Genomic DNA, 57671 nt, shown 5'->3' on the forward strand with positions numbered 1-57671 from the left:
AACGAGGACCTGGACGACATCATCGACCACCTGCGCGCGACGCTGCGTCAGGTGGACTCCAGCCTCCTGGACGAGTGGGAGCGGATGCGCAACCCGGAGGCCCCCGTCGAAGTGAAGCCGGTGGTGGACCTCAAGCCCAAGGAGCTCACGGAGGACCCCAAGGCCTTCGCCGCGCGCGTGCGCGAGGAGCTGCACCGGCTGCTGCGCGCGCTGGGCCAGCGCCGCTACCTGGACGCGCTGGGCATGCTGGACAACGCGCTGGGCGAGTGGACCGCGCCGAAGCTCGAGCAGGCCATGGCGCCGTACTTCGAGGAGCACAAGCTGGTGGTGCTCACGCCCCAGGCGCGCAAGCCGGCGAACACGCAGCTCAAGGAGTCAGGCACGCGCCAGTGGGAGGCCCAGCAGCGCATCATGGACCCCGAGGGCCATGGGGACTGGGTCATCGACTGTGAGATTGACCTGCGCGGCCGGCGCATGGACGACGGCCCCATCCTGATGCTGCGCCGCATTGGCGGCATGGCCGCCTGGTCGTAGGGCGTATCAGGCGGGCGGCGGCTTGGAGCTTCCGGAGCCTTGGGCCGCCTCGCGCACGGTGCGGGTGGCGACCTCCACCTCCGCGAGGATGCGGCGCGCGTGCTGGAGCAGGGCCTCGCCGGTGGGCAACAGGCGCATGCCCTTGGGGACGCGCTCGAAGAGGGGCGTGCCCAGCTCATCCTCCAGGGCGAGGATGTGACGGCTGAGCGGCGGCTGGGTGAGGTGCAGCCGGCGCGCGGCCCGGCCCACGTGGCCCTCTTCCGCCACCGCGACGAAGGACTGGAGGTGCGTGATGCTCACGCGCGGGAGGCTAGCGCGAGTCGTGCGCGTCGTGCACCCAGGCCGCGTGATGCCAGAACAGCATTGGACGTTCCGGACGGGCGGGTGCCACCTTGCCCGGCATGGGCATCCCTCTCTTCAAGGGCAGTGAAGTGGAACGGCTGCGGCTGGCGGGCCGCGCGGCGGCGGGCACGCTGGAGCACGTGGCCTCCCGGCTCCAGCCGGGCGTGACGACGGCGGACATCGACGCGTGGGTTCGCGAGGACACGGCCCGGCGCGGAGGCACCCCGAGCCAACTGGGCTACAAGGGCTTCCCGGCCACGGTGTGCACCAGCCGCAACCACGTGGTGTGCCATGGCGTCCCGCGCGCGGATGAGGTGCTGAAGTCCGGCGACATCGTCAACGTGGACGTGACGACGCACCTGGACGGCTTCCACGGCGACACGTCCGCCACGTTCATGATTGGCGAGGTCTCCGCGGACGCGAAGCACGTGGTGGATGTGGCGCGGCGCTGCCGGGACGTGGGCGTGTCCGTGGTGCGGCACGGCGCGCGGCTGGGGGACATTGGCGCGGCGGTGATGGCGCTGGCGAAGGCGGAGGGGTGCAGCGTGGTGGAGGAGTTCGGGGGCCACGGCATCGGCAGGCAGATGCACGGGGAGCCGCACGTGCCGCACGTGGCCAGGGCGGGCACGGGCATCACGCTGAAGTCGGGGATGGTCATCACCATCGAGCCGATGATCAACCTGGGGCGGCCGGACATCCGGATGATGCCGGATGGGTGGACCGTCGTGACCGCGGACGGCAGCCTGTCCGCGCAGTTCGAGCACACCGTGCTCGTCACCCGCGACGGCTGCGAGATCCTCACCCCCAGTGAGCTGTCCCTGCACATCCCCGTGAGCCATCCGAAAAGCTGATGGCTCATCGCTTCTGACATCTGGTGTCCGCAGGCAGCCAGGCGCATCTCCTGGCGAATGGAAACGCCTCCACCGCTCCCTGTTGTCCGTCCCCGGGCCTGGACGGCAGGGCATGTCGTGATGCCGCTCGGCGCGGCGCTCTGCCTGCTGCCTTCCGTCTCCACCGGCGTGGCGCTGCTCGCGGGGCTGTGCGTGGCCCTGACCGTGGGGAATCCGTTCGCGGGGAAGACGCGGGCCCTGACGCCCCGGCTGTTGTCCCTGGCGGTGGTGGGGCTGGGCGCGGGCATGGACCTGCGCACGGTGCTCGTCGCGGGGCGTGAGGGGCTGGGCTACACGGTGGTGGGCATCGCGCTGTGTTTGACGCTGGGCGTGGGGCTCGCCCGGCTGCTGGGCGTGCCTCGCGTGACGGGGCTGCTCATCAGCGTGGGCACGGCCATCTGCGGTGGGAGCGCGATCGCGGCGGTGGTGCCGGTGCTGCGGCCCCAGGAGCATGAGACGTCGGTGGCCCTGGGGACGGTGTTCCTGCTCAACGCCGTGGCGCTGTTCGTCTTCCCCGTCGTGGGGCACGCGGTGGGGCTGACGCCGCACCAGTTCGGACTGTGGTGCGCGATGGCCATCCACGACACCAGCTCCGTGGTGGGCGCGGCGCTGCGCTACGGCCCGGAGGCGCTGGCGGTGGCCACGCCCGTGAAGCTGGCGCGGGCCCTGTGGATCCTCCCGCTGACGGTGGGCCTGGCCGCGTGGCGGCGGCGCGAGGGCCACACGGTGACGGGCCGGGTGCGCCGGCCGTGGTTCATCGCCGGGTTCCTCGGCGCTGCGGCGGTCGTGACGGCGTTCCCGTCGCTCGCACCGGTGGGGCAGGGTGTGGCGGCCGTCGCCCGGCAGGTGCTCGTGGTGACGCTGTTCCTGCTGGGAGCAGGGCTGACGCGCGAGACGTTGAAGGCCGTGGGCCTCCGTCCGCTCGCGCAGGCGGTGGTGCTGTGGCTGATCGTGGCGGGCCTGTGCCTGGGCGCGCTGCTCCTGGGCTGGGCGTGAGCCTCCGGCTCAGGGCAGCAGCACGGGGGGCGTGGCGCGGGCATGGCGCAGGAAGCGGCCCGCGGCTCCGGATGGCTCGGCCACGGGCAGGGCCCAGGAGAAGGCTCGCGGGATTCGCAGCCCCGGGACGGGCAGCACCTGGAAGCGGCCCTGGGACAGCTCGCCGTCGATGCTCCAGCGGGACAACAGCGCGACGCCCAGGCCCAGCGACACGGCCCGCTTGATCGCCTCGGTGCTGCCCAACTGGAGGTCTCCGCGTCGCGGCCCCTTGCGCACGCCCGCCTTGCGCAGGGCCCTATCCAACACGGCGCGCGTGCCGGAGCCCTGCTCCCGCCACAAGAGCGGCACCTCCCGCAGCGCCTCCATGGTGCGGATCCGCGACCACTCGGCCGGCCCCTGGGACGAGACGACCGGCACCAGCTCGTCATCCAGGTAGCGCTCCAGCCGGATGCCGGGCGCCCTCGCGTGGCCCTCCACCAGCCCGAGCGGTACCCGGCCCTCCGACAGCCACGTCAGCACGTCGCGCGTATTGCCCACTTCCAGACGGACCTGGAGCTCGCGGTGCGTCCGCAGGAAGGACGCCAGCAGGCCCGGCACGATGGCGTTGGCCACGGTCGTGCTCGCCGCCAGCGCCAGCTCTCCCGTGAGCTTCTCCCCCGCCGCGATGGCGAGCGCCGCCTCGTCCAGCAGGCCGTGGATGCGCTGGGCATAGTCGAAGAGCACGCGCCCCGCCGCGTTCAGCCGCACCCCGCGTGCCGTGCGCACGAGGAGCGGTTGGCCGCAGTCCGCCTCCAGTTGCCGGACCTGCGCGGTGACCGCGGGCTGCGACAGGTGGAGCAGGCGCGAGGCGGCGGAGATCTGCCCGGTCGAGGCGACGACGCGGAAGGTTTCGAGCCTGCGGGGGTCGACGAACAAGGCCGTCATCCTAGACGAGGCGCGAAAGAGGGGGCGCCCGCATCGCTGGGTGTTGAGAAGGGGGCGCTTGTGTCCGCCTGGCCGGCCGGGCAGGCGGTGGTTCTCGTTGGAAGCGTCAGGGCCTTTGATAGGTTGCCGCCCCATGAAGAAGATTTTGGTCGCGCTCCTCGTGCTCATCGTCCTGGCGGTCGCGGGTGCAGGCGGCGTGTTCATGCACTTCCAGAACGCCACCACCGCGCCGCACGCGGCGGCGGATCCGGCGCCCAGGGAGTTCGTGGTGAAGAAGGGCGCGTCCGCGCGCTCGCTGGGCCAGCAGCTCCAGGCCCAGGGCTTCCTGGACGACCCCAACGTCTGGCGCTTCCACCTGTGGCGCCGGGGCAGCCTCAACGTGAAGGCCGGCCGCTTCATGCTCAGCCCCACCGCCTCCGTGGCGGAGCTCGCCAACGCCCTGGAAGGCCAGCCGCTGCCGGAGGACGTGCCCTTCGCGATGATCGAAGGCTGGCGCCTGCGCGACACCGACCAGGTGCTCGCCGCCCAGGGGCTCATCAAGCCCGGGGAGTACGTCGCCGCGGCCAGCCAGCCGGGCCGCTTCGCCGCGCCGTTCCCGCTGCCCACGCGCAGCCTGGAGGGCTACCTCTACCCGGAGACGTACGGGATCATCGCGGCCAACTTCAAGGTGGAGACCTTCATCCAGCGGCAGATCGATACCTTCCGCGCGCGCTTCTACGACGAGCACAAGGACGAGATCGCCAAGAGCGGCCGGTCGCTGCACGACATCGTCGTGATGGCCTCCATGCTGGAGCGCGAGGAGCCCGTGCCCTCCCAGCGCGCGCTCGTCGCGGGCATCCTCTGGAAGCGCGTGGACAAGGGCTTCCCGCTGGGCGTGGACGCCACCAGCCGCTACGAGCTGGCGGAGTGGAACGACCGCAAGGCGTTCCTCAAGCGGCTGCGGGACAACTCGGATCCGTGGAACTCGCGCACCCGCGCGGGCCTGCCGCCGGGCCCCATTGGCGCGCCCACGGTGGACTCGCTGCTCGCCGCGCTGCGGCCGGTGAAGAGCGACTACTGGTACTACCTGCACGACGCGCAGAAGGTCCTGCACCCGTCGCGCAACGCGCAGGAGCACGAGGCGCTCCGCGCCAAGTACAACGTGTACTGAGGCGCCACCATGACGTCCCCCCTCCTGGACCCGAGCCGCGTCTCCACGCCCCCCGCCGGCGCGGAGGCCGCCTTGCGAGAGGAGGTGGCCTTCCTGCGTCAGGAGACCGAGCGGCTGCGCCGGCTGCTGGAGACCGCGGCGCAGGTCACCTGGTCGACGGACCCCGCCAGGGAGGCGCTGACGCCCGTCTCCGCCTCGTGGACGGCCTTCACCGGCCAGACGCCGGAGCAGATGCGCGACCAGGGGTGGCTCCTCGCCCTGCACCCGGATGACCGGGCCGGGGCGCTGGCGGCGTGGGAGCGGGCCAAGGCGGGGCCGTCGCTCTTCTCCACGCGCTACCGGCTGCGGCGCGCGGATGGCGCGTACGTGTGGATGCTCGTCCGGGCCACGCCCATACCGGGGCCGGATGGCGCCGTGAGCGAGTGGGGGGGCACCTGCGTCGACATCCAGGCGCAGGTCCTGGGCGAGCAGCGCTCCGCGTTCCTCGCGCGGGCCAGCGAGCTGTTCGCGTCGTCGCTGGAGGCCTCCGCCACGCTGGCGTCGCTGGCGAACCTGTCGGTGTCGGCGCTCGCGGACTGGTGCATCGTGGACGTGCTGCACCCGGACGGCCACTTCGAGCGCGCCCAGGTGGTGACGGCGGACCCCTCCCAGGCGCAGCTCGCGGCCGCCGTGCAGCGGCTGGCGCCAGTGCCCCAGGAGCCGCCCGTCTATCCTCCCGCGGTGGCGCTGGCGACGGGCCAGTCCACCCTGGTGCCGGAGGTCACGGAGGCGGTGATGCGCTCCGTGGCGCAGGACGCGGACCACCTGGAGACGATGCGCCGGGTGGGCATCCGCTCGCTGCTCACCGTGCCGCTCCTGGCCCGCGGCCACATCCTGGGCGCGCTGTCCTTCCTGGTCACCACCTCCAGCCGCCGGTATGGCGACGAGGACCTGCGCTTCGCCCAGGAGCTGGCGAACGTGGCCGCGCTCGCGGTGGACAACGCGCGGCTGCTCCAGGGCGCGCGCGAGGCCATCCGCCTGCGCGACGAGTTCCTCTCCATCGCGAGCCATGAGCTGAAGACGCCGCTCACGCCGCTGAGCCTGAAGCTCCAGGCGCTGTCGCGCGCGGTGAAGTCGCACCCGGACTCGCCGCTGGCCCCGGTCATCCAGGCCCACGTGGAGACGGGGCACCGCCAGGTCCGCCGGCTCACGGAGCTGATGAACGACCTGCTGGACGTGTCCCGCATCAGCGCCGGCACCTTCCGCCTGCAGCGCGAGGACGTGGACGTCGCGGAGGTGGTGCGCGAGGTGGCCGCGAGCTTCGCGCCCCGGTTCGCCCTGGAGCACTGCGACTTCCAGGTGGAGGCCCCGGAGTCGGTGCGCGGCAGCTTCGACCGGGCGCGGCTGGCGCAGGTGTTGGATCACCTGCTGGACAACGCCCTCAAGTACGGCGCCGGGACGCCGGTGTCCGTGCGGCTGGTGGCGGACGGGCCCGTGGCGCGGCTCACGGTGCGGGACGGGGGCATCGGCGTCCCGCCGGAGCAGCGGCCCCGCCTCTTCGAGCGCTACGGCCGCGCGGTGTCCGAGCGCCACTATGGCGGCCTGGGACTGGGGCTCTACCTCACCCGCACCATCGTGGAGGCCGAGGGCGGGTGCGTGTCCCTGGAGAGCCGCCTGGGCGAGGGCGCCGCGTTCACGGTGGAGCTGCCGCTCACGCGGTCCTGAGCCGCTACGGCGCGCTCGTGCCGGGAGGCTCGGGCGACGTCTGGAACATGCCCGCGAGGATGCGCTCGGCCGCGTCCGCGAGCAGGTCCCGGGCCATGCGCGTCTCCTCGCCGAAGATGCCGCGCGACGTGTTCGCGTCCAGCACGTGCGTGGCCAGCAGCGCGAACGCGGAGGGCTCGTCGAACGTCGCCTCCGACGACAATACGCGCTTGCCGGGCTGTTGATCCTCTTCGTGGAAGCGCCCCTCCCACGTGTCGCCCAGGGTGATGGAGAAGTACTGCGCCGCCACGTTGCCGGGCCGCGACATGTGCGACGCGGCCACCACGGCGCGCAACTGGCCGCGCTCGTCCCCGGTCATCTCGCGTTTCCACGCCTCGACCGAGGCGTGCATGGTGTCGATCTGATCCCTCGCCGCGTCCTCGGCGTTCTGCAGGAGGTCCGGCACCCGGGCGTGGATGAACGCGGAGAGCTCCGCCTGCGTCACCCGGTTCGCCGCCAGCACGCCGTCCACGAGCGCGAGCGACGCGTCGAGCAGGCGCTGCTGCCGCGCCAGCGCCTCGGCCGGAAGCCCCCGGTCCTCCAGGCTCGCGCGGGAGGCGGTGATGAGGCCGCGCAGGGTGATGAGCCGCGTGCGCGTGTCGTCATCGAGCGCGCCCTTGCTGGCGAGCAGGACGTGGAGCGCGAGCGGCACGTGGGTGACGGCCTTGTATACGTGGTAGCGGCGCGTGCGCGCGGGCGCCTCGAAGCGCTGGCCGCCCTTGCGAAGGATGAGCACGTCGTCGATCTGCGCGATGACGGGCCCCATGCGGGACAGCACGGCCTCACGGCGCGCGGCGTACGCGTCGCGGAACGCCTGGTTGAGCACGGAGATCGGATCCGCGGGCTCGAGCGCCACGCTTCGCGCGACCTCGGACGGCGGCTCGGGAGGAGGGGAAGGGGAGGCGGGACCACCCACGGGGCACTCGGCCATGGCGCGCACCGTAGCGTCCCCCGCGCGCCCGTCATCCCCGGCCTCGCGCCGGTGTCCGGATTCCTGCAACCCGGAAGCGAAAGGCCGGCCCCGCGGCGAAGCGGAGGCCGGCCTTCCTTCACGGCTCAGCGGTGACGGCGGTCAGGTGCTCAGTCGACCGGACGCACCTGGACCTGCATCACGGTGTCGCTCTTGTTCACCGACAGCACCTCGATGATGGTGCCCGTCTTCGGGACCTTCACGCCGGCGTACGGCTGCGTGGCGTACCAGAAGGTGTTGGTGTCGTTGAACACCGGCACCGCGGGCTGCGAGGGGTACTCGCTGCGCGGGAAGCCGTTGGGCTTGAGCGACAGCGGGAAGCTGGGGTCCAGGCCGAACGTCGCGTCGTGCGTCTGCACGCGGCCGGACCAGTAGCGGCCGTCGCTGCGCTGCAGGGGCTGCGGGCGCGAGTCGATGGGCAGGATGCGGCCCTCGCCCGGGTGCTGCGACACGTTGTTGTTCGACTGGGAGGTGTCCCAGTAGGTGACGAGCAGGCCGGGGTTGTACGAGTATCGCTCCGCCCAGTCATACAGACCGTCCGCGCTGAAGCCGAAGTTGTACGGGCCCGTGGCCAGCCCCTCGTCGTAGCCGCGGAACTGGCGCCACTCGGCGATGTAGTAGTTGTCGTAGAGGGTGTGGGTGCCGTCCGTCACGAAGAACGTCGACTTGTCCCACCACTTGTGGCCCCACTCACCGTCGTCGCCAAAGACGTAGGTGTTCTTCGCCCACAACTGCACGGCGTCCACCAGGAAGCCGGCCTGGAAGTAGGCCGCGTCCGTCTTGTAGCGGATGCGCAGCGTGACCTTCTTGCCCGCGTAGGAGGACAGGTCGAACGACAGCGGCACCCAGCCCGTGGACGTGCCGGTGATGCCGTTGCCCAGGTTGTTGCCGTACGGGTTGCTGGTGCGGCTCACCGGGCTGGGCAGGTTGACGAACGAGCCCCCCTCCTCGGCGATGGAGACGTAGGCGTAGTCCCAGTCCTCCTCGATGTCGAACCACGTCTGGAAGGAGAAGGTGATGGGCGTCTTGCTCGGCAGCTTCACCGTCTTCTCCAGCACGCGGTCCAGGTTGTTGCCCTGGCCGCCCTGCCACATGCCCTGGCCCTCGAAGGGGGCGGTGGTGGGCTGCAGCACGGGCTTGCCGGGCAGCTTCACCACGAGCGCCTGCTTCGCGTTCTGCGAGGTGAACTCCGCGGGGCCCAGCCGGTGGTACGAGTACAGGCCCGCGTCCGTGGTGGCGTAGTCCAGCCAGCCCAACTGCAGCTTGTCCCAGGCGAAGAAGTCACCCGGACGGCTGCCGATGTCCGTGGTGCCGTCGTTCAGGTACGAGCCGGAGGACATGATGGTCCAGAAGCCCGTCCCGTTGTCCGCCGCGTTCGTCGTGTCGTAGTGGTCCGGCAGGCCCAGGTCGTGGCCGTACTCGTGCGCGAACACGCCCAGTCCGCCGTTCTCCGGCTGGATGGTGTAGTCGCCCACCCACTTGTCCACGCCCGTCCCGAAGCGCGCGCCGCCGTTCTGGTTGTACGCGGGACCCGCGCCATCCGGGCCCAGGCCCGTGCTGTACGCGTACCAGCGGTGGCTCCACACCGCGTTCGGACCCTGCGCGCCGCCGCCGACCTCCTCACCCATGCCGGCGTGGACGATCTGGAAGTGGTCGATGTAGCCGTCCGGCTCGTCGAAGTTGCCGTCGCCGTCGTAGTCGTACCGGTCCCACGTGTCGAACGTGTCCAGGTACGCCTTGATCTCCGCGGGCGTCTTGCCGGCGGCCTGCTGCGCGTGGGTCCACGCCTTGATGGCGTCGCTGATGAGCGGCCACACGGAGTTGGAGCAACTGGAGCTGCCGCACAGGTTGTTGCCGTAGCGCGCGGCGTTGTAGGGCACCTTCACCCACTCGGACACCGCGCCGGACACGGCGTAGCGGCCGGAGGACGCGGCCTTGTAGAAGTTCGCCACCGAGTCCGCGCCCGGAGTGGTGTCGAAGTAGAGCTTCTCGAAGTGCTCGCGGTTGTAGTCCGGCTGCCAGATGGTGGTGTTGTCCACCGAGCGGTCCGGGGCCGGAATCTCGTTGTGCAGCGGGCCGGGGATGTCGCCGCCCGGGTTGGTGGTCGGGTTGCCGAACACCGGGTGGATCTGCGTGCCGTACTCCACCAGGATGACGAAGATGCGGTCCGTGCGCTGCAGCTCCAGCTCCACGAACTTGCCGTTGGCCAGCTTCTGCACGCGGCCGGGCTGACCGCGACCCTCCAGGCGCTGCTGCAGCGCCTGCGCCTTCAGCTCCTTCTGCTGCTCCCCCAGACGGTGGGGCAGGTCATCCGTGATGTCCTGGACCACGGACTTGCGCAGCGACGCCGACGGCGGGGCGATGTCCGGTTGCGGCTTCTCGTACCACGCGCGCTCCGCGTACGCGGACGGCGCCGCGAGCGCGAGCAGGCCCACGGCCAGCCAAGACGGGTTTTTCCGCATTGCCACTCCTTAGGGTCAGGTCAGACATCCCGGCGGGGTCCGGGATTGCCCACTTTTTAGTGGAAGGCTCGTCCCCTTGGGAAGACCGGGTAGTTGAATTTTTACTGCAAGGACGGAGTGAGTCATCCGTCCGCTGGCGGTCGGAAATCCGAGAATGGGTAGGGGCGGTGGGGGGCCAAAGGACTACGGTTCCGGTCCGTGATGGCGCGTACACGTCCCGTGGATCCCCCGCTGCGGCGGGATGTCCGGCTCTTGGGCCGGCTGTTGGGTGAGGTGTTGGTGGAACAGGAGGGGCAGGCCCTGTTCGACAAGGAGGAGGAGGTCCGCCACCTGGCCATCCAGCGCCGGCGGGGGCCGGTGGCCGGACGACGCGCCGCGGCGGCGGAGCTGGCGGCGGTGTTGCGGCGGCTGCCTTCTGAGCAGGTGGAGCCGGTGCTGCGCGCCTTCTCCGTCTACTTCCAGTTGGTGAACCTGGCCGAGCAGCACCACCGCATCCGCCGCGCGCGGGCCCACGCGAGCCCCACCTCCGCCCGGCCCCAGAAGGGGTCGCTGGAGGCGACGCTGCTGACGCTGAAGGCCGCGGGCGTCAGCGCCGACAAGGTGCGTGAGACGCTGGGGACGCTGAAGGTGACGCTGACGTTCACCGCGCACCCGACCCAGGCGGTGCGCCGCACGCTGCTGGAGAAGCTCTACCGGCTGGCGCAGTTGTTGGAGGAGCGCGACCGCTGCGCGCTCACCCCGCGCGAGTCCGCCGCGAACCTCACGGCCATGCGCGAGGAGATCACCGCGCTGTGGCAGACGGACGAGCTGCGCCGCGAGCGCCCCACGGTGGGCGACGAGGTGAAGAACGTCCACTGGTACGTGGAGGAGATGCTGTCGGAGCCGGTGGCCCGGCTGCCGGAGGCGCTGGACTGGGCCTTCGAGCGCGCCTACGGCGAGCCCCTGGGCGCGCTGGACACGCCCGTGCGCGTGCATTCCTGGGTGGGCGGCGACATGGACGGCAACCCGCTGGTGACCCCGGAGGTGTTCGCGGACACGCTGCGCGCGCACCGCGCCCGGGGGCTGCGGCTGCTGTTGCGCGACGTGGAGCGGCTGGGCGGGATGCTGTCGCAGTCGGAGCGGCACGCGCGCCCCACGCAGGAGCTGGAGCGCTCGCTGGACGAGGACGCGAAGGCGCTGCCGGAGGTGGCCAGGCAGCAGGGGCCGCGCACGCTGGGCGAGCCGTGGCGCCGCAAGCTGCGCTTCATGGAGGAGCGGCTGACGCTGGCGCTGGAGCACGTGCTGGCGCGGCGCGAGGGGAGGGAGTCCACGCTGCCGGCCGGGGCGTACCGTTCACCGGAGGCGCTGGGGGATGACCTGGCGGTGCTGGAGCGGTCGCTCTTCGCGGCGAGAGCGGAGCACGCGGGCCTGCGCGAGGTGCGCCGCATGTCCGAGCGCGTCCGCGCGCTGGGCCTGGGCCTGGGCGAGCTGGAGGTGCGGGCCCCCGCGGAGGACGCGGTGAGCGCGGCGGCGTCCTTCCACGGCGGACCGGCCCCGACCGAAGGCGGCAAGCGGCTCCTGGAGGTGCTGGCGAAGCTGCGCGAGGGCCAGGACGAGGGCGGCGAGTCCGTCTGCCGCACGCTCATCCTCTCCATGGCCTCCACCGCGGCCGACGTGCTGGCGGCCTTCCAGTGCCTGAAGCACGCGGGGCTCTGGGACCCGGCGCGGCAGTGCGCCACCGTGGACGTGGCGCCCCTCTTCGAGCAGTTGGGCGCGCTGGACGGCGGCCCGGACGTGCTGCGCCAGCTCTTCGCGCACCCGGAGTACCGCCAGCACCTGAAGGGCCGTGGGGTGCAGGAGGTGATGGTGGGCTACAGCGACTCCGGCAAGGAGGTGGGCCTGCTCGCCGCGAGCGCCGCGCTGTACCGCGCCCAGGTGGCGCTCACCCAGGTGGCGGATGAGCACGACGTGCCCCTGCGCCTGTTCCATGGCCGAGGGGAGACGGTGGCGCGCGGCGGCGGCCCCGCCCAGACGGCCATCCTCGCGCTGCCGCCGGGCACGGTGGCCGGCGCCTACAAGGCCACCGAACAGGGCGAGGCGATGGACCACAAGTACGCGCGCCCGGAGCTCACCCAGCGCACGCTGGAGCTGGTGGTGGGCGGCGTGCTGCTGCACACGCTGGACGCGCAGCCGCGCCCGTCGCCGGAGGACGAGTCCGCCTTCCGCGCCGCCTTCGACGCGCTGGCGGAGTCCGGCCGCAAGGCGTACCGCGCGCTCGTCTGGGAGGACCCGCGCTTCGTGGAGTTCTTCATGAAGGGCACGCCGGTGGATGAAATCTCCGCGCTGCCCATCGGCTCGCGCCCCAGCAAGCGCAAGGCGGGCGGGCTGGACACGCTGCGCGCCATCCCCTGGAGCTTCGCGTGGACGCAGACGCGCGCCATCCTCCCGGCCTGGTACGGCGTGGGCAGCGCGCTGGAGGAGTCCGCGGCCACGCCGGAGGGCGCGGCGCTCCTGCAGCGCATGTACAAGGAGTGGCCCTTCTTCCGCGCGGTCATCGACAACGTGACCATGGTGCTGGCCAAGACGGACATGGCCATCGCGGCGCGGTACGCGAAGCTGGCCCCCGCGGCCACGCGGCCCCTGTGGCTGCGCATCCAGCAGGAGCACTCGCGCACGCGCCGCGCGGTGAAGTCGCTCACGGGCGAGGCGAAGCTTCTGGACAACAACCCGCAGCTCCAGCGGAGCATCGCGCTGCGCAACCCCTACGTGGACCCCATGTCCTTCCTCCAGGTGGAGCTGCTCAAGCGCAAGCGGGACGGGGACGCGGAGTGCGACCGGCCGCTCCTCCTGGCGCTCAACGGCATCGCTGCGGGCATGCGGAACACCGGTTAGAGAAGAGACCATGGCCCAGGAGACGTTCGTCGTGGAGGAGATCAACCCCAAGCACGGCTTCGCGCGCGTGCGCCCGGAAGAGGGCACGGGGTTGCTGCACACCGCCCTCTATCCGGATCCGGAGTTCACCCAGGCGCCGCCCTTCCAGCTCCGCAAGGGGGACCGGGTGACGGGCCTTCGCCGGGGCCAGACGGTGTCGGAGGTGGCCTGGCTCACGCGCGTGGAGCCGCCCTGGGAGGAGGTGGAGCGCGTGGCGGAGCTGCTCGCGCTCCTGGAGCGCTGGGAGATCCGCGTCCCCCACGAGGCCCGCGTCCTGGCCGAGCACGCCTGGCGCGACAGCAGGGACAACCCGCTGCGCGACGAGCTCCAGGCGCAGTTGCCCACCTTCTTCGACCTGGAGGGCGCCCACCCCTTCGAGGACCCCACGCTGCTGGAGCGCCTGTCCGCCGCCATGCAGCCGTACCTGCCGGGGTTCGCCCTCCAGCCGGTGCAGGGCCAGCCCGCGGTGCGCGTGGAGCCCGGCGCCGTGGAGGTCCAGGCGGGCGTGGGGAGCTGGGAGGTGCCCCAGCCCACCTTCGCCCCGATGATCGCGGAGGTGAACGCGAGGCTCGCCGCCGCCGGAGCCCCCGTGCGCTGGGTGCCCACGCGCGAGGACTGGATGCTCGCGCCGCCCGCGCTGGCCGCGCTCCTCCAGAAGCACGGCCTGCTGGGGCCTCAGTAGCCGTAGGAGCCGCTGCGCACGTCCACCAGCCGGCCGTCGCGGAAGATGGCCACCTGCATCAGCCGGTGGGGCCCGAAGTTGTAGGTCCACTCCTCCACGGTCGTGGAGGTCGTGACCTCCGTGGAGGCCTCGCCGTAGCGCGTCCGGTCCCGCGTCCCTTCCTTGACCTTCTGGGTCACGTACTCCGTCCTGCTCTGCTTCGTCACCGGCTCGCCGCACTTGGCCAGCGCGTCCGTCTGCGAGGCCCCCTCCGACACGAGCTTGTTGTCGCAGCGCAGCGCGGACGCGTGGACGAGCGAGGGCAGGGCGAGGCAGGCGACGACGAGGGCGGCGGGAAGGGTGCGCATGGGGAACGCTCCGGGGAGTGGAAAGGGGCAGGGAACACGGCCAGGACGCGGCGGACCCGAAACTATTCAACCCTCCGTGCGCTTTCCCGCCGGGCAGCCGCTACAGGCCGCCCTTCGCCTTGAGGGTGCGCGCCACCTCGTCCGCCATCACGCGGTGGCCCTCCACGGACGGGTGGATGCCGTCCACCTCCAGCCCGTCGATGAAGAGGTCCACGTTGCCCGGCTGGCGCGTCACGGCCTCCAGGTCGATGAGCTGCGCGCGCGTCAGGGAGCGCAGCCACGCGTTGAACTCGTGGCGCTGGGCCTTCATCAGCTCGAAGTCCCCGCCGTCCGCGCCCATCTTCTCCTTGGGCAGCAGCGTGCTCACCCACAGCCGGCACATGGGCTGGAGCTGATCCAGCAACTGCGTCATGCGCTGCTGCAGCTTCGGCACCGTCATGCCCTCCGCGGCCAGGTCGTTGACGCCCAAGAGGACGATGCAGTCGGTGACGCCCTGCAGGGAGAGCACCTCCTGCGGCAGTTGGAGGTTCGCGTCCCAGAAGCCCTGCCCGGACGCGCCCGAGTTCACCACCGGCACCCCGAGCTGCTTCTCCACCCGGGACGGCCACGCGTTGCGCGTGTCGTTGAACGTGCCCGTGTAGCCCTCCGTGATGCTGTCTCCAATGGCGACGAAGGCCCGGCCCGGTGCGCCCTCCACGTCCACCGTCGCCACGCCCGTGGCGTACTCCCAGGCCTGGCCGCCCAGCGCGCCCTGCGTCGTCGCGTAGGCGCCGGCCTTCATCCAACTGTCCGGGAACGCCTGGATGCGGCTCTTGCCCAGCGCGCCCTTCACCTCGAAGGAGATGGCCAGCTCGTCGCGGAAGCCCACCGGGAAGGAGACCGGATCCGACGTCACCAGCGTGCGCGTGCCCGTGGTGAAGCCCGGCTGGCCGCCGAAGGTGAGCGCCACCGGAGCGGAGTCCAGCGCGCCGTTGTTGCCCGCCTTCGCCACCGTGGCCCGCTGCAGCGTCAGGCCGCCGTCGCCGGAGCGGAAGGTGACGCGCACGCGGCTGCCCGCGCGCCCCAGGGGGACCTTGAGCCGGTACGTGGTGAAGGTCCCCACGGAGACGGATTCGCGCAGCGACTGGTGGAAGGCGGGCTGGAACTTCGTGGGCAGGGGCGCCACGGGCGGCGTGGCCTGCACCTGGTGCCCGTCATGCAGCGTCAGCGTGGGGGCGGCCTCCACCGACCCCTCGGCGGCGGGCGCGGTCACCTCCGCGTCCGTGCGGCCCTGCCCGGAGGGCTCCTCGGGCGAGCGGCCGTCATCCATGCCTCCACACCCCACCAGCACGCCCAGGGCTCCGAAGCACCCCCAGCGCAGCGCCTTCCTCAGACCCATGCCCACGACCTCCCGGCGCAAGACAATGTGCACGATGTGCCCGCGTGGCGACCCGGGGATTCATGGCGCGCGCCAATCCCAGCGGGCCATGAACATCCCCTGCCAGGGAGCGGACGGCGCAGCACTTCCCCCACGCGGTGGCGGGCCGGGCCCCTGGAGGACCCGCGCGCTCGCCACCCGGGGCCGGGGCGCTGCCTTCCGTGGGCAATCCGTTGCCTACGGGACGCAGGCCCCCACGTCGCCGTCGTTGTTGTTGATGGGCCGGCAGGTCGCGCCGTTCGCGCACCCCGGTGAGCCCGAGGGCAGGCGGCACAGCGTCCGGCACGCGCCGCCGCCGCCGCCGGTCATCACGCAGGTGCTGCCCCGTGAACACTGGTTGCTGAACTCGCACGCCGCGCCTTCCGTCCGCGACCCCTGGCCCGCGCACACCGAGCCGGTGGCGGCCGGGTAGCAGGCCAGCGGGCTCTCGCAGTCCTGCGCGAAGGCATCGCACCGCGCGGACGCGGGGCCGCACACCAGCGGCAGCTCGCGCGTGCCGGACAGCCGCAGCACGGTGTTGCACTCGCCCGTGCCGCAGTCGGAGGTCGCGTGGCACAGCTCGCGGCAGAAGAAGCCGACGCCGCCGTCGCCCTGCGACTCGTCCTTGCAGTACAGGCCCGCCGCGCACGTGTCGTACGTCTGGCCCGGAGGCGACTCGGCCAGCGTGCACGGCGCGCCCTCCGTGGCGGTGCCCGCCGCGACGCACTGGCGCTCGGTGGTGCCGGCGTCGGAGCCCACGTACGTGCACCGCTGTCCGGACGGACAGTCCTGGCGGACCACGTCGCACGCGGCCGCGAAGCACTGGCTGCCCGTGCCGCCGTCCGCCAGGTCCGTGTACAGACAGCTCTGTCCCGCGGCGCAGCCCTCCTGCTTCGTCACGTTGCACGCGAAGTCGGAGCTTCCACCGCCGCCGCCATCACCCGCGTCGACAGTCCCGGAATCTCCGGCGTCGGTCCCGGAATCCAGGGTGGTCCCGCCATCCGTTGGCGGGCGGACAGTCCCGCCGTCATCGCAGCCCGCCACCCACAGCCCCAGCATCAGGGCGCCACCCAACAACACGAGACGTGCACTCATCCGGAAACTCCTGGCGTCGAAGTAGCCTGGGACTTACACGAGCCATTCCGTTGTCCGGGGGCCCTTGAACCGGGCCTGGAAACCAGCCGACACTTCCGGTTTGAGAACCGAGGGGGTCAGGGTGCGCATGAACACGAAGTTGGATGGGCCGGTGGAGCCAGACCCGTACATGAACCGCCGCGCCGAGGAGCGCGTGGCGGCGCGGTTCGAAGTGCGTTTCGAGCAGATGGAGGACGCGGCGCGCGCGCTGCGGGCCTACTCGCTGAACCTGTCCGCGGGCGGGCTGTGCCTGCGCACGCGCAAGTCCTACGACGTGGGCGCGCAGGTGCGGCTGGCCATGGTCATCGACGGGGAGGAGTTCCACCTCACCGGCGTCGTGGCCTGGGTGCGCGACGAGGCGGAGGCCATCGGCGTGCGCTTCATCGACGTGAGCGAGGAGGACCACGAGCGCCTGCGCCGCGTGGTCGCGAGCTTCAAGCGCTGAAGCCGCATCCGCCGCGGGAGGTGCCCGGCCAGGACGCCGGGCCCTCGCGGCACCCTGCCGCTACTTCTGGGGCTCGTACTCCGAGTGGCGGAACACCCCGGAGTCACCCTCCACGTAGCCGCACGCCCGGTAGAAGGCGCGCGTCTCCTCGGTGACGTTGATGGGGGCGATGAGCTGCAACTGCTTCACGCTCAGCACCTTGCCCCGCTGCGCCACCTGCGCGAGCAGCGCGCGGCCCACGCCCCGGCGGCGCCAGCCCTCGGACACCACCAGCTCGTCCACGGTGGCCACGCGCCCGCGCAGCCGAAGCTGCGGCCGGTGGGAGAAGGACACCATGCCCACCGCGCGGTCCTGCGGGTCTCCCGCGACGAAGATCTCAATCTCCGGATGGCTGATGACCCAGTGCACCGTCTGCTGATCGGTGCCCTGGGGGTAGCCCAGCTCACGCAGCAGCTGGGCCATGACCTCGGCGTCACCGCGACGCGCGCGGCGGATCCGGAAGGCGTTGGCGTCTGGGGCGGGGGTCATGGTGCGGACGATGGGCTGGGACACGGAAGTTGGGATTCTAACGACTGGGCCGCCGGCCTCCAAAGAGGAACGGCGGCCCGGATGTCTTTCTGCGGTGGGGGCGGAACCGGCGCCGGCCCTACGGCTGCTCGCGGCAGAGCGAGCGCAGGGCGGTGGTGATGTCGTTCTGCTGCGGCACGGACGCCATCTCCAGCGCGTCCGCCAGGCCGATGCCCGGGACGAACTTGCCGGCGACCAGCCGGGGCGGCGCGAGCAGCGAGTAGAACAGCTCCTCCACGGTGCGCCGGACCAGGTGCTCGCCGAAGTTGGTGACCTCGGTGTCCTCGTTGACGAAGAGCACGCGGCCCGTCTTCTGGACGGAGGCCTTGATCATCTCCCAGTCGTACGGCCAGAGCGAGCGCAGGTCGATGACCTCCACGCTCAGGCCTTCCTCCGCCAACTGCGCGGCGGCCTTGATGCACAGGGGCATGGTGCGGCCGTAGCTGATGACCGTGGCCTGGGTGCCCTCGCGCACGAGCTTGCCCTTGCCAATGGGGATGGCGAACGCCTCCACCAGCGGCCATTGGGGCTTCCACTGCGAGCGGTCACCCAGGGGCGCGTCGATCATCTTCGACAGCGCGCGGTCGTCGTCGGGCTCGCCCGGGATGCGCTCCTCGCCCTTCACGCGCAACAGCGCCTTGGGCTCCAGGAACATGACGGGGTTGGGGTCCTGGCACGCGGAGATGAGCAGGCCGTACGCGTCCAGCGGCGTGGAGGGCATGACGACCTTCCAGCCGGGGATGTGCGTCATCGTCGCGTCGAAGGAATGCGAGTGGTACAGCGACCCGCGGATGCCGCTGCCCACGGGCGTGCGCACCACCATGGGCACCGCCCAGTCCCCGTTGGTGGCCCAGTGCGTGTTGCCCGCCAGCTTGAGCAGGTCGATGGTGTTGTAGATGTAGTCGCAGAACTGGATCTCCGCGACGGGGCGGTGGCCCGCCATCGCCAGGCCCATGGCCGTGCCGATGATGCCGCGCTCGTCCAGGGGGCTGTTCCACGCCGTCTTCAGGCCCTGCGTGCAGGTGAAGACGCCGCCCAGCGGGGCGCCCACGTCCTCGCCGAAGATGTCGGTGACGCCCAGGTTCTCTTCCGCGTAGTGCAGGGCCATCCGGATGGCCTGTGCCATGTTCGCCATGGTTACTTCTTCTCCGCGTAGATGTGGTCCCAGATGGAGTCGCCAGAGGGCTGCGGCTCGTCGCGCACGGTGCGCGCCGCGGCGGCCAGCTCCTCCGTGTAGCGGTTGCGCGCCTCGTCCATCTGCTTGCGGTCGAGGACGCCCTCCTGCTCCAGCCGCGCCTCGAACAGGCGCAGGCAGTCCTGCTCCTCGTTCACGAAGTTGGCGCCGGACGCGGACGAGTGCCCGTACAGGCGCGACACGCGCGCCTCGATGAAGTACGGCTTGCGCTCCTTGCGCACGTAGTCCATCGCGGCCTGGAGCTCCTGGTAGGACTCCACCGGATCATTGCCGTTGATGACCTTCGCCGGGATGTTGAAGGCGCGCGCGCGGTCCGCGATGTTCGTCTCGCCGTGCTGGCCGTCCGAGGTGGTGCTGATGCCCCACTTGTTGTTGGTGACGATGATCAGGATGGGCAGCGGGTTCGCCGGGCGGCTGCTCCAGATGAGGCAACTGGCGAAATCGCCCTCGGCCGTCCCCGCGTCGCCGCCGGTGACGATGCTGATGCCGTCGCCGCCGTGGCGCTTCTGGGCCATGGCCGTGCCCGGCGCGATGGCGTACTGCACCTCGATGGGGGAGGTGACGGGCGCGATGTTCTTCGAGCGCCGGCTGAAGTGGCCCGCGAAGTTGCGGCCGCCGGAGTAGGGGTCCGTGGCCGTGTTCTTCATCTGCCGCAGCGCCCCGATGGGCTCCTCGCCCATGGCGAGCAGCGTCGCGGACTGGCGGTAGTGCGCGTGCAGGTAGTCGTAGGCCGGGCCCTCGCCGACCTTCATCAGCATGCCCAGGGGGACGTTGAACGCCTCCTCACCGGGGCCGCCGATCCAGAAGTAGCCGTGGCCCTGCTTGTACATCTGGATCAGGCGCTCCTCCAGGACGCGCGCCTTCACCATCAGGTCATGGATGCGGATGAGCTGCTCTCGGGGCAGGGAGAGCGGCGCGGAGTTTTCTTTGATCAACCGGGGCCGTGACACGGGCGGAGGACCTCGAAGGGAAAGAAAGGGACGCCCCTATACTCCGAACGCGGCCTCCCGGCTCAAGGACCTGTTGGCCGCCGTGTTCGCCAGCACCTTTCCGCCCCCGGGGTGGCGCGACGCGGCAATGAGCGGAACTCATCCATGCCCCGTGACGTGCTGTTCCAGGAGCGCTCCCGGTCCGGGTTGATCGCACGGCCGCTGAGGGGCCGGCGGAGGGAGCACCCGCGAGGAATTGCCCGACAGGTGGACTCCTCGCGTCAATCAGGAAGTGCGATACAGTCCGCCCCGCCCCGACCGCGTTCGTCACGACGCGGGCTCCCCCAGGTGTGCCTTTGTCCCGTACGAACACGCGCCTCGACCCCGTGCCCGAATCACCTGATGCGTCCGATGCGGCGCCCGGCACCCCGCCTCCTCCTCCGGAGTACACCGGCACGCATTCCCGGGAGCTCACCGCGCTGCGCGGGGAGCACACGGCCACCCGGCTGACGGGGGCGCTGGGGCTGCCGGCCGTGGAGCCCACGAGCACGGTCATCGCGCCCATGGAGGCCGGCGAGCTGCCCAACGTGGCGGCCATCCGCGGGCTTCGCTTGGATCAACTGCTGCTGCTCACCACGGGCGCGCTGGTCATCGTCATCGTGGGGCTGCTCGCCGCGCTGTCCGCGAAGACGACGGAGGCGCAGCTCACCGCGACGTCGGACCGCTTCACGCAGCGGCTCCAGTCCCAGGCGCGCGAGCTGGGCCAGACGGTGAGCCACACGCTGGCGCTCACCTCCGCCACCAGCCTGCGTGACAACAACTACGCGTTCCTCACGGAGGTGGCGCGCTCCATCATCGCGGACAACCACAACATCCTGCGCGTGCAGATGTTCGACGCGGACGGGCAGCTCGTCGCGGACAGCGACCCGGCCGCGAAGCTGGGCGAGTCCTCCGGAGGCCGCACCGCGGAGCGCCGCTGGGCCAGCGCCTTCTTCCAGGGCCAGCCCGTCTTCGAGTTCCAGGAGCCGCTCGACTACGGCTCGCAGGGCGGCAAGGGCGTGGTGGTCATCAGCTACTCGCTGGAGGACCTGCAGAAGCAGCTCCACGAGCTGGAGGAGACCAACCGCGCCGCGGTGCGCGCCAACACGCTGCGCATCGTGGGGCTGGGCGTGGGCTTCGTCGTCTTGGCCGGCGTGCTGGCCGCCTTCCAGAGCCGCCGCATCACCAAGCCGCTGGGCGTGCTCACCCACCGCGTGATGCAGCTCGCCGCCGGTGACCTGGGCGCCCGCGCGGGCACGGCGCCGGGCGCGGGCCGCGAGGTGACGACGCTGGGCGTGGTGTTCAACCACATGGCGGAGCGCATCAAGGTCCTGCTGGAGGACGTGCGCGCCAAGGCGCAGTTGGAGCGCGAGGTGTCGCTCGCGCGCACGGTGCAGGAGACGCTCCTGCCGGGCCGCGAGGCCGTGACGGTGGGGCCGCTGCGGCTGGCCGGGCTGGTGGTGCCCGCGGACGCGTGCGGCGGCGACTGGTGGTTCCGCGCCGCGCTGGACGACCGGCGCGTCGTCATTGGCATCGGAGACGTGACGGGCCACGGCCTGTCCACGTCACTGGTCGCCACCAGCGCCACCAGCGGCTTCGCCTCCGCCATGACGCTGCGCGAGCCGTCGCAGGTGCACGCGCAGATGCTCATCACCGCGCTCAACGTGACGCTGGCCAACGTGGGCCGCGGTGAGCACCAGATGTCCAGCGCGCTCGCGGTCATCGACGTGTACAGCGGCAGCATCGACTACGCGGCGGGCGCCCACCCGGCGGCGGCCATCTACAACCGGAACACGCGGCAGATGGCGTCGCTGCCGGCGCGCGGTCCGCTGCTGGGCGCGAACGTGGCGTCGCAGTTCACGTCGCGCCAGGCGCAGTTGAGCCCCGGCGACATCATCGTCTGGTACACGGACGGCCTCACGGAGGCGCGCGACGGCGCCAACCGGCTCTACGGCACGCAGCGGCTGGCCGCCGCGCTCCAGGCCCACGCCCACCTCCCCGCCGACGCCCTCCGCGACGCGCTCCTCGCGGACGTGCGCGCGTTCAGCGCCGGTCAGCCCCAGCGCGACGACATCACCGTCATCGTCGCCGAATTCAGCCCCGCCCCCTCGCCGTGACGAACCGCATGCGCCCATTCATCCGCTCCCCGCGCCGCGTCTCCACCGCGCTCGCCCTGCTGGCCACCCTGGCCGGCCCTCCGGCGGCGCTCGCCCAGTTCCGCCCGCCGCCCGCCACCGAGGCGCAGCGCATGACGGAGCAGGGCGAGCAGGTCCTCGTGTCCGCCAACGCCGCGCTCGCGAAGGGCGACAAGAAGGAGGCCGAGGAGAAGTTCAAGAAGGCGCTCCAGCTCTTTGAACAATCGCTCGCGCAGGAGCCGCAGTCCGTGTTCGCCGCCGCGGGCCTGGGCAGCGCCGCCAACGCGCTCCAGGACTTCCAGCGCACGGCGACGCGCCTGGCGCCGGTGTTCGCGCAGAACCCGCGGGACCTGTCGCTCGCGTACCCGCTGGGCACCGCGTACTTCAAGCTGCGCCGCTTCCAGGAGGCGGTGCCGGTGCTGGAGCAGGTGGCCGCCGCGGATCAGCCGGACCACCTCATCGTCCACTACTACCTGGCCAGCTATTACCTGTACGTCCAGGACGGGAACCGGGCCGTGACGCGGCTGCAGCGCTACCTGGTGCTGCGCCCGGAGAAGCTCGCGGGCAACGACTTCCAGATCCACGAACTGCTGGGCAAGGCGCACCTCATCCGCCGGGACGCGGCCGCCGCGCGCGCCTCGTTCGAGAAGGCCCAGGCCGGCCGGGCGGAGTCGGCGACCGCGCAGATCGGCCTCGCGGCCGTGCTGGAGATGGAAGGCAAGGTCGCGGAGTCCCGCGCGCTCCTGGAGCGGCTGGTGACGAAGTTCCCGCAGGTGGCGGAGCCGAAGGAGCGCCTCGCGCGCCTGTACCTCGCCGCGGGCGACGTGCCGCGCGCGGACCTCCAGGCCACCGCCTTGATGAAGCTGGGCTCCACGCCCGCCGCGCACCTGTTGCTGGGTGACGTGCGGCTCGCGCAGAAGCAGCCCGCGCAGGCGGAGGCGGAGTTCCGCAAGGTGCTGGAGCTGCAGCCGGGCCTGCTGATGGGGCAGATCGCCGTGGGCAAGGCGCTCCAGGCGCAGGCGCGCCACGAGGAGGCCATCCAGTTCCTGGAGTCCGCCGTGAAGTCGGGCGGCGGCAGCCTGGAGCTGTGGGCGACGCTGGGCTCCGTCAACCGCCGCGCCGGCCGCTACCAGCGCGCGGTGGAGGTGCACCGCCGCGTGGTGGAGATGGCCCCGCGTCAGGCGCTGGGGCACATGCTGCTGGGCGCGGATCACTTCGCCACCGGCCAGTGGGACCAGGCCATCGAGGACTACGGCAGCGCGCTCCAGGCCGAACCCGGCCACCCCGGCGCGAAGCAGTGGCTGGCCCGGGCCCTGGCCCACCGCGCGCGCGACCGCGCCGGCACCCAGCGCCTGGAGGACGCCGTGCGCGACCTGCGCCGCGCGTATGACCTGGACCGCTCCGTGCCCATGGCCCGCCGGCTGGGCGCGGCGCTCCTGGACAGCCACCAGTTCGCGGAGGCCCGCAAGGTGCTGGAGGGCGCGGTGACGCTGCCGGGCGTGAGCTGGCGCGAGCACCTGCTGCTGGGCTACGCCCGGCTGGGCGGTGGCGACCCTCAAGCAGCGCTCGCCGCGTTCACCCAGTCCGGCGAGGCCACGCAGGAGCCGGATCAGCGCGCGGAGGCGTCCGCGGGCGCCGCGCTCGCGGAGGTGGAGCTGGGCCAGGTGGACGCCGCCGTGCAGCGGCTGACGGACGCGGGCCCCTCCAAGACGGCCGCGAAGGTGGCGGAGGCGAACCTGCCCCGTGTGCTGGTGCGCCGGGCCCTGGCGAAGCTGGAGGCGGGCGACGCCGCCGCGGCGAACCGGGACCTGGACGCGGTGGACCGCCTGGGCACCGGCAAGCGCGCGGACCTGGCGAAGCTGGCCGCCTTCGCCCGGGCGCTCACGCGCGCGGAGGAGGGGCGGTTCGCGGAGGCCACCGCCGGCATCAAGCGCTCCCTCACGCCCGCGCCGGAGTGGGCGTGGCCCAACACGCGCGCGCTCGCGGACGCGTGGGTGCTCTACCGCCAGGGCAAGGTGGCGCCCTCGCGCAAGCTGCTCACCGCCGCCCAGAAGAAGCCCATGCCCGGGCAGCCGAAGTGGATGGGCAACCTCACCGGCGCGCTGCTGCGGCGTGAGGCCGCGCTCGCGTACGCCTCCGGCAACATGAAGGCGTCCCAGAAGGCGCTGAAGGCCGCGCTCGCCGCGACGCCGGACGACGCGCTGGTGCAGCACAACCTGGCGTGCGTGGACTGGCGCCAGGGCGACAGCGGCTCGGCGCTCGCGACGTGGAAGCGCCTGGAGACGTCCGTGCCCGTCGCCTCGCTCAACCTGGGCATCGACGCGCAGGAGCGCCGGCATGAACCCGCCGAGGCCGTGGACGCCTGGCGCCGCTACCTGGCCTCCGGCGCGGGCCTCCGCGCCGCCCAGGTGCGGGAATGGAAGGACCGCCTGCAGGGCCTCTATGGACTGGGTGACGCGCAGGGCGTCACGCCGGCCGCCGGGGTCGCGGAGGAGACGCCGTGAAGACGCCATCCCTTGTCGCGCGGGGGAGCCTCCTGCTCGCCGCCGCGCTGTTCGCTGTTTCCGTCGCCAGCCCCGCCTCCGCCGCGCCGAAGAAGGCCACGCTGGGCGTGTTCCTCGCCACCACGCTGTCGGATGGCCAGGAGCGCTTCCAGTACGCGGAGGCGCTCGCCCAGAAGCTGGAGGCCAGCCTGGGCCGCCCCGTGGGCGCCAAGAGCTTCGGCCGCTACGAGGACTTCTCCAAGGCGGTGGGGGAGGGGCAGATCGACTTCGCCGTGGTGGACGGCTGGGCCGCGGTGCAACTGGGCGCCAGGGCGGAGGCGGTGGCGTACGCCCCGCGCGCCGGTGAGACGCAGCAGCGCTGGGCCATCATCTCCCTCCAGAAGGGCACCGTGAAGGACCTCGCCGGCAAGCGCATGGCGCTGGTCAAGGGCGCGGGCTCCTCGGACCCCAAGTTCGTCTCCCACGTGGTGCTGGGCGGCGACCTGGATGCCCAGAAGCACTTCAAGCTGGTGCCGGTGCCCAACGTGGAGTCGGCGGTGAAGATGCTGGAGGCCAAGGGCGCGGAGGCCGCGCTCGTGCCGGTGGCGCACGTGCCCAGGGACATGCGGGTCCTCTTCAAGAGCACCCGGGTGCCGGGCGCCGTCCTGGTGGACCTGAAGGGCGGGGGAGACGCGTTGTCCCAGTCCCTGTCCTCCGTGGGTGCGGTGGCCCCGTTCGACGCCTTCACCCGCATCCAGGGCCGCGAGTTCGAGGACTTCCGCAAGCTCGTCACCCAGGGCCCCCCGCGCCGCCAGCCCGTCTTCGCGGACCCCCCCGACCTGAGGGTGGAGACCCCCGTGTTCGTCCAGTCCGAGTCGCTGGGTCCCGCGCTCCCGCCCTTCGCGGACGACCTGGCCGTCTCCGCCGAACAGCCCGATGACTGATTGCGCCGTGAGCTGATCCGCGTGGGGCGCCCCCGCCGCCCCGCGCATGTTTCAGCGCGATCGACAGCCATGACTTGGCCTAAGGCGAGTTATTGCGGTAATTTGAGAAGTCGAGCGGAACGCCACCGTTCAGGGGTGGAAACTCGTCCCTGAGAACGATTGCCAGTCGCACCGGCTCTGGATCCTGGCGCAACGACCGCGGACATCCCTGCTTCCCCCTCGTGGAATTGAGAACGATGGACTCGACTGAGTACGGTGGGCCGCGCACCAACGCGGTGAAGGGGTTTGCCGGTAGGCTGGGCGCGCGCGCCTGCCTCACCCTGGTGGTCTGCGCACTGTCCCTCTTCGCGGTGGAGACGGCCCAGGCCCAGGAGGCCCAGGAGCCTGCCCCGAAGACGCGGACCAAGGCCGCCCGCAAGCGCGCGGCGGCCGCCGCGGGCGCGAAGGCCACGACGCCGGGCGCGAAGGCCGCCACGCCGGGCGCGAAGCCTCCGCGCACGGCGAAGACGCGCCGGGGCGCGAAGACGCCGCCCCCGCCGGTGGAGCCGGAGGTCATCCCGGCGGATGAGCCCACCCCGCAGGAGCCGGCGCTCGCCACCGAGCCGCCGCCCGCGGCGCCTCCCGCCCCCGTGGCCGGCCCCGGTCCGTCCGTGGCGGATCCGCTGCCCGTGGCCTCGCCGGCCTCCGCGTCGCCGTCCCCGTATGATGGGCCGCTGACCACGGACATCCCGTCCAACCCGCCGCCCGCGCCCGCGCTGGGTGCCGGCGCGGTGCTGCCGGCGTCGCAGCCGCGCATGGCGGACAACGTCCCGGACCGCGCGCCCTTCACGGAGCCCGCCTCCGACCGCGCGCTGCCGCCGCCCTCCAGCCTCTCCGGCCTGGACGGCCCGGACCTGGGCGGGGGCGACGACCTGGAGCAGAACATCAACATGGCGCTGAGCGAGGCCGTCGTCACCACGGCGTCCAAGCGCAGCCAGCGCATCTCCGACGTGCCCCTCACGGTGTCGTGGATCCCGGCGGAGGAGCTGGAGGGCACCGGCCAGTTCTCGCTCTGCGAGGCCATCCAGTACTTCCCCGGCATGGAGTGCCGCCGGGGCTCCATGCGCAAGGCGGCGGTGAGCGCGCGCGGCCTGGGCTCCAACTACCTGTCCAACCGCCTGCTGCTCCTCAAGGATGGCCGTCCGCTGACGGACCCCTGGACGGGCCAGTTCTACGCGGATGAGACGACGCCGCTCACCAACCTGAAGCAGGTGGAGGTGATTCGCGGCCCGGGCTCCTCGCTCTACGGCTCCAACGCCTTCAGCGGCGTCATCAACATCATCGAGCGCCAGCCCGCGGACCTCATCGCCAAGGGCCAGAACGTGGGCGCCGACGCGCGCATCCTCGCGGGCCAGGACAAGACCTGGCGCCTGCAGACCAACGTCGCCGGCCGCGGCGGCCCGGTGGAGGCGCTGCTCGGCTACTACGGCTTCGGCTCGGACGGCCCGCAGCTCTTCAACAACCCGCAGCTCGGCCAGACGGACACCAACGAGGACTCGCTGGTCCACCAGGTGAACGGCAAGGTCCGCGTGGGGCCGCTCGCGCTGGACGCGGACTTCACGGACGGCAACATCGGCCGGCCCGGCGGGCAGAACATCTCCACCGTGGGCAACTGCGGCCGCTGCCACTACACCGCGCAGGACAACGAGCACGTCCAGAACCTGAACGCCGCCCTGCAGTTGGATCAGCAGGTGACGGACAACGTGCGCGTGTTCGCCCAGGGCTACGCCTTCTTCAAGCGCCGCAACGTGACGCTGGAGAATGAGATCACCGGCGCGCTGGAGGACACGCTGGGCAAGCGCAGCCGCCTGGGCGGTGAGGCGCGCGCGCTGTTCTCCCTGGACAAGCTGTCCGTCACCGTCGGCGGCGACGTGAAGGCCGACCAGGTGAACAACCAGAACATCCTGCCCGGCCTGACCCTGGACGACACGAAGCAGACCATCCTGGGCGGCTTCGTGGACGCCGAGTACCGCGTCACGGACCGGCTGGTGGTGGGCGCGGGCGCCCGCTACGACAACTACCAGATCCCCTCCAGGGTCTGGGAGGCGAAGACGGATCAGATCTCCCCGCGCGCCAGCGTGGTGTTCCACGCCATCCCGGAGCTGCTCACGCTGCGCACCAACTACGGCCGCGCCTTCCGCGCGCCCACGCTGGCGGAGCTGGCCATCAACCAGCAGATGTACGCCGCGACGCTCTTGGGCAACCCGGCCCTGCGCGCGGAGACGCTGGACACGGTGGAGGCGGCGGTGGACTTCTGGCCGCTGGACCGCAGGGTGCGCCTGACGGGCACGGGCTTCTACAACCGCGCCCGGAACTTCATCAACCAGGAGCTGCTCTTCGGCTCCACGTCCCAGTTCAAGAACCTGGGCGACGCGCGCGTGGCGGGCTTCGAGGCCGAGGCCGCGGCGCAGGTGCCGTCCATCAACTCGTCCTTCGACGTGGCCTACCAGTTCCTGGACGCCCAGGCGCTGCCGGTGGGCGGCGGGGCCGGCTACCCGCTGGACTACGCGCCCACCCACCGCGTCTACCTGCGCGGCCGCACCAACATCGGCAAGTTCGCCTTCGTGGAGCTCTACGGCCTGTTCGTGGGCGCCCGGTATGATCCGGGCTTCGTGGTGGACGAGAACGCCGGCACCACCACCCGCGTGAAGCTGCCCAGCTACATCACCGCGACCGCGCGCGTGGGCTTCAACGTCCACGAGCGCGTGGCGGTGTCCCTGCTGGGGACCAACCTCTTCAACGCGAAGTACGAGGAGTCCCACGGCTTCCCCGCCCCGCCGCTGGGCGTCTTCACCGAAGTCCGGCTCCATTATTAGGGCCCTGTTTGGATACCGTCGCCGCCGTGAAGGATGCTCCCCTGAAGTTGACGCCGGACACGACGCTCACGCCGGAGGCGCTGGAGAAGGCCTCCGGGGTGCTGGCCCGGGACGGCCTGTTGTTGGGGCGCGGTGACGACGCGGCGCCGCGGCTGGTGCTGTTCGACGGGCGGTTCACCCCCGCCCACGCCGAGCTCCTGGAGCGCCGTCCCCCGGCGCTGCTGCTGGCCACCCGCGAGGGCGGCCAGCCGTCCGCCTGGGAGGCGCGGTTGCTCAGCGCGCTCCTGCGCGGCGAGCCCATGATCCCCCAGGAGGCCGCCACGTCCGTGGCGTGGCTGGGCAGCGTGGCGGAGGTGACGGCCGTGGGCGAGCGCGCGGCCGAGGCCGTCCTCCAGGCCGGCGGCTCCAAGGGCGCGGCCAGCCGCGTGGCGGATGTCGTCCATGAGATTGGTGTGAACGCCCTGCTCGACGCGCCAGTGGACGGAAGCGGCGAGCCGAAGTACGCCCACCGGCGTGGCCAGGTGCAGTCGGTGGCGGAAGAGGATCGCTGCCTGGTGTCCTGGGCGGTGGCGGACGGCCGGGCCTGGCTGGAGGCGACGGATCGCTTCGGCCGCCTGTCGGTGTCACCGCTGGTGCGGGTGGTGAAGGCGTGGGGTGAGAAGGCGCAGGTGGATGCTTCGGGTGGTGGCGCGGGCCTGGGCCTGCGGCGCATCCTGGAGCACAGCGACGCAGTGGCGGTGCGGGTGAGTCCGGGAAAGCGCACGCAGTTCGCCTGCGGGGTGGATCTGGGAGACGCTCGCCGCCGGGCCGCGCAGCCCAAGTCGCTGCTGTTCTGTCTGGAACGAGGGTAGGCGGGTGGAGAGCCAAACTTCCAATGCCAGCATCACCTCCCTGCGCGTGGGCAGTCTGACCCACGTGCGCGTGGCCGGGGTGATCGACGAAACCTTCCCCCTCTCCCCAGCCTCCAAGGGCCTCCAGGGCCTGGTGGTGGTGGACCTGGGCCTGGTCGAGCGCATCAGCTCCTTCGGCGTGCGCCGGTGGATTGAGTTCGCCGGCCACCCGCCGCAGGGCGTGTCGGGGCTGTACGTCGTCAACGCGCCGCCGGTGGTGGTGGATCAGCTCAACATGGTGGAGGGCTTCGCGGGCGTCGCGCGCGTGCTCTCGCTGCTGGCGCCGTACTCGTGCCGCTTCTGCAAGGAGGACCGGCTGCGGCTGGTGCGCCTGGTGGAGGAGGCGAAGGTGCTGGAGCAGGGCGGGGCCCCGCCGCACCAGTGCCCCGTGTGCGCCCAGCCGCTGGAGTTCGCGGACGAGCCCACGGAGTTCTTCGACTTCGCGCGCCGCCAGCAGTTCTCCGCGGTGGACCCGGCGGTGCTGCGCTACCTGCGCTCCGGCATCCCCTCGGAGCCGTCCGAGCTCTCGTCGCACCTGAAGATCATCCAGGACGACATCACCTTCATCACCCTGGCCAGCACGCTCAAGGGCGACCTGAACGTGCGCCGGCTGGCGTCCGGCCTGGAGGGGCGCGTCGCGTTCGACTGCTGCCACGTGAGCGTGGTGGAGCCGGAGGCGCTGCCGCGCATCGAGCAGGTGCTGGAGGTGGCGTCGCAGGGCGCCCAGGTGGTGCTCTGCCGCGTGCCGCCGCCGCTGTTGGCCGTGCTGGCGAAGTCCACCAAGACGCTGCCCGCGAAGCTGGCCACGCTGTGGCTGCCGTGCGACTGCCGCAACTGCGGCCAGGTCACCCACCAGCGCATCCAGACCTCCGAGTACCTGGAGGTGCTGCGCTCCAAGGGCACCATGGAGCGCGTGTGCCCCGTCTGCGGCGGCAGCGCCCGGGCTCCGGCGCTCTCGCAGTTCCAGGGGCTGCTCGCGCGCACGCCGCTCACCGACAAGCCGCTGGACGACATCGAGGCGCTGGAGCAGCGCGCCCTCAGCCAGTACCTCTTCGGCTCCACCAACCAGGACCCCGGCGCCAAGGGCACGTCCGCCACGGACACGCACAACAGCGGCGCGCGGCTGCAGATCATCCGCCGGCTGGGGCAGGGCGGCATGGCGGAGGTCTTCCTCGCCAAGCAGCAGGGCGTGAAGGGCTTCGAGAAGTTCGTCGTGATGAAGAAGATTCTCGCGCAGTTCGCGGAGAATCCTGAGTTCGTCGACATGCTCTTCGCGGAGGCCCGCGCCAACGCGCGCCTCACGCACCCCAACGTCGTGCAGACCTTCGACGTGGGCGTGACGGACGGCGTGGCGTACATCCTGATGGAGTACGTGCGCGGCCCGGACCTGAAGCGCCTGCTCACGGAGCTGCGCCGCAAGGGCATGGCGCTGCCGCTGGAGCACGCGCTGCGCATCGTGGCGGAGGTGGCCGCGGGCCTGCACTACGCGCACAGCTACGTGGACCCGTCCGGCACGGCGCACCCGGTGGTGCACCGCGACGTCAGCCCCCACAACGTGTTGGTGTCGCTGGACGGCGCCATCAAGCTGTCGGACTTCGGCATCGCCAAGGTGCAGGGCGAGGAGCACACGCAGGCGGGCGTCATCAAGGGGAAGATCTCCTACCTCTCCCCGGAGGCCGCCAGCGGCCGCCCGCTGGACTGGCGCAACGACGTGTTCGCGCTGGGCGTGGTGCTCTTCGAGCTGCTCACCGGCCAGTTGCCGTTCCGCCGGGACCATGACGCGGCCACGCTCGCGGCCATCGTGCGCGAGCCCGCGCCGGTGCCCTCGCAGTTGCGGCCCCACATCCCGCAGGACGTGTCGGACCTGATCCTCCGCGCGCTGGTGAAGGACCCGGCGCGGCGCACGCCCTCCGCGGCGGCGATGCGCGAGGAGATCGAAGCCGTCATCGCGCACCACCGGCTGTCCTCGTCGCCCGCGTCGGTGGCGCAGTTCTTCAAGGAGGCGCTGGGTGACCGGCTCTCCGAGTACGCGCCGTCGTCCATCGCCGGCTCGGGGACGGGCTCCAACCCCCGGGCTCTGATGCCGGGCACGGGCTCGCACTCGCGCAACCTGGGCACGGGCTCCGGCAGCGACATGCGGGCCCCGTCGGACCTGTCCCGGCCGCCCGTGCGCGGCGGCTCCGGCAGCATGCCCCGCATGGAGCCGCCCCCGGTGGCCTCCCCGCCGGAGCCCGCCGAGCGCGGGACCGAGGTCGTCTCCGTCTCCTCGCCGCCCGTGGCCTCGCCTCCGGTGGCCCCGCCCGTGGCCGCCGCGCCCCGTCCGTCGCGCCCGGCCGCGGCTCCGCCCACGTCGCCGCTGCCGCCGCCCTCCGCGGTGCGCCCCGCCGCGTCCGCCAACGTGCCCACGCGCGTGGGCCCCCCGCCGCAGGCGCCCGCGCGCCCGTCGGTGTCGGTGCCCTCCGTCGCCCCCATGACCGCGGCCCCGCCGCCGCCCCCTGTGTCCGCCATGCCGCCCCCGCCGCCGCATGGGGGCACCCACGCGCAATACGGGGTCGCCCACGTGCAGCAGGGAGGCGCGCCGCCGCCGCAGGCAGGTGCCTACGCACCCCAGGGAGGCGCTTCGCAGTCGCAGGCAGGTGCCTACGCCCCACAGGGAGGCGCTTCGCAGCCGCAGGCAGGTGCCTACGCGCAGCAGGGAGGCGCTTCGCAGCCGCAGGCAGGTGCCCACGCGCCGCAAGGGGGCTCTCCGCGGACGTCAGGCACCCACGCGCCGCCGACGACGGGCACCCACGCCGCCTATGGGGGGAGCCATCCCTCGTCCGTGGCCGCGCCGCCGCCGCCTGTCTCGGCGCCCATGGCCCCGCCCGCGCGGGCGCCAGCGGCCCACGTGGCCCCGCCGCCGGCTCCCGTCCACGCGGTCTCCCCCACGGCTCAAGCGCCCGCCGCCGAAGCGACGGCGAAGGGGCTGACGCCCGGCCAGCGCAAGGGGCTCATCGTGGGCGGCGTGGCCCTGGTGCTCGCGGGGCTCGCGCTGGTGTTCCTGCTGCCCAAGGGCGGCGTGGAGGTGCGCAACGCCCAGGAGGGTGAGCGCGTCTACGTGTCCGGTGTCCTGCTGGACGCGAACCAGGGCCTGCCCGAGGGCAACGCCGGCTGGCTCATCTCCACGGCCGTGGACGGCAAGCTGCACCGCTTCGGCAAGGTGCCGAGGTCGGAGCACATCGACCTGCGCACGCTCGCGGACGCCCCGCCCCAGGCGGAGGCCCGGGGCACGCTCAGCGTCACCGGCGCCCAGGGCTGCCGCGTCGCGCTGGGCTCGCAGGTGCTGGAGGGCCAGACGCCCCTGTCCAGCCAGATGCCCGCGGGCCGCGAGTTCGAGGTGCGCGTCACCTGTGGCGGCAAGCCGGACCTCGTCCGCTGGGTGATGGCCGTCCCGGGACAGGGCGTCGCGCTGGACGTGCCCTGAGCCGGACAGGATGACCCCGGGCCGGGGGAACGCCGCTGACACAGCGGCCCCTCCGGTCAGTCGTGGGTGCCCACGTGCAGGTCGCCGTGGCGCACGCAGACCCAGTGGAAGGCGCACGAGCACGCCACCGCGCGCGCGTGCGTGCAGCAGCGCCCCCCGAAGTCCTCCGGCAGCAACTCGCGCTCCAGCGCTGGCGGGTCGGGCAGCTCCCTGGGGGCGCCCCTCCCGGAGTCCGCGGGCACGCTGCCGCAGCAGCCGCGCTGGAGGCAGCCAGCGCACAGGGACAATTCGCAGTGCGCGCACCAGTCGAACACCTCTCCGGCGGTGCCACGGCGCTCACAACCTCCACAGGCGTCGAACATGGACGGCCTCCTCGCTTGCTTGTGAAGGACGGTAGAGCAGGGGTCCGACATCACGGGTCGTGCGGGGACGTCTGGCGCTCCGGGAGGAGGGAAGCGATGGCTGGCCGACGCTCGCGCCACGCACCTTCCACGGGTGGACGGGAGGGAGGACGCACGCCGGTCCGTGAGCCCTTGCGGCGTTGGCCGGGGATTCGCATGGAACAGGGGCTCACGTAGTTCCAGTTTTTCGGGGAGGACGCAGTCATGCGCAGACACCGCCGCATCATCGGAGTGTTCGGCTCCGGGGCGAACTCCCACGAGGAGTGGGTCGTCCCCCTGGCGCGGTGGATCGCGGAGGCCGGGTTCGACCTGCTCACCGGCGCGGGCGGCGGCGTCATGAGCGCGGCGGCGGGCGCCTTCGTCCAGGTGGAGGGGCGGCGGGGGGCGGCCATCGGCATCATCCCCGGCACGGTGGGCCCGGACGGCCGCTACCAGCCCCGGCCCGGCTACCCGAACACGGACATCGAGATCCCCATCTACACGCACCTGCCGCTCAGCGGGGAGCAGGGCACGGACCCCATGAGCCGCAACCACATCAACGTGCTGACGCCGCACGCGCTGGTGGCGCTGCCCGGGGGCGCCGGCACCGCGGCGGAGGCCTCCCTGGCCCTGCGCTATGGCAAGCCGCTCATCCTGCACGGCCCAACGGAGGTGTTCCGGCGCTTCCCGGCGGAGGCCGAGCGCACCACCTCCCTGGAGCGGGTGGCCGAGTTCCTCCTGGCCGCCACCCGGTAGGCGGCAGGCGGGCTGAAGCAGGGCCTGGCCGGGGGGAAGCCACCCCACGGGGTGGCAAAAGATTCTAGGATGGACGGCACGGGGAAGGGCGTGCACCGCGCGCGCACGCCCGGCACCCGTCACGTCCGCCATCATGCTCATCAACCCCGACTATCCGCTGGCCAGTTGGTTCCTCGCGGTCTCCACCTCGGTCTTCCTGGTCGTCTACGCGCTGCCGCTGCTGTTCATCCCGCTGCGCTGGGCGCGCTGGTTCGGGTGGGAGCTGCCCACGGGCAACAACGACTTGACGGTCTACTTCGCGCGCTGCCTGGGCGGCCTGGCGCTGTCCGTCATCATCGCGGTGGTGCAGTTCATCCCGGACCCCAGGAGCCACCTGGTCATCTTCGAGCTCATCGGCCTCATTGGCGGCCTGATGACGGCGGTGCACATCTGGGGCGCGCTGAAGAAGCAGCAGCCCTGGCTGGAGACGGCGGAGATCCCCCTCTACGGCGCCATGTGCCTGGGCGCCCTGTACCTGCGCTACGCGCACCTGTCCTGAGCGGAAAGCCCTTCAAGGATGCCCTCCACGCAGCCCATCGATCCCGCTGTCGCGATGCTGGCGCCGTACATGCCGGCGGCCATCCTCGCGCGGCTCGGGAGCCAGGAGGCGGACGCGCTGCCCCGGGCGGAAGGGGTGCGCGGCGCCATCCTGCTGCTGGACATCGCGGGCTTCACGCCCATCGTGGTGGGGCTGAGCGGCGCGGGCCCGCGCGGCATCGACGCGCTCCAGCGCCTGCTGACGAACTACTACACGGAGATGATCGACGTGGTCCGCGACCACGGCGGGGACATCTACCAGTTCGCCGGTGACTCCATCCTCGCGTGCTTCGAGGCCGCGCCCGGGGAGGCGGACGCGGACGTCGTGCAGCGCGCGGCGGTGTGCGCGCTGGGCGTGCAGCGCCGGCTCGCGCGCTTCGCCCGGCTGGAGCTGCTGGGCCAGCGCTTCGGCGTGTCGTCGCGCATCGGCATCGGGTTCGGGGAGGCCACCCGCATCGTGATGGGCGCCACCGGCCTGTGGATGCACCCGGCGCTCGTGGGAGAGCCGCTGGCGCAGGCGGTGGGCGCGGAGAAGCAGGCCACGGTGTCGGAGGTCGTCCTGAGCCCGCGCGCGTGGGCGGCCCTGCCGGAGTCCGCGCGCAAGGGCGAGCCGCGCGAGGGCGGCAACCACCGGCTGGCGCTGGACGCGCCGGTGGAGTCGGTGAAGCGCCCGCTGCCCGCGCCCACGGGCGGCGCGGAGCTGGTGGGCCGGTGCGCGCTGCTGCTGCACCCGGTGCTCTTCACGAAGATCACCACCGCGCACCAGGAGTTCGCGGGCGACTTCCGCGACGTCACCTGCTTCTTCGTGCGCTTCACCCACGCGCAACCGGACGCGGATCCGGACACCTTCACCCGCGACCTCAACGCCTACTACGAATATGTCCAGCGCGAGTCCGCCCACCACGGCGGCGTGCTGCTGATGACGGACTTCACGGACAAGGGCAACGTGCTCTACGTCCTGTTCGGCGCGCCCACCGCCCAGCAGAACAAGGAGGTGCTGGCGTGCCGGCTGGCCTGCAAGCTGCTCAAGGCCCGCGAGCAGTTCCCCTTCCTGGACGAGCTGCAGATCGGCATCGCCACCGGCCACGCCTACTGCGGGGACATGGGCTCGCCCACGCGCAAGGGCTACTCGGCGCTGGGCGAGGTCGTGAACATGGCCGCGCGCCTGATGACGCACGGCGGACGCCAGGACGGCGTGCACCTGTGCGCCAACACCCAGGCGCGCTCACAGCAGGGCGGCTTCGCCACCGAGTTCGTGGAGGACGCGAAGCTCAAGGGCGTCTCGCGCTCGGTGCCGGTGTACCGGCTGCTGGGAGAGACGCGCCGCGGCCTCTTCATCAAGGGCCGGGGCGACATCATCGGCCGCAGCCGTGAGCTCAACGTGCTGCACGCGTCGCTCAACGCGGCCTTCGCCGGCCAGGGCCGCGTGTGCGTGGTGTCCGGAGAGGCGGGCATCGGCAAGTCGCGGCTGGGCGCGCGCGTGCTGGAGGACGCGGAGGAGGGCGGCGCCCGGGCGCTGTACGGCGTCTGCTACTCCTACGAGGCCTTCACCCCCTTCTTCCCCTGGAAGGAGGTCCTGCTCCAGGCGTTCGGCCTGCACGACTCGGACGACACCGACGCGCAGCTCGCGCGCCTGCGGCAGGGGCTGGAGGGACTGGAGGACGTGGGGCCGGAGTGGATCCCCGTGGTCGCGGGCATCCTCGGCATGTCGCTGGAGGAGACGTCCGCCACCGCGGGGATGGACGCGCGGCGCAAGCAGCAGAAGGTGTTTCAAATCGTCTTCCAGCTCCTGGAGAAGCTCAGCCGCGCGCAGCCGCTGCTGCTCTTCTTCGAGGACCTGCACTGGGCGGACTACATCTCGTTGGACCTGCTCCAGTACCTGGCGGTGCGCGTGGGCTCGCACCGCATCATGGTGCTGGCGACCATGCGCCCGGGCGACCAGCTCCGCGGGCTGCGCGACCTGCCGGAGTTCATCCCGCTGGACCTGGTGAGCCTGGACGACGAGGACACGCGGGCGCTGTTGCGCGTGCACCTGCGCCTGTCGCCGCCGGACGTGGCGCTGGAGGACCGGCTGCTCGCGAAGGTGCAGGGCAACCCGTTCTTCATCGAGTCCATCGTGGAGGGCCTGGCGGAGCAGGGCTACCTGGGGCCGGTGGAGCCCGGCTCGCCGCGCATGGAGTTGAAGCGTGGCCTGCAGGACCTGCTCCTGCCGGACTCCATCCAGGACGTGGTGCTGTCGCGCATCGACCTGCTCAGCGAGACGGAGAAGCTGGTGGTGAAGGTGGCGTCCGTCATCGGGCGCATCTTCACGCTGGACGCGGTGGCGGCGCTGGTGCCCACGCTGGGCCACGCCATGCTGCGCGAGGCCATGGACACGCTCCAGCGCCTGGGCCTCATCCTGCTGGAGACGGAGGAGCCGTACACCTGCCTCTTCAAGCACATCGTCATCCGCGACGTGGCCTACAACACGCTGCTGGTGTCCGCGCGCGAGGACCTGCACCGCCGGCTCGCGCGCTACCTGGAGGCCCGCGCCAACGACAACCTCGCGGGCTCCGCGGGTCTGCTCGCGTTCCACTTCCTCGCGGGCAACGTGGAGGACAAGGGCCTGGAGTACACGCTGATGGCGGCCCGCAGCGCGCGGGCGCAGTACGCGAACGACGACGCGCTCTACCACTACAACCGGGGCCTGGAGCTGCTGGGCACCGTCGTGCCGGTGGACCCGGAGGCGACGCTGCTCCAGACGCGCCGGGTGATGCAGGAGCTGGCGGAGACGCTGCTCCAGGCGGGCGACTACGCCAACGCCATCCTGATGTTCGAGCAGTGCCTGGTGGACGAGGAGGAGCCTCCCCGCCAGGCGGAGCTGCACCTGGGCCTGGGCCGCGCGCACCAGGAGAAGGGCGAGTCCGCGCTCGCCACGCAGCACCTGGAGAAGTCGCTGGTGCTGCGGGGCCGCAGCCTCCCGGGGAACCTGGCCACGCTGGGCCTGCGCACGCTGGCGAACCTCCTGCTGCGGGGGCTCGCGTCGCTTTTGCCCTTCATCCTGCGCCCGCTGCCGGCGGCGCGGCTGGGCAACTACCTGCAGCAGTTGTCCACGCTCAACTCGCTCATCCGCATCTACTACTTCGCGGACATCACCAAGCTCACCTGGGCGACGCTGGTGTCCACCAACATGGCGGAGCGCTCGCGCAGCGACTACGCCAGGAGCCTGGCGCGCGGCTACTACGGCACGCTCCTGTTCGGCGCGGGGCTGCTCGGCCGCGCGCGCTACCACTGCGAGAAGGCGCTGGAGTACGCCCGGCGCTCCAAGGACCCCGTGGCGGAGGGGCTCGCGCTCAGCCGCCTGGGCATCCAGGCCTTCTTCGCCAACGAGCTGGAGCGCGCGAGAGAGTTCCAGGAGGAGGCCGTCTCCACGCTGCGCCAGGTGGGCGAGCGCTGGGAGCGCCAGACGTCGCTGATGATGCAGGCCACGGGCGAGTTCCTCCACTCGCGCTTCCGCGCCGCGGTGGTGCTCTACGAGCAGATGGGGGCCATCGGCGTGGAGCTCAACGCGCTGATGCACCAGGGCTGGGCGCACTCGTGGGCGCCCATGTGCCGCTACCTCATGGGCGAAGGCGACGTGGGCGAATTGTGCGCGGAGCTGGAGCAGGGCCTGCGCATCAGTGTGGAGGTGGCGGACCTGGCCAACCAGTGCGCCAGCCTGAACCACCTGGCCAACGTCACGGTGCGCGAGCACCAGGTGGAGGAGGCGGCGCTCGTCGCGGTGCGCTGCTTCAAGAGCATCTGGAGCTACCAGGTGATGGTGCCCTTCCTCCAGGTGGGGCTGGTGGACGCGGCGGAGGCGGCCCTCTTCGCGCTGGAGGAGGGCGCCACGGTGGTGCCGCGCAAGAAGCTGCTGAAGATCGTCAAGCTGGCGTGCATCAAGGCGCGCGTCATCGCCCGGCTCTATCCGTACCTGAAGGGCCCGGCGCTGCGCGTGACGGCGCGCTCGCTGGCCCTGCGCAAGGGGCCGAAGGCCGCGGAGCCGGTGTTCCTGGAGGCCATCGCCGTCCTGGAGAAGAGCCCCAACCGCTGGGAGACGGGCGTGGCCTACTTCGACGCGGCGGTGGCCCTGCCGCACCGGCGCGAGGACTTCCTCGCCCGGGCGCGCGCCATCTTCACGGAGGTGGAGGCCCGCGCGGAGCTGCGCCGCGTGGACCGCTTCCAGGCCACGCTCCAGGCCCCGCCGGCCCCGGCGCTCGTCGCCGCGCCCCGGGCCTCGCAGGTCCGTGACGCTCGCGTGATGTGACGCGCCGGACGCGCATTCCTTGTCCCGTCAGGCGGGGCCCCTAGACTGCGTGCTTCTTCCTCGACCTCCGCACCGGGCTCATGACCACCGCGCCGCTCCGCTTCCAGCTCAGTCCCGTCATCGTCGTCTACATGCTCGTGGTCCACGGCCTGGCCGCGCTGGCGTTCATCCTGCCCTGGCCGCCGTACGCGCTGCCGGTGGCGCTGGCCGTGTACGTGTCCATTGGCTTGGGCACGACGGTGGGGCTGCACCGGCTCTTGTGCCACCGCGCCTTCGCGTGCCCCCGCTGGGTGGAGTACGCGCTGGTGACGGTGGCCATGCTCACGGCGCAGGGCAGCCCGCTCCTGTGGGCCGCCAACCACCGGCTGCACCACGCGAAGGCGGACGCGGACGGGGACGTGCACTCGCCGGTGCGCGGCTTCTGGTACGCGCACATGGGGTGGATCCTCAACGAGGCCTCCACGGAGGAGGACGGCTGGCGCACCTGGTGCCGCGACATGGCGGACGACGGCTACTACCACTGGCTCTTGCGCTACCGCATCGCGCCGCAGGTGCTGGCGGTGCTCTTCGTGGGGCTGACCTTCGGCTGGCGCACGGTGCCCGCGTACTTCTTCCTGCCCGTGGTGTGCTGGATGCAGAGCACCTACGCGGTGAACTCCGTGTGCCACGCCGCGTTCGGACACCGCGACCACGACACGCGCGACCACAGCCGCAACGTGTGGTGGGTGAGCGTGCTCGCGCTGGGCGAGGGCTGGCACAACAACCACCACGCCTTCCCCGCGTCCGCGCGGCACGGCTGGGTGTGGTGGCAGTGGGACCCGGGCTGGCTCTTCATCCGGGCGCTCCAGGCCCTGGGGCTGGCGTGGGACGTGCGCCTGCCGTCCCGGCTCAGGTCAGGACCTGCGGCGTGAGGCCCAGCGCGGGCATCCGCTCCGCGTCCCACGCTTCAATGGCGTCCAGCCCCGCGATGTAGCGGCGCTCCGGGTTCTTCACCGGGTTGCGGATGCTGACGATTTCGGGCCCGGAGAAGAGGATGGTCTGCTTGTAGCGGGGCAGGTCGCTCATCATCAGCTTGGACGCGTAGTGCCGCGCGATGTTGGGCAGGCTGCCCAGCGTGCGGCACAGCCGCTGGAAGTGCTCCACCACCTCCGACGCGTGCATCTGCTTGGGCCGGTGGCACAGCGTGTAGCCGTCGTAGTCGCGGCTGGTGGTGCCGGGCAGGAGCCGGTCCTCGGCCTTCAGTTCGCGGAAGAAGGGCGTCTCCGGATACGGGCACACGATGCCCAGGAACGTGACGGAGAAGTACTTCAGGTCCGCCAGGTAGTCCGGCAGCCGGTGCAGGTACTCGTTGGTGTCGCCGTCCGAGCCAACGATGAGCCCGAAGGACAGCAGGATGCCGGCGGAGAAGACGCGGCGGATGACGGTGTCCACCTCCGACAGCTTGTTCTGGCCCTTGTTCATCGCCTTGAGCGAGTCCGGGTTGAGTGACTCCAGGCCGGTGTAGACGTAGCGGCAGCCCGCCTTCGCCATCAGCTTCACCAGCGACTCGTCCTTGAGCACGTTGAAGGTGAGCGCGCAGCCCCACGTCTTCTTCAGGGGGATGAGCGCTTCGCACAGCGCGCGCAGGTACTTGGGCGAGCCGCCCAGGTTGTTGTCCAGGAAGACGAACGCGTCCCCCATCAGCCCCAGGAAGTTCGGGTTCCAGCGCATGCGCGTCTGGATTTCGTCGATGACCTCCGGGATGGGCCGGAAGCGGTAGCGCTCGTGGCCGGTGAGCACGCAGAAGTTGCACGTGAAGGGGCAGCCGCGCGACGCCTCGATGCCCGGCAGGCGCACCTTGTTGTGCGTGAAGTCGATGAGCTCGTAGCGGTACGGCCGGATGGCCGCGGCGCCCTGCGACGGCAGGCTGTAGCGGGGCTTGAGCTCACCCTTCTCGAAGTCCGCGATGAGCGCCGGCACGTTGGACTCCGGCTCCCCGGTGATGACCGCGTCGAAGTACTTCGCCGCGTCGTCCGGGAAGTGGCTCGCGTGCCGGCCTCCCGCCACCGTCGTCATTCCGCGCTGACGGAAGAGGGTGGAGAGCACCTTGGTGTGCTCGTAGTACGAGTGCAGGTACGAGAAGAAGACCAGGTCCCAGTGCCGGTCCAGCGGCAGGTCCGCCTCCTTCTCGTTGAAGATCTCCACCTCGGCGTGCTCCGGGCACAGGCCCGCGATGAGCTCCGGCACGGAGGACTGCATGATGGAGGGTTCCTTGATTCGCAGCCGGGTCGGATGGGTGTACGTGGCGATGATGGCGATGCGCATGCGAGCGGGCCCGGCGGCGCACGCGGCGGAAACGGGGGCGCGCGCGTTCGTGTTTTCACCTGCCGGACCGCGTCCCCCTTCGTCGGTGGAGGATCACCCGGAGTCCGGGCGGTGGCAAAGGATCTCCCTCACGAACACCACACGCTCCGCGTGTTTCCGGTGGCAGCGGACGACCCAGGAGGACCTATCTCGCGTGGGGGGCGTACTGATAGATCTTTGAAACATGGATACTTCTCCTTCGCCAGCCGCCCCGGGTTGGCCGTTTAAGCGTTACTTCTGGATTTCCATCGTGCTCGCGGTGGCGCTGGGCGCGACGGCGTTGCGCTCGGGGTTCATGCCGGATGACTTCATCTGGCTGGGCGTCTGGGACAACATTCCGCCGCCCGCGCCGCTGGGCAACACGCACCTGGACGTGTACCGCACGGCCACCGGCATCCCGGAGCACACGCTGCGTCTGGCGGAGGTGGGCGTCTTCCCGTGGTGGGTGGAGCCCACCGTGCGCGTCGCGTTCTTCCGGCCCCTGGGCAGCCTGCTCTACGGGCTGGATCACGTGCTCTACAACCGCGTCGCCGTGGCCTACCAGCTCCACTCGCTGCTCTGGTACGTGGGCCTGGTGGCGGTGGCGGGCCTGCTGCTCAAGCGCGTGCTGCCCACGGCGGTGGCGGGCGTGGCGATGGTCCTCTTCGCCCTCTGGGGCTCCCACGCGGCGGTGCTGGGCTGGCTGTCCTACCGCAGCGTGGTGATGTCGCTGCTCTTCGGCATCCTCGGCATCTCCCTGCACGTGAAGTGGCGGGAGGAGAAGCGCACGGGCGCGCTGGTGGGCGCGCTGGTGTCCTTCGCGCTCGCGCTCCTCTGCGGTGAGACGATGGTCATCCTCAGCCCGTACGTGCTGGCCTACGAGGCCTTCTCCGGCCCGGGGCAGGCGAAGGACAAGCTCAAGGGGCTCATCCCGTTCGGCGTGCTGATGGCCCTCTACTTCGCGGCGTACCGGGCCATGGGCTACGGCGCGGGCGGCTCGGACATGTACCTGGACGCGCTGGGGACGCCGGTGGCGTGGTTCCAGGCGATGCTCGGGCGCGTGCCGGCCGCCATCGCGGGGCTGACGCTGAACGCACCGCCGGACTTCATCTTCGATCAATCCCTGGTGCCCCTCTTCACCGTCCTGGGCGCGGTGGGCTTCACGCTGTTCGCGCTGCTCGTGTGGGGCGTGTGGCCCCGGCTGGAGGCCGCGGAGAAGCGCACGGTGGGCTGGATGCTGACGGGCGCGTTCGTGTCCACGTGGCTGTCCAACTCCGCCTTCGCCGGCTCGCGCACGCTCATCGTGCCCAGCCTGGGCATGGCGGTGGGTTTGGCCGTGGTGCTGCGCCACGCGTGGAAGGGGCGGGCGCTCAAGCTCCGCGCGGGCGCGGTGGTGGCCGGCGCGGCGGTGATGGCCCTCATCCACGTCGTGGGCTCGCCGTACCTCTGGTGGCAGACCATGGAGCAGTACTCGCAGGCGGACGCGCTCATGGGGCGCGTGCAGGCGCGCTACGAGGAGGCGTTCGATCAGACGAAGCTCCCCAACCAGCGCGTGGTGGTGCTCAACGCCCCCAACGGCATCATCGGCATCTACGGCTCCGTGCGCTGGTGGTCCTCGGGCAACCCCCTGCCCAAGGCCTGGTGGGTGCTGTCCTATTCGCTCCACGAGCAGAAGGTGACGCGCACCGGCCCCAACTCGCTGGAGCTGGCGCTCACCCGGGGCGGCCACTTCCTGGACTCCGTGGAGGAGCGCATCCACCGCGCCGCGCGCCACCCGGTGCGCCAGGGCGACGAGTTCGACATGAAGGGCATGAAGGTGCGGATCGAGGAGGCGGACGCGCAGGGCCCCACGCGCATCTCCTACACCTTCGACGTGCCGCTGGAGGACCCGTCGCTGAAGCTGGTCCAGTGGCAGAACAAGAAGGTGGTGCCCTGGGTGCCGCCGGCCGTGGGCGGGCCGCCGTCCGCCCTCAACGTCCGGGCCGTGCAGTAGGCCGGCAGGCGGCGCGGGGGAAGCCTCCCCCGCGCCCGGGCCTGCTTCAGCCCACCATCCGCACCACCGCCAGCGTGAGCCCGTAGACGATGACGGACACCAGCGCGGCGGCGGGGATGGTGAACACCCACGCCCAGATGATGCGGCCGGCGGTGCCCCACTTCACGGCCCGCCAGCCGCGCGTGGACCCCACGCCGACGATGGCGCCGGTGATGGTGTGCGTGGTGGAGACGGGGATGCCCAGCTCCGCCAGCGCGATGATGGTGACGCCGCCGCCCGTCTCCGCGCTGAAGCCGCCAATGGGCGCCAGCTTCGTGAGGCTGTGGCCCATGGTGCGGATGATGCGCCAGCCGCCGAAGAAGGTGCCCAGCGCGATGGCGGCGTGGCAGGAGATGATCATCCACCAGTCGATGTGGAACGGCCGGTCGCGCCAGATGGTGCCGAAGAGCACCACCGCGATGATGCCCATGACCTTCTGCGCGTCGTTGGTGCCGTGGCTGAAGGAGAAGATGGCGGACGACACCAACTGCAGCCGGCGGAACCAGGTGTCCACGCGCAGCGGCGTCTGACGGTGCACCGCCCAGGTGCTGGCCAGCATCATCCCGATGCCCAGCGTCATGCCGATGAGCGGCGACAGCACGATGAAGGCCGCGATGCGCGCGATGCCGCTGCCCACCAGGCCCTCGAAGCCCAGCACGGGGAGCGTGGCGCCAATCATCCCGCCCGCCAGCGCGTGGGACGACGACGAGGGCAGCCCCCACCACCAGGTGAGCAGGTTCCAGACGATGGCGCCCATCAGCGACGAGAAGATGACCATCAGCACCGCGGTGGGGCCGGCGGCGCGGAGCATCTCGAAGTTGATGATGCCCTTGCCCATGGTGTTGGCCACGTGCACGCCGCCCGCGAAGGCCGCCACGAAGTTGAAGAACGCGGCCCACGCCACGGCCAGGTTCGGCGACAGCACGCGCGTGGACACCACGGTGGCGATGGAGTTCGCCGCGTCGTGGAAGCCGTTGATGAAATCGAAGATGAGCGCGACGACGACGATGGTGACGACCGCTGCGAGCAGCATCTCAGCTATGCTCCAGCACGACGCCTTCGATGACGTTGGCCACGCCCTGGCACTTGTCCGTGGCCGTCTCGATGAGGTCGTAGATCTCCTTCCACTTGATGATGGTCAGGGTGTCCACGCCGCTCTTGAACAGCCGGCCCATGCCCGCGCGCAGGACCTCGTCCGCCTGGGTCTCCAGGTGCTTGATCTCCTTGCACCCCGCGAGGATCTGCTCCGGCTTCTTGATGAGCCGCAGCGCCGCGACGACCTCCTGCACCTTGCGCGTGGAGAGCACCAGCAGCCGCGCCAGCTCCGTGGCGTCCTCGCGGCTGGACTCAATCTCGTAGTAGAGCAGCCGCGCCGCCGCCGCGTTGGTCAGGTCCAGCACGTCGTCGATGCGCGACAGGAGCGTGTGGATCTGACCCCGGTCGAACGGGGTGATGAACTGCTGGTGGAGCCGGTTGAAGGCCGTGTGGGTGACCTCGTCGCCCCGGTGCTCCACGTCCTTGAGGGCCTGGACTCGCGCGGGCACGTCCCGGAAGTCGCTCAAGAGGTCGTGCAGGAGCTTCGCTCCCTCGACAGTTCTGGCGCATTGCGCGTCGAAGTCGTCGAAGAACTCGTCCGACTTCGGCATCAGCTTTTCGAGCATGGGGATCTCCCTCGGCGCCTGGAGGGACAGGAGCTGTCCGCCGCGGGAGGTGGGTGGCGCCTCTGGAGGGGTGACACTCCCGTGACGCGGGAGTGAGTACCCTACCTGGAGAGATTCGCCAGTGTTCCGTGCGAAAACGTACGGATTCCGAGGGGTTGTGCTTGACGCGAGGCGCCGCTCAGACGACGCGGTTGCGCAGCTCCTCGAAGAATCCCACCCACAACTGCCACATCTCCTCGGCGCCGCGCGTGATGGTGGCCAGCTCCGCGTCCGTGTACTGGAGGCCCACCGTGTGGCCGGCCGTCTCCACGTGGTCCGGCTCCTGCTTCACGTGGATGTCCACCCAGGGCAGGGCCTTGAGGCCCGTGGTGCGGCGCACCAGCTTGCCCAGCTTGGCCACCATGGTGAGGTCCGCCACCTCCGTGCCATAGAGGAAGCCCAGGCCCGTGAGGTGGCTGTCCGTGGAGCGCTGGTAACCGTCGATGAGCCGGCGCGTCGCGGGCGTCATGTCCGCCTCGGACACGCCCGCCTTCGTGAAGCCCGCGTCCGTCATCGTCTGGATGAAGAAGCGCTCGTGCGCCCTCGCCGGGTCTCCCTCGCCCACCTCCTGGTTGAGGATGTGCGTCACGGCCGTCTTCATCTCCATCTGCGGACAGACGGCGATGAGCTTGCCCAGGAAGGTGGGGAAGTAGTGCAGGGGGTGCCACCACTGACCCAGCACCATCTCCGCCTGTTCGCGGCTGAAGGCCTTCTCATCCACCACCTCGAAGAACCGGTGCTTGATCAACTGCTCTCGGTGGGAGTTCTTCGCCAGTGCCGCCTCGATGGTCTGGTTCCGCATTGCCGCCTCCAGGTGGGTCCAAAAGGGCTGGGTCGGCGTTTATCACAAAGCAGGACTGAGATTCTTGGAAATGTAGAAAGACAAGTTCAATACGACTACGTGGTTTGCCGCCAGTGTGGAACGTGCAGGCAGGCGAGGGTGGGCTGTTCGGCGTGGGGGCTGACAGCCTACAGTTGGAAAATCGGCATTTTCTCCCTGGCCCCCTTGTACGGAAGACGCATGACCCTGTTCCGGCACCCTGAAGATCGCATCCCGGTCCTGATGTTCCTTGGCGTCTTCGCGCTCGACATGACGGTGTTCCTCACGGCGCGAAGCTGGTGGGTACCGGTGCTGTGGTTCGGGCTGGGCATCATCCCCAAGGGGTGGATCTGCTCGTGGAACCACCACCACCAGCACCTGTCCTTCTTCAAGCACGCGCTGCCCAACCGGCTCCTGGAGATTGTCTTCGGCTTCCAGACGGGCGTGACGTCGCAGGCGTGGTTCCTCCATCACGTGCTGGGCCACCACAAGAACTACCTGGACCAGTCGCAGGACGAGTCGCGCTGGAAGCGGGAGGACGGCTCGACGATGGGCGAGGTGGAGTACTCGCTGGGCACGGCGCTGACCGCCTACCCGCGCGCGTTCCAGGTGGGCCGGAAGCACCACCCCAAGGCGCTGCGCACGTTCGTGGTGATGGCCGCGCTCCAGGTGGTGCTGCTGGCGGGCCTGTTCTGGGTGAACCCCTACAACGCGCTCTTCGTGTTCCTGCTGCCCATGATGGCGTCGCTCTACGTGACGACCTGGGCCACGTACTTCCACCACGTGGGCCTGGACACGGCGAACCACTCGGAGGCCTCGTACAACATCCTCCACAAGGGCTACAACCTGATGACGGGCAACCTGGGCTACCACACCGCGCATCACACGCGGCACGGCCTGCACTGGTCCAAGCTGCCGGAGCTGCACGCGCAGTTGGCGCGCGACATCCCCGCGAACCTGTACCGCCAGCCGGGCATCCCGTTCGTCTGGCGCGGCTCCGAGGAGAAGCTGGTGCTGAGCGAGCACGAGGTCGCCGCGCTCACCGGCGGGCCCGTGGAGGGCCGCGGGGAGAAGCTGGCCGCCTAGCGGTCCCGCCGTCCCCGCTGCAAGCCCCCGCCGGAAGTGCTCCCTTCCGGCGGCGGGGCGCCGCGGACGGCTACTTCGGCTGCTGCGGCTCCGTCGTGCGGTTCGCCGCGAGGCTGATGACGTTGAGGAGCAGGTCCTTCACGCGGCGGGGCTTGTTGCCGCCGTTGTCCTCGATGATCTTCTCGATGTCGTCATCCTGCCGGTGGTACTCAGGGATGAGGTCGCCGCCGCCCTCGGGGTTGGACAGGCCCTCGAAGAGGAAGAGCACGTCCTCGCCCTTGCGCCCGAAGGACGCGCCGTCCTGCCGGTCGCGGTAGACGTTGATGTCGCGGTTGATGCGGTCGAACGGATCCGCCAACTGCTGGTTCGCCTGGTCCACCACGTCGCGGAAGTAGTTGGGCTGGCCCTTGGTGTTGGTGTCCACCACGGACAGGCGCTGATCATCCCAGCGGCCCACCATGTCCGTGTTGATGACGCCGGCGATGTTCTTCAGCTCCAGGCCGGGGATGGGGTGGTCCACGAAGTACTGCGAGCCCACCAGGCCCTTCTCCTCCGCGCCCGTCCAGATGAAGAGCACGGAGCGGTCCAGCTTGCCGTTCTTCGCGGCCTCCGCCAGCTCCGGCACCGCCGCCATCAGCACCGCGCTGCCGGACGCGTTGTCGTCCGCGCCGTTGAACGGGTTGCCCTTGCGGTCCACGCCCACGTGGTCCAGGTGGGCCATCACCACGATGACCTCGTCCTTGTGGGGGCCCGTGCCGGGCAGCATGGCCATGGTGTTCACCGCCTGGCCCGTGGCCGTGGCCACCTGCTGGAGCTCCTCCACGCTGCGCTGCTTGCCCGCGCGCGCCGGCACCACCGACTGGCCCGCCGCCTTCATCGTCTGCTCGTACTGCTGGTTGAGCCGCTTCAGCGTGTCCTTGGGCATCTTCTCGTCCAGGTAGAAGCCCTCCTGGAAGAGCGTGTGGCCGAACTCCTTGTGCTCGGCGTGGGCTCCGGCCGTCTCGCCCGCCTTGTCCGCGCCCAGCCAGGAGTAGACCTTGAACTTCTGCTGGAAGGGGTTCTCCGGGTTGTTGATGTTGGGCCCCACCAGCCCGTACTTCTCCGCGTGGGCCTGCACGTAGACGGAAGCGGCGTCCAGGCCCGCGGAGGGGCTGTCACGCCCCTGCAGCGCGTCCGAGGCCAGGTACTCGAGGTGCGTCATCGGGTCCGAGTCGGCCGACACGGGCGGCTCGGTGGGCGCCTCCGGCGGCACGGGCGTCGTCGGCGCGGGCGTCGGGGTGGTGGGCGCGGGCAGCCCCAAAATCGGCGGCGGCGCGGGCAGCCGGGGCAGTTGGCCGGGCGCGGGGCGCGTGCCGCCGGAGGACTCGAAGCCGTCCTTCCAGGCGATGGGGCGGTTCCGGGACTTCGCCTCCGTCGTCCGGGCGTCCTGCGAGGACAGCCGCGAGACGGAGGTGAGGGGACGCGAGCTGTCGTTGATCTTCGAGGCCATGGTGGGGAGTCCGGGGGGGAGGAACCGCGCTCCCCAGATTATCCGCCGGACCCCCCGCGGAGTTGTGCCCCCCGGCGAAGTTCCGCCTGGGAGTGCGGCGCCATGACGCTCCGTGTGAGACCCGGCTTGCTACAAATCACATGTTTCATGTGACATCCGGCGCTACCCTGTTTTCTCAATCATTGAACAACGTGACTGAAGACAGACGGACCTGGGGTGTTGGCGCGCGGGGTGCAGTGGGGACGGGGGCAGTCCACCCCACACGACGAGGTAGTACATGCATCTGAGAATCACGGGTTCCCTGCTGGCGTCCATGCTGTTGAGCATCACGGGCTGCGCGGGCGGCGCCGACGACGGCCAGGCCGGCTCCCTGGGCGCGCAGGAGGCCGCGGCGTCCCAGTGCGTGAAGCGGTTCGACGGCATCACGAGCTGCGCGCTGGGCCGCGCGAAGGTGGAGTCCGTCGCGGAGGGGCTGGCGGTGTCCAACCTCACGACGCAGAAGGACGGCGTCTCCAGCAGCTTCACGCAGGCCGTGAAGTGGGAGCAGCGCGTGGCGATGAGCCTGGGGGCGCAGGGCGGCTACCAGTTGGCCGCGCGCGATGGCGATCAGGTCGTCAGCACGCTGCGGGTGACGCCGGGCCGCGAGGCGAACACGGTCAACATGGCCCCCTCGTTCACGGGCTCGCCGGGCGGCTCCGCGTACCGGATGAACATCTACCGCGGGGGCGTGCTCCAGGGCAGCAGCAGCCAGCCCGCCGGGATGGTCATCACCTTCACCAACTGGCGGGACTTCATCCGCTGGGCGGAGATGAACCACTTCTTCCTGAACGACTTCGACATCGACGGGCTGTCCACCGGCTCCGCGGAGACGAACGTGGGCGCGTGCGTGTGGCGCTTGAACGCGGAGAAGAACACCTTCACCGTGGACATCGACGGCAAGTCCATCACCGGTGACTCGGTGGAGTTCATCGAGACCGTCGCGGATGGCGCGTACCCGTACCGCCACTTCACGGGCATCGACACGAACGCCATCGCCGGCCAGTACACCATCCGCTCCGAGTCCATCACCCAGCCCACGGGCGTGAAGTAGCCCCAGGGCCCGGATTCCAGGCGCCGGACGGGGATCACGGCCCCGTCCGGCGTCTTCGCGCCTAGCGTCTCCCGGAGACGGAGGACGTGGGCGTCGCCACGTTCCGGCCGCTGCCCCCCACGCCCGTGGCGGGGCTCACCGTGGGCGTGCGCGCGGCCTCCAGCGGGGCCTTGCGGGCCGGCGCGAAGGCGGCGGGGACTTCATTGGCGTAGAGCAGCTTGTAGGCGCTGTAGCTGCTGAGCACGCGCTTCACGTAGTCGCGGGTCTCGTCGAAGGCGATGTGCTCCACCCACTCGTCCAGCTCCGCCTGGGGCAGGGCCTTGCGCCAGCGCTCCACCGCCGCGGGGCCCGCGTTGTAGGCGGCCACCGCGTAGGCGGGGTTGCCGTCGAAGTGCTTGAGCAGCGAGCCCAGGTACGCCGCCCCCAGCCGGATGTTCTGCGCGGGCTGGAGCAGCGACGACACGTCGAACGACGCCAGCTTGAGCGAGTCCGCCACCGCCTGGGCCGTCGTGGGCATGAGCTGCGCGAGCCCCAGCGCGCCGGTGGACGAGCGCGCGCGAGGGTTGAAGCGGCTCTCCTCGCGGATGAGGCCCTGGAGCAGGTCGGGGTCCACGCGCGCGGCCCGCGAATGGCTCTGGATGAGCGGCCGGAACGCGAGCGGCCACGTCGCCTCCCACACCGGACGGGACGCGGCGCTGAGCGGCCCGGCGGCCTCCTGGCGCAGCGTCACGCGGGCCACCTGCCGCGTGGCCCGGCCCCGGCCGGTGCGGCGCATGGTCTGGTAGAGCAGCCGCGCGGGCGCCTCCGCCAGGCCGCGCGTGTCCACCGCGAGCAGCTCCTCCACCACGCCCGGCTGGCCCAGGCGCAAAAGCTCCACGCCCGCCGCGAAGCGCGCGTCCTTCTGGAGCGGGCCGGGGGGCAGGGGCCAGACCTCGTCGTTGGCCGGCGCGGCGGTGTTCACCGCCTTCACCGTGGCCGGCCGCGCGGCGGCCTCCGTCAACCGCGCCAGCCGCTCCGGCGCGTGCTGGGCCAGCCGCGTCCGGGACAGCAGCCCGTACCAGGCCGTGGGCCGCTCGGTGGCGATGAGCTCGTAGCGCGCGAGCGCCGCGTCCACCGCGCCGGCGTTCTCCTGGGTCCGCGCCTGCCAGTAGCGCGCGCGCCAGAGGGCGTCGTCCGTGCGCGCGGCCTCCGGCAACTGCTCCACCGACATCAGCGACGCCAGGCCCGGCTGCGTCTCGCCCTTGCGCAGGTGCAGCCAGAAGGCGCGGAAGAGGGCCTCGGCGGCGAAGTTGCCGGCCGGGTAGCGCTTCGCCAGCGCCTCGTAGTTCTCCAGCGCCTCGTCCGCGCGGCCCAGGCGCTGCTGCGTCCAGGCCTCGAAGAAGAGCGCGTCGTCCGCGTAGCCGTGCTCCGGGTAGTCCCGCGCCAGCGTGGCGTACGTCTCCACCGCCGCCTCGGGCTGCACCACGGACTGCGAATAGGCGAGCAGGTAGAGCGCCTGCGGACGCTGCTCGGGCGACTGGCACTCGCGCGCCACCGGCTCCAGCACCTGGATGGCGCGGCGGTGCTGACGCTCCTTGCGCAGGGCGCGGCCCAGGGTGAGCTGGGCGCGGCAGGCCAGCTCGTCCGGGAGCTCCGTGCGGGGCCCCGAGCGGGCCAGCATGTTCATGGCCGCGACGTTCTGGTGCAGCTCCACCAGCGCCTCCGCGCGGCGCACGCGCCACTTCATGGGCAGGGGCAGGTCGCGCAGCAGTGCGCGCGCGCGGTCCGCCTCCGGCGACAGGGGCGCGGTGGCCCAGACCTCCAGCAGCGCGCGGTGCTCCGCGTTGTACTGCCCTGCCGCGCGCGCCAGGTCGCAGTACGCGAGCAGCGCCTTCATGCGCAGCGCGTCCGGCCCGCGGGCCTGCCGGTTGTCGATGAACTCCTGGAGCGCGGCGAGCGCCTCCGGGATGCGGAGCTGGCGCTTGAGCACGCGCGCCATGGTGAAGCGGGCCTCCGGATAGAGCGGGGAGCCGGGGCTCACCTGGCCATACTGCTCCGCCGCGCGCAGCGGCTTGCGCAGCCGCTCATGCGCCTGCGCGGCCTTCATCAGGCAGTGGTCTCGCAGCGGGACGTAGTCCTCCGCGAGCGCGGTGAACTCCGCGGCGGCGGTCGCGAAGTCCCGCGCGAGGAACGCGCTCTGCGCCTGGAGGAAGCGGCCGGGGAGGGAAGGGGAGGGCTCCGTCGCGAGCAGCGCCCGCGCGGACTTGTACCGGCCGCGGTCGAACTCCGCCTTCGCCTTGGCCAGCAGGCCCTCCGCGAAGTAGGGCGTCAGCCGCTCCGGCCCGAAGGCCTCCGCCGTCACCTCGTCCTGCGAGGGCTGCGCCGTGGGCGTGTCGAGCAGGGCCTCCAGCTTCTCCTCCGACATCACGTCGCCGGAGTCGTCCTCGCCGGGCGCCTGCGCCCACGCGGTGCCCGGGGCCCACAGGCCCGCGCACGCGAGCACCACCGCTGCTGTTCCTCGAAGTCCGTCCATGCCAGCCCTCGTTCGTCCGCCAGGGACCCCGATGGATTGGCACTGCCCGTGCGCTTGGAACCTGCCCGCCTGTCCCCTTGCCAGGCCCGCGTTGCCTTTCGTGCATCCACCCCCAGGCACACATCGGGAGCGCTGCAAGAAAGCCAACGGCCGGCGGGCCGGGCGTCTGGCGCCTGGGGTGCTACATACCCAGAGGCGCCTGCCTGCTGTCAGGACGTGCGTGACGCAAAGGCCGCCGGGATTGTCCTGGATGGCGGAGCCCTCGCCGTGTCCTCGACTTCGCGCCAGAGGGGATGAGCGTCTGCCTTTGGGTCTCGCCGGAGCGGGGCAGGCTGTAGACAGATGATACATGAGGGAAACCGATGTGAAGCATTGGGTCCTCTTGCGGTCGGCGGGCCTGTAGCTTTACCGTGCGCCTGCTGCCCTCCCCCGGACATCCATGGCCACTCCGAGTCTCCCGTCGTCGAGTGTCGCAGTCGAAGAAGCCAGGCCCTCGCTGGCCCGCGTCTGGTGGGTCGCGCTGCGGCCCAAGACGCTCACGGCCTCCATCGCGCCCACGCTGGTGGGGTGGGCCTTCGCCAACGTGGAGGGGGGCTGGCGGCCGGTGCCGGCGCTGACCTTCCTGGTGGGCTTCATGCTGGCGCAGATCGTCAGCAACCTGGTGAACGACTACTCGGACTTCGAGCGCGGCGCGGACACGGCGGCCCGTCTGGGGCCCGCGCGCGTCACGCAGAAGGGCTGGCTGTCCTCACGTGAGGTGGCGGGCGCCGCGGCCCTGGCCTTCACCGGCGCCGCGCTGGCGCTGCTGCTCCTGACGCAGGCGGGCGGCTGGCCCGTGCTCGCGGGCGGCGCGGTCTGCCTGGCGGGCGCGGTCCTCTATTCCGCGGGCCCCGTGCCGCTGGGCTACATGGGCCTGGGGGACCTGCTGGTGCTGCTCATCTCCGGCCTCCTGGGCGTCACCGGCAGCTACGGGGTGCTCACCCATCACCTCTCCGGCGACGTGGTGCTCGCGGGCCTGTCCATGGGGCTCATCGCCGCGGGCATCCTCGCGGTGAACAACCTGCGCGACCGCGAGACGGACGTCCTCGCCGGCAAGCGCACGCTGGTGGTGCGCTTCGGCCGCCGCTTCGGCCAGTGGGAGTACACGCTCGCGGTGGCGGGGGCGTTCGCGCTGCCGCTCATCGCCTGGGCGCTGTCGCCGGAGCATCCGCGCGCGTGGCTCTTCACGCTGGCGGGCCTGCCGCTCGCGGCGGTGCAGATCCGCGCCATCTGGAAGGAGGACGGCGGCGCGCTCAACCCGCACCTGGGGCGCACCGCGGGGCTGGGGCTGGTGTTCGCCGTGCTCCTGTCCGCCGGTCTCAGCCTCTGACTCGGCTAGACTCGCAAGCCCCCGCCCGTCCCCCGTTGCATCCCCCGTCGTCGTTCGCTCCGGAGTCCCCGTGTTCTTCGCGCCGAAGGTCTTCCCCGCCTGGGGTTCGCTCAGCCATGCCGCCCGGTCCCTCTACGGTTGGACCTTCTACACGGTGCCGCTGGCGCTCCTGACGCTCTTGAGCCCCGCCACCTTCCTCACCGTGGCGGGCATGCAGCCGGACCCCGCGGATCCGCACCACTTCGCGGTCCGCATGTTCGGGTCGCTCCTCACGTCGCTGTCCTTCATGTCCCACCAGGCCGCGGTGCGGGAGGTCCGCCCGTTCTTCCACTGGGCCGTCATCGGCCGGACCTTCATCACCGGCGTGGTGCTCCTGTGCACGGCGCTGGGGCAGTGCCCGCCCATCATGGCCTTCTTCGCCTGCATCGACTTCGGGGGCGGCATGTGGACCTTCGTGGGCCTCAAGCGCGACGCCGCCGAGGCCGCCCGCGGCGCCCAGCCCGCCCTGGCCCATCCGACGCCCTGAGTCACCCGCGCGATCTGAAGTCCGCGAATTGCGCGGACTCTCATAATGTGGTCAGTTTGAACCGATGAGGTGTTCTCCTCCCAACCCTTTCCTGGCTTCACCATCTCCGCGTAGCGGAGCGCTGGCGGCGTCGGGAAGGGTGGGGCGCGCGGGCCCGCGCGTGAGGATACCTGCTCCCTTTCCTCCCCCCGACTGCCTCCGGCCTCGTCTTCCATGAACCGCTCAATCCTGCTGAAGAGCGCGTGGTGCGCCCTGCTGGTGCCCCTGCTGTCCTGCAACCTCCTCAAGGTCACTGACGACGAGGGGTCCACGACGGGCCGCGGTGCCAAGCGGTTCGACCCCTACCAGGGCCTCAACTCCGGCGCGATCCGGCTGAGCCTCCAGTACATCAACGGCTGCGCCTTCCTGCCCAACGGGCAGATGGTGGCGAAGAACAGCGTGACCCCGGGGTATCCGGACACGTGCATCACGCCGCTCGCGCAGGACCCGCTGACGCTGTCGCCTCCCACCGGGACGCTGCAGATCCTGTCGGACACGCAGTACTTCCTGAACCAGTTCTCCGTGTCGGAGACCGTGGTCAACCAGCACAACAACCCCAACGACCAGACCGCCGCGCTGGCGTGGATCAAGAACCAGTCCGTGTTCTCCGGCCTGGACTGGACCAACGTCAACCAGGGCCCGGACGAGTGGAGCTTCTACAGCCTCGCGGGCGCGGTGGAGGACTGCTGGACCCGCGAGGTGCAGTTCGGCAACGCGAACTGGCAGAAGGTGAAGGACGACACCATCACCGTGGAGGTGCTGGACGAGACGGGCACCCCGCGCGCGAGCCAGACGTACCTGCGCTCGGAGCTGCTGGCCTCCTCGCCCTACGCCGGCCACAGCCGCTTCTCCTGGCGCTCGGAGAACCTGAAGCCGCCGCGCTTCCCTGGCGACAAGGACCCCGGCACCGTGACGGGCTTCGCGGGCGGCCTGGACCAGAGCGCCATCACGCGCACCATCGCGCGCGTGGACTGGGTGGGCAGCACCAACCCCTTCAAGGTGCTGCGCGTGCCGCGCCTGTCGGGCCCCGGCGCGCTCCGGGCCACCTGGAGCCAGTTGCCGGACAAGCCGTTCTACTTCCCCGTCACGTACATCATCCCGGATGACCGCCCGTCCACCTGCACGGACGACGCCGGCAACCCGGTGCAGTGCAGCCCGGGCCTGGACTCGCGGCTGGTGTTCTCGCCCCCGAAGGAGGGCAGCTTCTACAAGCCCGGCGAGGACGTGAGCGTCTACGTGGACCTGCGCGACAGCGCGGGCGCGCACCTGCACTCGCGCGACCTGCTGCCCAGCGCGCGGGAGATCATCGGCGGCCAGTCCAACGGCATCCAGACCTTCGTCCCCAACGTCATCGCGACCGTCACGGAGAACGACTCCATCTCCAACGTGGCCATCGCCGGTCCCATCCAGGACCTGAAGGTGCTGGGCAACCCCAGCGACAAGCCCGAGTTCTTCGCGCGGCCGTTCCCGTTCGCCATGCTGGATGACGCCACGCTCACGGGGCTGACGCCGGGCCTCATCGACTACAAGTGGCCCACCCGCCAGACGTTCACGCTGCCCGCGAACGCGAAGCCGGGCACCTACGTGGCGCTGGTGAAGTTCAACCGCGCGGCCCTGGGCGAGCGCGTCGCCAAGCTGAACCCCTTCTTCTTCCAGGTGGGCCAGGACGAGCCCACGACGTACCCGGGCAACGTGGGCAACTGCCAGATCTGCCACCGCGGCGTGCTGTCGCTGGACAACCTGCGCCACGGCCTGTCGGTGGACCACATCGAGAGCTGCAAGGTCTGCCACCACTACGACACGGACACGGTGGGCCGCACGCAGGAGATGGTGCACCGCATCCACATGAACTCGCCCAGCTACCCGGCGAACCGCGCGGACTGCACCGTGTGCCACCTGACGCGCAAGAGCACGGAGCGGCCCAGCCTGGCGCTGTGCGGCTCGTGCCACATCTCCCAGCACGGGGACGAGTTCTTCCAGATCGCCTTCAACCAGCGCGGCACGCCCAGCCGGTTCGGCAACTGCGCGCAGACCTGCCACGGCGGCGAGCAGCTCCCCGCCCGACACATCCTCCCCGCGAAGTAGGGGAAGCACCCCGCCATGCAAAGAGCTCTCTTCGTCGGAACGCTCCTCGGCGCGGCCCTGCTGAACGCGGGCTGCCAGGACTCCACCAACCCCGCGGCGTCCACCTTCACGCCGCGCCCCACGTATGAGAACCGCGAGCCGGAGGGCCTCACCTCCCGCGTGACGGGCTTCACCGTGGATCCGGAGGCCTACTTCCTCAACCTGGCCAACTGCGCGCCGCCGCCCGCGCAGTGCGCGCTGCCGCCGCTGTACGCGGAGTTCAGCCCGCTCCTGCAGCGCGCGGTGGTGCGCAACGCGCCCATCACCCTGCAGGACACGCAGCCGGACCCCGCCACGGGCCAGCCGCCCGCGCCGGGCGCGCCCACGGTGTCGGACGCCAACGGCATCTGGACCCTGGACAAGGTGCCCACCCGCCGGGGCGCGCCGTTCCTCGTGCTGTCGCTGGGAGGGCAGGCCACGCTGGCCAACAACGCCACGTTGCCGCTGCCGCCTCCGCTGCCGACGCTGCCTCCCGTGCCGGAGGGCAACTATGTCCCCACGCTGACGGTGCGGCCGGTGGTGCCCGCGCACAGCGCCTGCGTGGGCCTGGAGGCCCTGCAGATGAGCGACAAGGGCATCCTGGAGGCGGTCGCGAAGTCCCTGACCGCCGAGGGCACGCCCACCACGGTGGCGGACCTGCTCAACCCGGCCCGCTTCGGCGGCGTGACGGTGTTCTGGATGTACCGGCCGGGCTTCCCCGTGTTCCGCGTGCCGGCGGCGAACACCACCGTGACGGCCACCTCCGGCCGCGTGCTGAACGTCGAGTGGGCGCCCCCGGGCGCGCTGCCGCCGGCGCTGGCGCCGTTCCAGTCCACGCGCGGCTTCTTCATCCCGCCGGGGCCGCCGGCGCCCGACAGCTCCCTGGGCATCGTCGCCGTCGTCCACCCGCCGCTGATGGGGCCGCCGCCCGTGGTCCACTACGAGGCGAAGGACGTCACCACGAGCGACCCGGAAGGACGCCCCTGGTCGCTGATGCAGCCGGTGGACCTCCCCGTCATCCCGGGGGTCGTGACGTTCGCCGGCCTCCAGTTGGTCAGCAAGACGCCGTCCTCGACGCCCCAGATTCCCCCGCCCAGCACCTGCCTGCCGGGCCAGTAGCCGCCTCACCCGTCCCAACGCCGGCGCTCCCTCCACGCCTCCCCGTGGTGCGGACGGAGCGCCGTGTGCCGTCCCCGTTCATCCGGAGAAGCGTTCCCCATGATGAAGAAGATCCTGATCGCCATTGGTGCGTTGGTCGCCCTGGTCCTGATTGGCGCGGGCACCGCCATGGGCGTGGCCAGCCACAAGATCAACAAGTCGTATGACTACGTCGCGCTGCCCAACATCACGCGAGACAGCTCTCCGGAGGGCATTGCCCGCGGTGAGCAGGTGTTCCGCGCGGTGTGCGCGGAGTGTCACGCGGGCGGTGGCAACACCAAGCCCACGGGCGTGCAGATGCACGACTTCCCGCCGGAGCTGGGCACGTTCTACTCGGCGAACATCACCTCCGACCCGGAGAAGGGCGTGGGGGCCTGGACGGACCAGGAGATCGCCCGCATGGTGATCAACTCCATCGACAAGAACCACCACGTGCGCCCCATGCCCGCGTTCCCCAACATGGGCGACAAGGACCTGGCGGCGGTCATCGGGTTCATGCGCTCGGGGCACCCGGACTTCGCGCCGGAGAAGACCCAGCCGCCGCGCTCCACGCTGACCCCCATGGGCCGGATGGTGTTCTCCTTCGCCATGGGCATCAACGACAAGGGCCGCACGGAGGAGGTGCCCGTGCCCGCGAAGGCGGCGGACTCCGTGGAGTACGGCCGCTACGTGTCCGCCAGCGTCTACGACTGCGTCTTCTGCCACTCGCCGGGCTTCGAGGGCAGCGCGGCGAAGATGAAGAACCCGGACACCGTGCTGAGCGGCGGCTTCGAGTTCGACCTGACGCCGCTGGGCGGCGAGGGCAAGCTGCTGTCGCCCAACATCACCGTCAGCGAGACGGCCGGCATCGGCAAGTGGACGCTGGACGAGTTCAAGCACGCCATGCGCACGGGCGTGACGCCCGCGGGCCACATCCTGCGCGCGCCCATGCCCAAGTACCGCTACGCGGACGACGTGGAGCTCACGGCCATCTACACCTTCCTGCGCTCCATGAAGCCCAACG

General features: G+C 71.3%; 43 protein-coding genes (2 of these 43 cut by a window edge). 26 read left to right on the forward strand and 17 right to left on the reverse strand.

Features of this window, described 5'->3' with window-relative positions:
* Positions 1–534, forward strand: the final stretch of a protein-coding gene (locus K8556_RS19025; protein ID WP_223741479.1) for an RNA helicase. The gene continues 2028 nt to the left of window position 1, outside the view; 534 of the gene's 2562 nt are visible here — the last part of the coding sequence; the start codon falls outside the window, past its left edge; the stop codon is at positions 532–534.
* A gap of 6 nt (positions 535–540) precedes the next feature.
* Here K8556_RS19025 and K8556_RS19030 read toward each other — a convergent pair whose 3' ends face one another.
* Positions 541–834, reverse strand: coding sequence for a LysR family transcriptional regulator (locus K8556_RS19030; RefSeq protein WP_223741480.1), 294 nt, complete (start codon positions 832–834; stop codon positions 541–543).
* 101 nt (positions 835–935) lie between these two features.
* Between K8556_RS19030 and map the strand changes: the two genes are divergently transcribed.
* Both map and K8556_RS19040 read left to right on the forward strand, forming a co-directional pair.
* A complete protein-coding gene (map, locus tag K8556_RS19035; protein WP_223741481.1) occupies positions 936–1727 on the forward strand; it encodes a type I methionyl aminopeptidase in 792 nt (263 codons plus the stop codon).
* Between the two features lie 120 nt (positions 1728–1847).
* Positions 1848–2762, forward strand: a complete 915-nt coding sequence (locus K8556_RS19040; RefSeq protein ID WP_223741536.1) for a YeiH family protein — start codon at positions 1848–1850, stop codon at positions 2760–2762.
* A 9-nt stretch (positions 2763–2771) separates the two neighbouring features.
* On the opposite strand, the gene K8556_RS19045 is transcribed toward K8556_RS19040, so the two are convergent.
* Positions 2772–3686, reverse strand: coding sequence for a LysR family transcriptional regulator (locus K8556_RS19045; RefSeq protein WP_223741482.1), 915 nt, complete (start codon positions 3684–3686; stop codon positions 2772–2774).
* A gap of 133 nt (positions 3687–3819) precedes the next feature.
* On the opposite strand from K8556_RS19045, the gene mltG reads away from it, so the two are divergent.
* Together mltG and K8556_RS19055 are read left to right on the forward strand one after the other, a co-directional pair.
* Entirely contained in the window at positions 3820–4836 is a 1017-nt protein-coding gene (gene mltG / locus K8556_RS19050) for an endolytic transglycosylase MltG (protein WP_223741483.1), read from the forward strand.
* 9 nt (positions 4837–4845) lie between these two features.
* On the forward strand, positions 4846–6540 hold the full coding sequence (locus K8556_RS19055) for an ATP-binding protein (RefSeq protein WP_223741484.1): 1695 nt from the start codon (positions 4846–4848) through the stop codon (positions 6538–6540).
* Positions 6541–6544: 4 nt separating this feature from the next.
* On the opposite strand, the gene K8556_RS19060 is transcribed toward K8556_RS19055, so the two are convergent.
* Together K8556_RS19060 and K8556_RS19065 are read right to left on the reverse strand one after the other, a co-directional pair.
* On the reverse strand, positions 6545–7435 hold the full coding sequence (locus tag K8556_RS19060) for a hypothetical protein (RefSeq protein WP_223741485.1): 891 nt from the start codon (positions 7433–7435) through the stop codon (positions 6545–6547).
* Between the two features lie 224 nt (positions 7436–7659).
* Positions 7660–10011 carry an immune inhibitor A domain-containing protein gene (locus K8556_RS19065; protein ID WP_223741486.1) on the reverse strand — a complete coding sequence of 784 codons (2352 nt, stop codon included), beginning with the start codon at positions 10009–10011 and terminating at the stop codon, positions 7660–7662.
* A gap of 201 nt (positions 10012–10212) precedes the next feature.
* Between K8556_RS19065 and K8556_RS19070 the strand changes: the two genes are divergently transcribed.
* Both K8556_RS19070 and K8556_RS19075 read left to right on the forward strand, forming a co-directional pair.
* Positions 10213–12882, forward strand: a complete 2670-nt coding sequence (locus tag K8556_RS19070; RefSeq protein ID WP_223741487.1) for a phosphoenolpyruvate carboxylase — start codon at positions 10213–10215, stop codon at positions 12880–12882.
* A 10-nt stretch (positions 12883–12892) separates the two neighbouring features.
* Positions 12893–13603: a hypothetical protein gene (locus K8556_RS19075; protein ID WP_223741488.1), complete on the forward strand. Its 711-nt coding sequence runs from the start codon at positions 12893–12895 to the stop codon at positions 13601–13603.
* Here the strand turns inward: K8556_RS19075 and K8556_RS19080 are convergent.
* The 3 genes from K8556_RS19080 to K8556_RS19090 form a co-directional block, all read right to left on the reverse strand.
* A complete protein-coding gene (locus K8556_RS19080; protein WP_223741489.1) occupies positions 13597–13950 on the reverse strand; it encodes a DUF2845 domain-containing protein in 354 nt (117 codons plus the stop codon). The two genes, K8556_RS19075 and K8556_RS19080, sit on opposite strands and share 7 nt — an antisense overlap.
* Positions 13951–14050: 100 nt before the next feature.
* The gene (locus K8556_RS19085; RefSeq protein ID WP_223741490.1) at positions 14051–15328 is read right to left on the reverse strand and encodes an SGNH/GDSL hydrolase family protein; all 1278 of its coding nucleotides are present in this window, start codon (positions 15326–15328) and stop codon (positions 14051–14053) included.
* A gap of 216 nt (positions 15329–15544) precedes the next feature.
* Complete coding sequence (locus K8556_RS19090; protein ID WP_223741491.1) at positions 15545–16441, reverse strand: hypothetical protein; 897 nt, start codon at positions 16439–16441, stop codon at positions 15545–15547.
* A 127-nt stretch (positions 16442–16568) separates the two neighbouring features.
* Here K8556_RS19090 and K8556_RS19095 point away from each other — a divergent pair, with 127 nt between their 5' ends.
* A complete protein-coding gene (locus K8556_RS19095; RefSeq protein ID WP_223741492.1) occupies positions 16569–16925 on the forward strand; it encodes a TIGR02266 family protein in 357 nt (118 codons plus the stop codon).
* A gap of 60 nt (positions 16926–16985) precedes the next feature.
* Here K8556_RS19095 and K8556_RS19100 read toward each other — a convergent pair whose 3' ends face one another.
* From K8556_RS19100 to K8556_RS19110, 3 genes are all read right to left on the reverse strand, one after another.
* Complete coding sequence (locus K8556_RS19100) at positions 16986–17387, reverse strand: GNAT family N-acetyltransferase (protein ID WP_167594432.1); 402 nt, start codon at positions 17385–17387, stop codon at positions 16986–16988.
* A gap of 184 nt (positions 17388–17571) precedes the next feature.
* Positions 17572–18627: an alpha-ketoacid dehydrogenase subunit beta gene (locus K8556_RS19105; protein ID WP_223741493.1), complete on the reverse strand. Its 1056-nt coding sequence runs from the start codon at positions 18625–18627 to the stop codon at positions 17572–17574.
* A 2-nt stretch (positions 18628–18629) separates the two neighbouring features.
* On the reverse strand, positions 18630–19637 hold the full coding sequence (locus K8556_RS19110; RefSeq protein ID WP_223741494.1) for a thiamine pyrophosphate-dependent dehydrogenase E1 component subunit alpha: 1008 nt from the start codon (positions 19635–19637) through the stop codon (positions 18630–18632).
* A gap of 335 nt (positions 19638–19972) precedes the next feature.
* On the opposite strand from K8556_RS19110, the gene K8556_RS19115 reads away from it, so the two are divergent.
* The 6 genes from K8556_RS19115 to K8556_RS19140 all read left to right on the forward strand — a co-directional run bounded on the left by K8556_RS19115 (position 19973) and on the right by K8556_RS19140 (position 32425).
* Positions 19973–21772 carry a PP2C family protein-serine/threonine phosphatase gene (locus tag K8556_RS19115; protein ID WP_223741495.1) on the forward strand — a complete coding sequence of 600 codons (1800 nt, stop codon included), beginning with the start codon at positions 19973–19975 and terminating at the stop codon, positions 21770–21772.
* Positions 21773–21780: 8 nt separating this feature from the next.
* On the forward strand, positions 21781–24294 hold the full coding sequence (locus K8556_RS19120; protein WP_223741496.1) for a tetratricopeptide repeat protein: 2514 nt from the start codon (positions 21781–21783) through the stop codon (positions 24292–24294).
* Positions 24291–25217 carry a PhnD/SsuA/transferrin family substrate-binding protein gene (locus K8556_RS19125; RefSeq protein ID WP_223741497.1) on the forward strand — a complete coding sequence of 309 codons (927 nt, stop codon included), beginning with the start codon at positions 24291–24293 and terminating at the stop codon, positions 25215–25217. Before K8556_RS19120 ends, K8556_RS19125 begins: the two co-directional genes overlap by 4 nt.
* Positions 25218–25453: 236 nt before the next feature.
* Positions 25454–28072 (forward strand): TonB-dependent siderophore receptor, encoded by a 2619-nt coding sequence (locus tag K8556_RS19130; protein WP_223741498.1) that lies wholly within the window; start codon positions 25454–25456, stop codon positions 28070–28072.
* A 26-nt stretch (positions 28073–28098) separates the two neighbouring features.
* Complete coding sequence (locus K8556_RS19135) at positions 28099–28923, forward strand: hypothetical protein (RefSeq protein WP_223741499.1); 825 nt, start codon at positions 28099–28101, stop codon at positions 28921–28923.
* Positions 28924–28927: 4 nt separating this feature from the next.
* Complete coding sequence (locus K8556_RS19140) at positions 28928–32425, forward strand: serine/threonine-protein kinase (protein ID WP_223741500.1); 3498 nt, start codon at positions 28928–28930, stop codon at positions 32423–32425.
* 56 nt (positions 32426–32481) lie between these two features.
* Here the strand turns inward: K8556_RS19140 and K8556_RS19145 are convergent, their stop codons facing one another.
* The gene (locus K8556_RS19145; RefSeq protein ID WP_223741501.1) at positions 32482–32787 is read right to left on the reverse strand and encodes a hypothetical protein; all 306 of its coding nucleotides are present in this window, start codon (positions 32785–32787) and stop codon (positions 32482–32484) included.
* A gap of 243 nt (positions 32788–33030) precedes the next feature.
* Between K8556_RS19145 and K8556_RS19150 the strand changes: the two genes are divergently transcribed.
* From K8556_RS19150 to K8556_RS19165, 4 genes are all read left to right on the forward strand, one after another.
* Positions 33031–33561 carry a molybdenum cofactor carrier protein gene (locus K8556_RS19150; RefSeq protein WP_223741502.1) on the forward strand — a complete coding sequence of 177 codons (531 nt, stop codon included), beginning with the start codon at positions 33031–33033 and terminating at the stop codon, positions 33559–33561.
* Between the two features lie 133 nt (positions 33562–33694).
* Positions 33695–34099, forward strand: a complete 405-nt coding sequence (locus K8556_RS19155; protein WP_223741503.1) for a hypothetical protein — start codon at positions 33695–33697, stop codon at positions 34097–34099.
* Positions 34100–34117: 18 nt separating this feature from the next.
* Entirely contained in the window at positions 34118–38422 is a 4305-nt protein-coding gene (locus tag K8556_RS19160) for an AAA family ATPase (protein WP_223741504.1), read from the forward strand.
* An 80-nt stretch (positions 38423–38502) separates the two neighbouring features.
* Positions 38503–39333 carry an acyl-CoA desaturase gene (locus K8556_RS19165; RefSeq protein ID WP_223741505.1) on the forward strand — a complete coding sequence of 277 codons (831 nt, stop codon included), beginning with the start codon at positions 38503–38505 and terminating at the stop codon, positions 39331–39333.
* Here the strand turns inward: K8556_RS19165 and K8556_RS19170 are convergent.
* Entirely contained in the window at positions 39311–40726 is a 1416-nt protein-coding gene (locus K8556_RS19170; protein WP_223741506.1) for a radical SAM protein, read from the reverse strand. The genes K8556_RS19165 and K8556_RS19170 overlap by 23 nt on opposite strands.
* Before the next feature lie 223 nt (positions 40727–40949).
* On the opposite strand from K8556_RS19170, the gene K8556_RS19175 reads away from it, so the two are divergent.
* Complete coding sequence (locus tag K8556_RS19175; protein ID WP_223741507.1) at positions 40950–42737, forward strand: hypothetical protein; 1788 nt, start codon at positions 40950–40952, stop codon at positions 42735–42737.
* 46 nt (positions 42738–42783) lie between these two features.
* Here the strand turns inward: K8556_RS19175 and K8556_RS19180 are convergent, their stop codons facing one another.
* From K8556_RS19180 to K8556_RS19190, 3 genes are all read right to left on the reverse strand, one after another.
* On the reverse strand, positions 42784–43809 hold the full coding sequence (locus K8556_RS19180; RefSeq protein WP_223741508.1) for an inorganic phosphate transporter: 1026 nt from the start codon (positions 43807–43809) through the stop codon (positions 42784–42786).
* Between the two features lies 1 nt (position 43810).
* The gene (locus K8556_RS19185; RefSeq protein ID WP_223741509.1) at positions 43811–44437 is read right to left on the reverse strand and encodes a DUF47 domain-containing protein; all 627 of its coding nucleotides are present in this window, start codon (positions 44435–44437) and stop codon (positions 43811–43813) included.
* Positions 44438–44615: 178 nt separating this feature from the next.
* Positions 44616–45278 carry a TenA family transcriptional regulator gene (locus tag K8556_RS19190; RefSeq protein WP_223741510.1) on the reverse strand — a complete coding sequence of 221 codons (663 nt, stop codon included), beginning with the start codon at positions 45276–45278 and terminating at the stop codon, positions 44616–44618.
* Between the two features lie 219 nt (positions 45279–45497).
* Between K8556_RS19190 and K8556_RS19195 the strand changes: the two genes are divergently transcribed.
* Positions 45498–46382 carry a fatty acid desaturase gene (locus K8556_RS19195; protein WP_223762457.1) on the forward strand — a complete coding sequence of 295 codons (885 nt, stop codon included), beginning with the start codon at positions 45498–45500 and terminating at the stop codon, positions 46380–46382.
* Between the two features lie 70 nt (positions 46383–46452).
* Here the strand turns inward: K8556_RS19195 and K8556_RS19200 are convergent, their stop codons facing one another.
* A complete protein-coding gene (locus tag K8556_RS19200) occupies positions 46453–47871 on the reverse strand; it encodes a M28 family metallopeptidase (protein WP_223741512.1) in 1419 nt (472 codons plus the stop codon).
* Positions 47872–48148: 277 nt separating this feature from the next.
* Between K8556_RS19200 and K8556_RS19205 the strand changes: the two genes are divergently transcribed.
* The gene (locus K8556_RS19205; RefSeq protein WP_223741513.1) at positions 48149–48961 is read left to right on the forward strand and encodes a hypothetical protein; all 813 of its coding nucleotides are present in this window, start codon (positions 48149–48151) and stop codon (positions 48959–48961) included.
* 61 nt (positions 48962–49022) lie between these two features.
* Here the strand turns inward: K8556_RS19205 and K8556_RS19210 are convergent, their stop codons facing one another.
* A complete protein-coding gene (locus K8556_RS19210; protein WP_223741514.1) occupies positions 49023–51473 on the reverse strand; it encodes a transglycosylase SLT domain-containing protein in 2451 nt (816 codons plus the stop codon).
* A gap of 439 nt (positions 51474–51912) precedes the next feature.
* Between K8556_RS19210 and menA the strand changes: the two genes are divergently transcribed.
* The 5 genes from menA to K8556_RS19235 form a co-directional block, all read left to right on the forward strand.
* Positions 51913–52842, forward strand: a complete 930-nt coding sequence (gene menA, locus K8556_RS19215) for a 1,4-dihydroxy-2-naphthoate octaprenyltransferase (RefSeq protein WP_223741515.1) — start codon at positions 51913–51915, stop codon at positions 52840–52842.
* Between the two features lie 70 nt (positions 52843–52912).
* Entirely contained in the window at positions 52913–53368 is a 456-nt protein-coding gene (locus tag K8556_RS19220) for a hypothetical protein (protein ID WP_223741516.1), read from the forward strand.
* Positions 53369–53581: 213 nt separating this feature from the next.
* Entirely contained in the window at positions 53582–55492 is a 1911-nt protein-coding gene (locus K8556_RS19225) for a hypothetical protein (protein ID WP_223741517.1), read from the forward strand.
* Between the two features lie 15 nt (positions 55493–55507).
* Positions 55508–56629, forward strand: coding sequence for a hypothetical protein (locus K8556_RS19230; RefSeq protein WP_223741518.1), 1122 nt, complete (start codon positions 55508–55510; stop codon positions 56627–56629).
* 99 nt (positions 56630–56728) lie between these two features.
* Positions 56729–57671 carry the 5' portion of a c-type cytochrome gene (locus K8556_RS19235; RefSeq protein ID WP_223741519.1) on the forward strand. The gene runs 311 nt beyond the window's last position, so 943 of the gene's 1254 nt are visible here — the first part of the coding sequence; the start codon lies at positions 56729–56731; its stop codon lies beyond the right edge, outside the window.

The organism is Corallococcus sp. AS-1-12 (genome assembly GCF_020036995.1).
Classification (GTDB): domain Bacteria; phylum Myxococcota; class Myxococcia; order Myxococcales; family Myxococcaceae; genus Corallococcus.

What these genes read in the sequence shown, in the direction of transcription:
- K8556_RS19085 (WP_223741490.1), bottom strand. Translation starts at nt 15,328, where the DNA reads ATGGGTCTGAGGAAGGCGCTGCGCTGGGGGTGCTTCGGAGCCCTGGGC.
- K8556_RS19045 (WP_223741482.1), bottom strand. Translation starts at nt 3,686, where the DNA reads ATGACGGCCTTGTTCGTCGACCCCCGCAGGCTCGAAACCTTCCGCGTC.
- K8556_RS19120 (WP_223741496.1), top strand. Translation starts at nt 21,781, where the DNA reads ATGCGCCCATTCATCCGCTCCCCGCGCCGCGTCTCCACCGCGCTCGCC.
- menA (WP_223741515.1), top strand. Translation starts at nt 51,913, where the DNA reads ATGGCCACTCCGAGTCTCCCGTCGTCGAGTGTCGCAGTCGAAGAAGCC.
- K8556_RS19230 (WP_223741518.1), top strand. Translation starts at nt 55,508, where the DNA reads ATGCAAAGAGCTCTCTTCGTCGGAACGCTCCTCGGCGCGGCCCTGCTG.
- K8556_RS19190 (WP_223741510.1), bottom strand. Translation starts at nt 45,278, where the DNA reads ATGCGGAACCAGACCATCGAGGCGGCACTGGCGAAGAACTCCCACCGA.
- mltG (WP_223741483.1), top strand. Translation starts at nt 3,820, where the DNA reads ATGAAGAAGATTTTGGTCGCGCTCCTCGTGCTCATCGTCCTGGCGGTC.
- K8556_RS19160 (WP_223741504.1), top strand. Translation starts at nt 34,118, where the DNA reads ATGCCCTCCACGCAGCCCATCGATCCCGCTGTCGCGATGCTGGCGCCG.
- K8556_RS19065 (WP_223741486.1), bottom strand. Translation starts at nt 10,011, where the DNA reads ATGCGGAAAAACCCGTCTTGGCTGGCCGTGGGCCTGCTCGCGCTCGCG.
- K8556_RS19150 (WP_223741502.1), top strand. Translation starts at nt 33,031, where the DNA reads ATGCGCAGACACCGCCGCATCATCGGAGTGTTCGGCTCCGGGGCGAAC.
- K8556_RS19075 (WP_223741488.1), top strand. Translation starts at nt 12,893, where the DNA reads ATGGCCCAGGAGACGTTCGTCGTGGAGGAGATCAACCCCAAGCACGGC.
- map (WP_223741481.1), top strand. Translation starts at nt 936, where the DNA reads ATGGGCATCCCTCTCTTCAAGGGCAGTGAAGTGGAACGGCTGCGGCTG.
- K8556_RS19155 (WP_223741503.1), top strand. Translation starts at nt 33,695, where the DNA reads ATGCTCATCAACCCCGACTATCCGCTGGCCAGTTGGTTCCTCGCGGTC.
- K8556_RS19145 (WP_223741501.1), bottom strand. Translation starts at nt 32,787, where the DNA reads ATGTTCGACGCCTGTGGAGGTTGTGAGCGCCGTGGCACCGCCGGAGAG.
- K8556_RS19210 (WP_223741514.1), bottom strand. Translation starts at nt 51,473, where the DNA reads ATGGACGGACTTCGAGGAACAGCAGCGGTGGTGCTCGCGTGCGCGGGC.
- K8556_RS19225 (WP_223741517.1), top strand. Translation starts at nt 53,582, where the DNA reads ATGAACCGCTCAATCCTGCTGAAGAGCGCGTGGTGCGCCCTGCTGGTG.
- K8556_RS19180 (WP_223741508.1), bottom strand. Translation starts at nt 43,809, where the DNA reads ATGCTGCTCGCAGCGGTCGTCACCATCGTCGTCGTCGCGCTCATCTTC.
- K8556_RS19070 (WP_223741487.1), top strand. Translation starts at nt 10,213, where the DNA reads ATGGCGCGTACACGTCCCGTGGATCCCCCGCTGCGGCGGGATGTCCGG.
- K8556_RS19130 (WP_223741498.1), top strand. Translation starts at nt 25,454, where the DNA reads ATGGACTCGACTGAGTACGGTGGGCCGCGCACCAACGCGGTGAAGGGG.
- K8556_RS19200 (WP_223741512.1), bottom strand. Translation starts at nt 47,871, where the DNA reads ATGGCCTCGAAGATCAACGACAGCTCGCGTCCCCTCACCTCCGTCTCG.
- K8556_RS19090 (WP_223741491.1), bottom strand. Translation starts at nt 16,441, where the DNA reads ATGAGTGCACGTCTCGTGTTGTTGGGTGGCGCCCTGATGCTGGGGCTG.
- K8556_RS19205 (WP_223741513.1), top strand. Translation starts at nt 48,149, where the DNA reads ATGCATCTGAGAATCACGGGTTCCCTGCTGGCGTCCATGCTGTTGAGC.
- K8556_RS19080 (WP_223741489.1), bottom strand. Translation starts at nt 13,950, where the DNA reads ATGCGCACCCTTCCCGCCGCCCTCGTCGTCGCCTGCCTCGCCCTGCCC.
- K8556_RS19185 (WP_223741509.1), bottom strand. Translation starts at nt 44,437, where the DNA reads ATGCTCGAAAAGCTGATGCCGAAGTCGGACGAGTTCTTCGACGACTTC.
- K8556_RS19040 (WP_223741536.1), top strand. Translation starts at nt 1,848, where the DNA reads ATGCCGCTCGGCGCGGCGCTCTGCCTGCTGCCTTCCGTCTCCACCGGC.
- K8556_RS19195 (WP_223762457.1), top strand. Translation starts at nt 45,498, where the DNA reads ATGACCCTGTTCCGGCACCCTGAAGATCGCATCCCGGTCCTGATGTTC.
- K8556_RS19055 (WP_223741484.1), top strand. Translation starts at nt 4,846, where the DNA reads ATGACGTCCCCCCTCCTGGACCCGAGCCGCGTCTCCACGCCCCCCGCC.
- K8556_RS19100 (WP_167594432.1), bottom strand. Translation starts at nt 17,387, where the DNA reads ATGGCCCAGCTGCTGCGTGAGCTGGGCTACCCCCAGGGCACCGATCAG.
- K8556_RS19165 (WP_223741505.1), top strand. Translation starts at nt 38,503, where the DNA reads ATGACCACCGCGCCGCTCCGCTTCCAGCTCAGTCCCGTCATCGTCGTC.
- K8556_RS19105 (WP_223741493.1), bottom strand. Translation starts at nt 18,627, where the DNA reads ATGGCGAACATGGCACAGGCCATCCGGATGGCCCTGCACTACGCGGAA.
- K8556_RS19175 (WP_223741507.1), top strand. Translation starts at nt 40,950, where the DNA reads ATGGATACTTCTCCTTCGCCAGCCGCCCCGGGTTGGCCGTTTAAGCGT.
- K8556_RS19095 (WP_223741492.1), top strand. Translation starts at nt 16,569, where the DNA reads ATGAACACGAAGTTGGATGGGCCGGTGGAGCCAGACCCGTACATGAAC.
- K8556_RS19170 (WP_223741506.1), bottom strand. Translation starts at nt 40,726, where the DNA reads ATGCGCATCGCCATCATCGCCACGTACACCCATCCGACCCGGCTGCGA.